General features: G+C 63.1%; 53 protein-coding genes and 1 pseudogene (1 of these 54 only partly in view). 28 read left to right on the forward strand and 26 right to left on the reverse strand.

The window, feature by feature from the left end; translation table 11 throughout:
* The 15 genes and pseudogenes from ISS20_RS02500 to ISS20_RS02570 form a co-directional block, all read left to right on the forward strand.
* A pseudogene (locus tag ISS20_RS02500) lies at window positions 1-579 on the forward strand (glutamine-synthetase adenylyltransferase); the annotation flags it as partial.
* A 114-nt stretch (window positions 580-693) separates the two neighbouring features.
* Window positions 694-1425 (forward strand): CerR family C-terminal domain-containing protein, encoded by a 732-nt coding sequence (locus ISS20_RS02505; protein ID WP_291433366.1) that lies wholly within the window; start codon window positions 694-696, stop codon window positions 1423-1425.
* On the forward strand, window positions 1422-2807 hold the full coding sequence (locus tag ISS20_RS02510) for an efflux transporter outer membrane subunit (RefSeq protein WP_291433368.1): 1386 nt from the start codon (window positions 1422-1424) through the stop codon (window positions 2805-2807). The genes ISS20_RS02505 and ISS20_RS02510 overlap by 4 nt, the downstream gene beginning before the upstream one ends.
* Window positions 2808-2999: 192 nt before the next feature.
* Window positions 3000-4214, forward strand: coding sequence for an efflux RND transporter periplasmic adaptor subunit (locus tag ISS20_RS02515; RefSeq protein WP_291433370.1), 1215 nt, complete (start codon window positions 3000-3002; stop codon window positions 4212-4214).
* A 12-nt stretch (window positions 4215-4226) separates the two neighbouring features.
* Window positions 4227-7361, forward strand: a complete 3135-nt coding sequence (locus ISS20_RS02520) for an efflux RND transporter permease subunit (protein WP_291433372.1) — start codon at window positions 4227-4229, stop codon at window positions 7359-7361.
* A 106-nt stretch (window positions 7362-7467) separates the two neighbouring features.
* Window positions 7468-8670, forward strand: coding sequence for a phosphohydrolase (locus ISS20_RS02525; protein WP_291433374.1), 1203 nt, complete (start codon window positions 7468-7470; stop codon window positions 8668-8670).
* A 328-nt stretch (window positions 8671-8998) separates the two neighbouring features.
* Window positions 8999-9583 (forward strand): glutathione peroxidase, encoded by a 585-nt coding sequence (locus tag ISS20_RS02530; protein ID WP_291433376.1) that lies wholly within the window; start codon window positions 8999-9001, stop codon window positions 9581-9583.
* A 244-nt stretch (window positions 9584-9827) separates the two neighbouring features.
* The gene (locus tag ISS20_RS02535; RefSeq protein WP_291433377.1) at window positions 9828-11138 is read left to right on the forward strand and encodes an FAD-dependent oxidoreductase; all 1311 of its coding nucleotides are present in this window, start codon (window positions 9828-9830) and stop codon (window positions 11136-11138) included.
* Window positions 11135-11935 carry a DUF1365 domain-containing protein gene (locus ISS20_RS02540; RefSeq protein WP_291433379.1) on the forward strand — a complete coding sequence of 267 codons (801 nt, stop codon included), beginning with the start codon at window positions 11135-11137 and terminating at the stop codon, window positions 11933-11935. The genes ISS20_RS02535 and ISS20_RS02540 overlap by 4 nt, the downstream gene beginning before the upstream one ends.
* Before the next feature lie 35 nt (window positions 11936-11970).
* Window positions 11971-13203, forward strand: a complete 1233-nt coding sequence (locus ISS20_RS02545) for a cyclopropane-fatty-acyl-phospholipid synthase family protein (RefSeq protein WP_291433492.1) — start codon at window positions 11971-11973, stop codon at window positions 13201-13203.
* A gap of 73 nt (window positions 13204-13276) precedes the next feature.
* Window positions 13277-13786, forward strand: a complete 510-nt coding sequence (locus ISS20_RS02550) for a chalcone isomerase family protein (protein ID WP_291433381.1) — start codon at window positions 13277-13279, stop codon at window positions 13784-13786.
* Window positions 13783-15084 carry an MFS transporter gene (locus ISS20_RS02555; protein ID WP_291433383.1) on the forward strand — a complete coding sequence of 434 codons (1302 nt, stop codon included), beginning with the start codon at window positions 13783-13785 and terminating at the stop codon, window positions 15082-15084. The genes ISS20_RS02550 and ISS20_RS02555 overlap by 4 nt, the downstream gene beginning before the upstream one ends.
* Before the next feature lie 25 nt (window positions 15085-15109).
* Entirely contained in the window at window positions 15110-15652 is a 543-nt protein-coding gene (locus ISS20_RS02560) for a DUF3833 domain-containing protein (protein ID WP_291433385.1), read from the forward strand.
* On the forward strand, window positions 15649-16431 hold the full coding sequence (locus tag ISS20_RS02565) for an SDR family NAD(P)-dependent oxidoreductase (RefSeq protein WP_291433387.1): 783 nt from the start codon (window positions 15649-15651) through the stop codon (window positions 16429-16431). Before ISS20_RS02560 ends, ISS20_RS02565 begins: the two co-directional genes overlap by 4 nt.
* A gap of 8 nt (window positions 16432-16439) precedes the next feature.
* Window positions 16440-16895 (forward strand): nuclear transport factor 2 family protein, encoded by a 456-nt coding sequence (locus ISS20_RS02570; RefSeq protein WP_291433389.1) that lies wholly within the window; start codon window positions 16440-16442, stop codon window positions 16893-16895.
* A gap of 7 nt (window positions 16896-16902) precedes the next feature.
* Here the strand turns inward: ISS20_RS02570 and ISS20_RS02575 are convergent, their stop codons facing one another.
* From ISS20_RS02575 to ISS20_RS02610, 8 genes are all read right to left on the reverse strand, one after another.
* Window positions 16903-17808 carry a sugar phosphate isomerase/epimerase family protein gene (locus tag ISS20_RS02575; RefSeq protein WP_291433391.1) on the reverse strand — a complete coding sequence of 302 codons (906 nt, stop codon included), beginning with the start codon at window positions 17806-17808 and terminating at the stop codon, window positions 16903-16905.
* Between the two features lie 16 nt (window positions 17809-17824).
* Window positions 17825-18724: a VOC family protein gene (locus ISS20_RS02580; protein ID WP_291433393.1), complete on the reverse strand. Its 900-nt coding sequence runs from the start codon at window positions 18722-18724 to the stop codon at window positions 17825-17827.
* Window positions 18725-18761: 37 nt separating this feature from the next.
* The gene (locus ISS20_RS02585) at window positions 18762-19634 is read right to left on the reverse strand and encodes a shikimate dehydrogenase (RefSeq protein WP_291433494.1); all 873 of its coding nucleotides are present in this window, start codon (window positions 19632-19634) and stop codon (window positions 18762-18764) included.
* Window positions 19635-19754: 120 nt separating this feature from the next.
* Complete coding sequence (locus ISS20_RS02590) at window positions 19755-20759, reverse strand: TRAP transporter substrate-binding protein (RefSeq protein WP_291433395.1); 1005 nt, start codon at window positions 20757-20759, stop codon at window positions 19755-19757.
* A 55-nt stretch (window positions 20760-20814) separates the two neighbouring features.
* The gene (locus tag ISS20_RS02595; protein WP_291433397.1) at window positions 20815-22095 is read right to left on the reverse strand and encodes a TRAP transporter large permease subunit; all 1281 of its coding nucleotides are present in this window, start codon (window positions 22093-22095) and stop codon (window positions 20815-20817) included.
* A 26-nt stretch (window positions 22096-22121) separates the two neighbouring features.
* Window positions 22122-22706 (reverse strand): TRAP transporter small permease, encoded by a 585-nt coding sequence (locus ISS20_RS02600; protein WP_291433399.1) that lies wholly within the window; start codon window positions 22704-22706, stop codon window positions 22122-22124.
* 217 nt (window positions 22707-22923) lie between these two features.
* Window positions 22924-23640: a TetR/AcrR family transcriptional regulator gene (locus ISS20_RS02605; RefSeq protein WP_291433401.1), complete on the reverse strand. Its 717-nt coding sequence runs from the start codon at window positions 23638-23640 to the stop codon at window positions 22924-22926.
* Between the two features lie 105 nt (window positions 23641-23745).
* On the reverse strand, window positions 23746-24360 hold the full coding sequence (locus tag ISS20_RS02610) for a glutathione S-transferase N-terminal domain-containing protein (RefSeq protein ID WP_291433403.1): 615 nt from the start codon (window positions 24358-24360) through the stop codon (window positions 23746-23748).
* 142 nt (window positions 24361-24502) lie between these two features.
* Between ISS20_RS02610 and purB the strand changes: the two genes are divergently transcribed.
* The 3 genes from purB to ISS20_RS02625 are packed head-to-tail and all read left to right on the forward strand — an operon-like array spanning window position 24503 to window position 28185.
* Entirely contained in the window at window positions 24503-25882 is a 1380-nt protein-coding gene (gene purB, locus ISS20_RS02615; RefSeq protein ID WP_291433405.1) for an adenylosuccinate lyase, read from the forward strand.
* Between the two features lie 45 nt (window positions 25883-25927).
* Window positions 25928-27622, forward strand: coding sequence for a hypothetical protein (locus ISS20_RS02620; RefSeq protein ID WP_291433407.1), 1695 nt, complete (start codon window positions 25928-25930; stop codon window positions 27620-27622).
* Between the two features lie 2 nt (window positions 27623-27624).
* Entirely contained in the window at window positions 27625-28185 is a 561-nt protein-coding gene (locus ISS20_RS02625) for a YaeQ family protein (protein ID WP_291433408.1), read from the forward strand.
* A gap of 84 nt (window positions 28186-28269) precedes the next feature.
* Here the strand turns inward: ISS20_RS02625 and ISS20_RS02630 are convergent, their stop codons facing one another.
* Both ISS20_RS02630 and ISS20_RS02635 read right to left on the reverse strand, forming a co-directional pair.
* Window positions 28270-28575 carry a DUF2007 domain-containing protein gene (locus ISS20_RS02630; RefSeq protein WP_291433410.1) on the reverse strand — a complete coding sequence of 102 codons (306 nt, stop codon included), beginning with the start codon at window positions 28573-28575 and terminating at the stop codon, window positions 28270-28272.
* Window positions 28576-28622: 47 nt separating this feature from the next.
* Window positions 28623-29069 (reverse strand): DUF3717 domain-containing protein, encoded by a 447-nt coding sequence (locus tag ISS20_RS02635; RefSeq protein ID WP_291433412.1) that lies wholly within the window; start codon window positions 29067-29069, stop codon window positions 28623-28625.
* Window positions 29070-29594: 525 nt separating this feature from the next.
* Between ISS20_RS02635 and ISS20_RS02640 the strand changes: the two genes are divergently transcribed.
* The 3 genes from ISS20_RS02640 (at window position 29595) to ISS20_RS02650 (ending at window position 31328) form a co-directional block, all read left to right on the forward strand.
* Window positions 29595-30350, forward strand: coding sequence for a TerC family protein (locus ISS20_RS02640; RefSeq protein WP_291433414.1), 756 nt, complete (start codon window positions 29595-29597; stop codon window positions 30348-30350).
* Between the two features lie 86 nt (window positions 30351-30436).
* Window positions 30437-30895 carry a hypothetical protein gene (locus ISS20_RS02645; RefSeq protein ID WP_291433416.1) on the forward strand — a complete coding sequence of 153 codons (459 nt, stop codon included), beginning with the start codon at window positions 30437-30439 and terminating at the stop codon, window positions 30893-30895.
* Window positions 30896-30974: 79 nt separating this feature from the next.
* A complete protein-coding gene (locus ISS20_RS02650) occupies window positions 30975-31328 on the forward strand; it encodes a phage holin family protein (RefSeq protein WP_274106834.1) in 354 nt (117 codons plus the stop codon).
* Here ISS20_RS02650 and ISS20_RS02655 read toward each other — a convergent pair.
* Together ISS20_RS02655 and tfpZ are read right to left on the reverse strand one after the other, a co-directional pair.
* Window positions 31296-32759: a M48 family metalloprotease gene (locus ISS20_RS02655; protein ID WP_291433418.1), complete on the reverse strand. Its 1464-nt coding sequence runs from the start codon at window positions 32757-32759 to the stop codon at window positions 31296-31298. The genes ISS20_RS02650 and ISS20_RS02655 overlap by 33 nt on opposite strands.
* Before the next feature lie 77 nt (window positions 32760-32836).
* On the reverse strand, window positions 32837-33595 hold the full coding sequence (gene tfpZ / locus ISS20_RS02660; protein WP_291433420.1) for a TfpX/TfpZ family type IV pilin accessory protein: 759 nt from the start codon (window positions 33593-33595) through the stop codon (window positions 32837-32839).
* Between the two features lie 66 nt (window positions 33596-33661).
* Here tfpZ and moaC point away from each other — a divergent pair, with 66 nt between their 5' ends.
* The 3 genes from moaC to ISS20_RS02675 all read left to right on the forward strand — a co-directional run bounded on the left by moaC (window position 33662) and on the right by ISS20_RS02675 (window position 36948).
* Complete coding sequence (gene moaC, locus ISS20_RS02665; RefSeq protein ID WP_291433422.1) at window positions 33662-34150, forward strand: cyclic pyranopterin monophosphate synthase MoaC; 489 nt, start codon at window positions 33662-33664, stop codon at window positions 34148-34150.
* 159 nt (window positions 34151-34309) lie between these two features.
* Window positions 34310-34654, forward strand: a complete 345-nt coding sequence (locus ISS20_RS02670) for a hypothetical protein (RefSeq protein ID WP_291433424.1) — start codon at window positions 34310-34312, stop codon at window positions 34652-34654.
* Complete coding sequence (locus ISS20_RS02675) at window positions 34651-36948, forward strand: tetratricopeptide repeat protein (RefSeq protein ID WP_291433426.1); 2298 nt, start codon at window positions 34651-34653, stop codon at window positions 36946-36948. Before ISS20_RS02670 ends, ISS20_RS02675 begins: the two co-directional genes overlap by 4 nt.
* A gap of 8 nt (window positions 36949-36956) precedes the next feature.
* Here ISS20_RS02675 and ISS20_RS02680 read toward each other — a convergent pair whose 3' ends face one another.
* From ISS20_RS02680 to sucC, 10 genes are all read right to left on the reverse strand, one after another.
* Entirely contained in the window at window positions 36957-38711 is a 1755-nt protein-coding gene (locus ISS20_RS02680) for an O-antigen ligase family protein (RefSeq protein ID WP_291433427.1), read from the reverse strand.
* A 100-nt stretch (window positions 38712-38811) separates the two neighbouring features.
* Complete coding sequence (locus ISS20_RS02685) at window positions 38812-39309, reverse strand: pilin (protein WP_291433429.1); 498 nt, start codon at window positions 39307-39309, stop codon at window positions 38812-38814.
* 320 nt (window positions 39310-39629) lie between these two features.
* A complete protein-coding gene (locus ISS20_RS02690) occupies window positions 39630-40418 on the reverse strand; it encodes a 3',5'-cyclic-nucleotide phosphodiesterase (RefSeq protein WP_291433431.1) in 789 nt (262 codons plus the stop codon).
* 10 nt (window positions 40419-40428) lie between these two features.
* Entirely contained in the window at window positions 40429-42693 is a 2265-nt protein-coding gene (locus ISS20_RS02695; protein WP_291433433.1) for an adenylate/guanylate cyclase domain-containing protein, read from the reverse strand.
* A 73-nt stretch (window positions 42694-42766) separates the two neighbouring features.
* Window positions 42767-43417 carry an FHA domain-containing protein gene (locus tag ISS20_RS02700; protein ID WP_291433435.1) on the reverse strand — a complete coding sequence of 217 codons (651 nt, stop codon included), beginning with the start codon at window positions 43415-43417 and terminating at the stop codon, window positions 42767-42769.
* A 41-nt stretch (window positions 43418-43458) separates the two neighbouring features.
* Window positions 43459-44247, reverse strand: coding sequence for a Stp1/IreP family PP2C-type Ser/Thr phosphatase (locus ISS20_RS02705; protein WP_291433437.1), 789 nt, complete (start codon window positions 44245-44247; stop codon window positions 43459-43461).
* Window positions 44248-44263: 16 nt separating this feature from the next.
* Entirely contained in the window at window positions 44264-46897 is a 2634-nt protein-coding gene (locus tag ISS20_RS02710) for a serine/threonine-protein kinase (protein ID WP_291433438.1), read from the reverse strand.
* Window positions 46898-47160: 263 nt separating this feature from the next.
* The gene (locus tag ISS20_RS02715; protein WP_291433440.1) at window positions 47161-47847 is read right to left on the reverse strand and encodes a TerC family protein; all 687 of its coding nucleotides are present in this window, start codon (window positions 47845-47847) and stop codon (window positions 47161-47163) included.
* A gap of 144 nt (window positions 47848-47991) precedes the next feature.
* A complete protein-coding gene (sucD, locus tag ISS20_RS02720) occupies window positions 47992-48888 on the reverse strand; it encodes a succinate--CoA ligase subunit alpha (protein WP_056056609.1) in 897 nt (298 codons plus the stop codon).
* A gap of 15 nt (window positions 48889-48903) precedes the next feature.
* Entirely contained in the window at window positions 48904-50064 is a 1161-nt protein-coding gene (sucC, locus tag ISS20_RS02725; protein ID WP_121508197.1) for an ADP-forming succinate--CoA ligase subunit beta, read from the reverse strand.
* A gap of 206 nt (window positions 50065-50270) precedes the next feature.
* Here sucC and argC point away from each other — a divergent pair, with 206 nt between their 5' ends.
* Window positions 50271-51203 carry an N-acetyl-gamma-glutamyl-phosphate reductase gene (argC, locus tag ISS20_RS02730; protein WP_291433453.1) on the forward strand — a complete coding sequence of 311 codons (933 nt, stop codon included), beginning with the start codon at window positions 50271-50273 and terminating at the stop codon, window positions 51201-51203.
* Between the two features lie 54 nt (window positions 51204-51257).
* Here argC and recX read toward each other — a convergent pair whose 3' ends face one another.
* Both recX and recA read right to left on the reverse strand, forming a co-directional pair.
* On the reverse strand, window positions 51258-51716 hold the full coding sequence (recX, locus tag ISS20_RS02735; RefSeq protein ID WP_291433454.1) for a recombination regulator RecX: 459 nt from the start codon (window positions 51714-51716) through the stop codon (window positions 51258-51260).
* 84 nt (window positions 51717-51800) lie between these two features.
* The gene (recA, locus tag ISS20_RS02740) at window positions 51801-52877 is read right to left on the reverse strand and encodes a recombinase RecA (RefSeq protein WP_291433456.1); all 1077 of its coding nucleotides are present in this window, start codon (window positions 52875-52877) and stop codon (window positions 51801-51803) included.
* Window positions 52878-53017: 140 nt separating this feature from the next.
* Here recA and ISS20_RS02745 point away from each other — a divergent pair, with 140 nt between their 5' ends.
* The gene (locus ISS20_RS02745) at window positions 53018-53539 is read left to right on the forward strand and encodes a MarR family winged helix-turn-helix transcriptional regulator (RefSeq protein WP_291433458.1); all 522 of its coding nucleotides are present in this window, start codon (window positions 53018-53020) and stop codon (window positions 53537-53539) included.
* Here ISS20_RS02745 and ISS20_RS02750 read toward each other — a convergent pair.
* Window positions 53512-54459 (reverse strand): LysR substrate-binding domain-containing protein, encoded by a 948-nt coding sequence (locus tag ISS20_RS02750; RefSeq protein WP_291433460.1) that lies wholly within the window; start codon window positions 54457-54459, stop codon window positions 53512-53514. The two genes, ISS20_RS02745 and ISS20_RS02750, sit on opposite strands and share 28 nt — an antisense overlap.
* A 107-nt stretch (window positions 54460-54566) precedes the next feature.
* On the opposite strand from ISS20_RS02750, the gene ISS20_RS02755 reads away from it, so the two are divergent.
* Window positions 54567-55532: a tripartite tricarboxylate transporter substrate binding protein BugE gene (locus ISS20_RS02755; RefSeq protein ID WP_291433462.1), complete on the forward strand. Its 966-nt coding sequence runs from the start codon at window positions 54567-54569 to the stop codon at window positions 55530-55532.
* A gap of 166 nt (window positions 55533-55698) precedes the next feature.
* Window positions 55699-56634, forward strand: coding sequence for an N-formylglutamate amidohydrolase (locus ISS20_RS02760; RefSeq protein WP_291433464.1), 936 nt, complete (start codon window positions 55699-55701; stop codon window positions 56632-56634).
* Between the two features lie 24 nt (window positions 56635-56658).
* Here the strand turns inward: ISS20_RS02760 and ISS20_RS02765 are convergent, their stop codons facing one another.
* Window positions 56659-56964, reverse strand: partial view of a serine hydrolase domain-containing protein gene (locus ISS20_RS02765; RefSeq protein WP_291433466.1) — the final stretch only. It continues 906 nt past the right edge of the window; the window shows 306 of its 1212 coding nt (coding positions 907-1212); its start codon lies off the right edge, out of view; its stop codon occupies window positions 56659-56661.

Here is a 56964-nt window from a genome sequence, read left to right on the forward strand (position 1 = left end):
GGCAACTCGGGCCTGCTGGTGACGAGCTTCGAGGCCTACGCCAACTACCAGCAGCAACGCGGCAGCAACACCGCCTGGACCTGGGAACACCAGGCCATGACACGCGCGCGGTTTGTGATGGGGAGCGAGGCCCTGCGCGAGCGCTTTGACGCAGTGCGCGAGGCCGTCATCACCTCTGCCCGCGACCCGGAGGCGCTGCGCGGCGAGATCGTGACCATGCGCGAGCGGGTGCGCTCGGCCCACCCCACGCCGGCCGGGCGCTTTGACGTCAAGCACAGCCCGGGCGGCATGGTAGACGCCGAGTTTGCCGTGCAATACCTGGTGCTGTCGCAGTCTGCCGCCCACCCCGAATTGCGTGGCAACCTGGGCAACATTGCACTGCTGCAGCGTGCCGAGCAGGTGGGCCTGCTACCCGCGGGCGTGGGCCACGCAGCGGCCGACGCCTACCGCGAGCTGCGCCGGGTGCAGCACGTGGCGCGCCTGGACGAGGCGCCGACACAGGTCACACCGCCCGCACTGCAGGCCGAGCGCGATGCCGTGCTGGCACTGTGGAAGGCCGTGTTTGGCGCCGCGCCTTAGCATGCGGCGAACCAGACCGCAGTGACAACCGGTTGCACTTTGGTGCAGCGGCAGTTTCTGAAAAATTCATTAATTCAAACAACTGTTTGAATTCTGGTGGTTTAATCCGGGGCCATGAGTTCTGGCGCCCACCCCATTGCCGCTGCAGCCCAGCGCACTGCCCGCAGCGACGGCGAAGACACGCGCGCACGCTTGCTGCGGGCTGCGCTGCAGCTGTTCTCCGAAAAAGGCTTTGCCCAGACGCCGGTGCGAGCCATCGCCCAGGCGGCGGGCACCAACGTGGCGGCCATTGCCTACCACTTTGGAGACAAGGCCCAGCTGTACACCGCCACGTTCTACGAGCCGTTTGGCAGCGGCAGCGATCTGATCCCGGTGTTTGCCAACCCGGCCCTGGACCTGCCGGGCGCGCTGCACCATTATTTCGCGGGGTTCCTGGAACCGCTCAAACACGACGATCTGGTGACGCAGTCGCTGCGCTTGCATGTGCGCGAGCTGCTGGACCCCACCCATGTCTGGCCTGAACTTATCGAACGCGAGTGCCGCGCCCCCCACATGGCGCTGGTCCAGGTTTTGTGCCGCCACATGGGCGTACAGGTGGTGGACGATGACATGCACCGGCTGGCCTTCTCCATGGCCGGACTGGTGATGCAGCTATGGACGCAGCGCGACCCCCTCGTGGCCATTGCCCCCCAGCTGGCGGGTGCGGGGGTGGTGGACCAATGGGTGGAGCGGCTGTCCGGCTATGCACTGAGCATGGTGCAGGGAGAAATCGCCCGACGGCAGGCCACACAAAGGCCGGAGCGTCGCACTTTGAGGACTTCACACAAGAAGGAATCCAACGCATGAACATGCGCAAGACCCGTTTCGTATGGGCCGCTTTGCTGCCCCTGGCCCTGGGCGCCTGCGCGGTCTCCGCGCCGCCAGCGCAGGCGCCGGCAACTCCACCCGATGCCTGGCAGGCCCCGCTGCCGCACCAGGGCTCGCTGGGCGACATGGCCCGGTGGTGGACCCAGATGCAAGACCCGCTGCTGGTGGAACTGGTCGATGCAGCCCAGGCCCTGAGCCCAGGCATCGCACAGGCGCAGTCGCGCATCGCACAGGCCCGCGCCACGCAGGTGGGCAGCCGGGCGGCGTTGCTGCCTTCGCTCGACGCACAGGCCAGCGCCAGCCGGGGCTTCAACGATCAATTGGCCCGCTTGGCCACCACCTCGCAGGTGGGCCTGCAGGCGAGCTGGGAGGTGGACCTGTTTGGCGCCAACCGCGCGGCCAAAACCGCGGCCGATGAACGGCTGGCGGGCGCACAGGCGCTGTGGCACGAGGCGCGCGTGAGCGTGGCGGCCGAGGTGGCGCAGCAGACCAGCAGCATCCGCACCTGCCTGGCCCAGCTGCATGTGACCGAGCGCGACGCGCAGTCCCGGGGCGAGACGTCACGCCTGTCCCAGCTCAGCGAACGTGCGGGCTTTACCGCACCCGCCACGGCGGCACTGGCCCGAGCTAGCGCCGCCGAGGCCCAGGCCCGCGCCTCGCAGCAGCGCATGCAATGCGATGTGGAGGTCAAGGCCCTGGTGGCGCTCACTGGCTGGGAAGAGCCCACGCTGCGTACCCGGCTGACCCAGCCGGTGGCTGCGGCACCGGACACGCTGTTTGCCGTTGACGCAATGCCCGCCCAGGTACTGGCCCAGCGCCCGGACGTGTACAACGCCGAGCGCGAAGTGGCTGCCGCCAGTGCCGACGTCGCCAGCGCCCAGGCCCAGCGCTACCCGCGGCTGACCCTCAGCGGCAGCGTGGGTGCAGCCCAGGTGCGCACGGGGGGCGTGACCACCGACCTGAGCACCTGGACCATCGGCCCGCTGGCGCTCAGCGTGCCCATCTTTGACGGTGGCCGCCGCGCCGCGCAGACCGATGCGGCGCAGGCCCGCTACGACGAGGCCGCGTCGCAGTACCGCGCCAAGGTGCGCCAGGCCGTGAGCGAGGTCGAGCAAGCACTGGTGCGCCTGCAAAGCACGACCGAGCGCAGCGCCAGTGCACGCACGGCGGCAGAGGGCTACCGCGCATCGTTCGACGCGACCGAGGCGCGGTGGCGCGCTGGCCTGGCCAGCCTGGTGGAGCTGGAGGACGCCCGGCGCACCGCGCTGGCCGCCGAGAACGCGCTGGTCGCGCTGCAGCACGAACGCCAGACCGCCTGGATTGCGCTGTATCGCGCCGCTGGCGGTGGATGGAAGCTATGAGACACCCCCCTGAGGCGCTTTGCGCCTTCCCTCCGCTCTCGCATTGCTGCGCAATGCGGGCAGGGGGCCGCAGCCCTCGCTGCGGGGTGGCCCTTGCTTGGCTGCCCTCGTCTGCGCATCGCCAGTTTCGAGCGCAGTGGGCCACGCCCAACACCATGCACAGCTGATATGAATTTTTCAGGACAGATGCACATGCAACACTCCTCTTTCTCCTTCAAGTTTTCCCCCACCGCCTTCGCCGTGGTCATTGCCTGCATGCTGGCCACGGGCGGTGCGCTGGTTTTCTCGGGTGTATCGCTTGCAGCCGATGCGCCCACGGCGGGCCAGCCCCGGCCTGCGCTCACCGTGAGCACAGCCCAGCCGCAGCGCATGCAGGTGCCGCTGCGCCTGGCGGCCAACGGCAACATCGCCGCCTGGCAAGAGGCGAGCATTGGGGCTGAAAGCAACGGCCTGCGCCTGACCGACGTGCGTGTGAACGTGGGCGATGTGGTCAAGGCCGGGCAGGTGCTGGCCACCTTCTCGGCCGACACGGTGCTGGCCGATGTGGCCCAGACCCGCGCCAGCCTGCTCGAAGCCCAGGCCAATGCGGCCGAGGCCGCCGCCAATGCCGACCGCGCCCGCTCGCTGCAGGCCACGGGCGCGCTCAGTCAGCAGCAGATCCAGCAGTTCACCACGGCCGAGCAAACCGCCCAGGCCCGCGTGGAGGCCGCCAAGGCCGCGCTGAACGCGCAGCAGCTGCGCCTCAAATACACCCAGGTGGTGGCGCCTGACAGCGGCGTGATCTCGGCCCGCACAGCCACCGTGGGCGCGGTGGTGGGTGCAGGCACAGAGCTGTTCCGCATGGTGCGCAAGGGCCGCCTGGAGTGGCGCGCCGAGGTCACGTCCACCGAGCTGCGGCGCATCCAGCCCGGTGCCAAGGTCAGCGTTACCGCTGCCAGCGGCGCAGTGGCCGAGGGCATCGTGCGCATGGTTGCGCCCACGGTGGATCCACAGACGCGCAATGCGCTGGTCTACGTGGACCTGCCCGCCAACACCGACTTCCGCGCCGGGATGTTTGCGCGGGGCGAATTCGCGCTGGGCAGCAGCGACGCACTCACCGTGCCGCAGGAGGCGCTGGTGGTGCGAGACGGGTTCTCGTACGTGTTTGTGGTGGGCGAAGACCAGCGCGTGCAGATGCGCAAGGTCCAGACCGGCCGCCGCGTGGCTGACCGGGTGGAAGTGCTGTCGGGCCTGGACGCAGGAGCCTCCGTCGCCGTGCGCGGTGCGGGCTTCTTGAACGACGGCGACCTGGTGCGCGTGTCGGCCCCCGCAGCAGCGCCAGCGGCTGGCAAGCAGTCCTCCAGCCAGCACTTCATGCAAAAAGTGCCAGTAGCGCTAGTGGATCATGCGTCAGCAGCTATCAATTAAGGAGCATTCCAGATGAATGTGTCCACCTGGTCCATCAAGAACCCCATTCCGGCGCTGATGCTGTTTGTGCTGCTGACCTTCGGCGGCCTGCTGTCCTTCAACGCCATGAAGGTGCAGAACTTTCCCGACATCGACCTGCCCACGATCTCCGTGACCGTGGCGCTGCCGGGCGCCTCGCCCGCGCAGCTCGAAAACGACGTGGCGCGCAAGATCGAGAACAGCATCGCCACGCTGCAGGGCCTCAAGCACATCTACACCAAGGTGCAGGACGGCGGCGCCACCATCACCGCCGAGTTCCGGCTGGAGAAGCCCACTCAAGAGGCGCTGGACGATGTGCGCTCCGCCGTGGCCCGTGTGCGCGGTGACCTGCCGGGCGACGTGCGCGACCCCATAGTGACCAAGATGGACCTGGCCGCGCAGCCCGTGCTGGCCTTCACCATTGCGTCGGCCCGCATGGACGATGAGGCGCTGTCCTGGTTTGTGGATGACGCCGTGGCCAAGAAGCTGCTCACCGTGCGCGGCGTGGGCGCCGTCAACCGCGTGGGCGGCGTGCAGCGCGAGGTGCATGTGGCGCTCGACCCGGTCAAGCTGCAATCCCTGGGCGCCACGGCAGCCGATGTGTCGCGCCAGCTGCGCCTGGTGCAGACGGAGAGTGCAGGCGGTCGCACCGACCTGGGCGGCAGTGAACAACCGGTGCGCACGCTGGCCACGGTGCAGTCGGCTCAGGAGCTGGCGGGCCTGACACTCGCGCTGTCGGACGGCCGCCACGTGCGGCTGGACCAGGTGGCCACGGTGACGGACACCATTGCCGAGCCCCGCGCGCTGGCCCTGCTCAACGGCAAGCCCGTGGTGGGCTTCGAGGTGGCGCGCAGCAAGGGCGCCAGCGAGGTGGAAGTAGGCTCTGCCGTGCAGGCGGCCCTCAAGGAAATGCGTGCGCAGCACCCTGATCTGGAGATCACCGAGGCCTTCAACTTTGTGCAGCCGGTGCAGGAGGAATACGACGGCTCCATGCACCTGCTGTACGAAGGCGCGCTGCTGGCCGTGCTGGTGGTGTGGCTCTTCCTGCGCGACTGGCGCGCCACGTTTGTCTCGGCCGTGGCGCTGCCGCTGTCGGTGATCCCGGCGTTCATCGGCATGTACTGGCTGGGCTTCTCGATCAACGTGATCACGCTGCTGGCGCTGTCGCTGGTGGTGGGCATTCTGGTGGATGACGCCATCGTGGAGGTCGAGAACATCGTGCGCCACCTGCGCATGGGCAAGACACCCTACCAGGCGGCCATGGAGGCCGCCGACGAGATCGGCCTGGCCGTGGTGGCCACCACCTTCACGCTGATCGCGGTGTTTTTGCCCACCGCCTTCATGAGCGGTATTGCGGGCAAGTTCTTCAAGCAGTTCGGCTGGACGGCGTCGCTGGCGGTCTTTGCCAGCCTGGTGGTGGCGCGGGTGCTGACACCCATGATGGCGGCCTACATCCTCAAACCCATCGTGGATACGCACAAGGACCCACGCTGGATGACGGTGTACCTGCGCTGGGCCGCGTGGTGCATCAAGCACCGGTGGATGACCTTCATCGCCACAGCGGCCTTTTTCATGGGCTCGCTGGCGCTGATCCCGCTGCTGCCCACAGGCTTCATCCCGCCCGACGACAACTCGCAGACCCAGGTGTACCTGGAGCTGCCACCCGGCGCCACGCTGGCGCAGACGCGTGCCGTGGCCGAAGACGCGCGCCAGCGCATCGCCAAGGTGGAGCATGTGCAAAGTGTGTACACCACCATCGGCGGCGGCTCGGCTGGCACCGACCCCTTCATGGGCGGTGCCAGCACCGAAACGCGCAAGGCCACGCTCACCATCCTGCTGTCCGAGCGCGGCGACCGTCCGCGCAAGCAGGGCATCGAGAACCAGATCCGCGCCGCACTGGAGACGCTGCCCGGCGTGCGCAGCAAGGTGGGCCTGGGCGGCTCGGGCGAGAAGTACGTGCTGGTGCTCACGGGCGACGACCCGCAGGCGCTGACCACGGCGGCATTGGCGGTGGAGAAAGACCTGCGCACCATCCCCGGCCTGGGCAGCATCTCGTCCACCGCCAGCCTCGTGCGCTCCGAGATCGCAGTGCGCCCCGACTTTGCACGCGCCGCCGACCTGGGCGTGACCAGCAGCGCGATTGCCGAAACGCTGCGTATCGCCACGGTGGGCGACTATGACGTGTCGCTGCCCAAGCTCAACCTGGCTGCGCGCCAGGTGCCCATCGTCGTCAAGCTGCAGGACGACGCGCGCAAGGACCTGTCGCTGCTGGAGCGCCTGCCCGTGCCGGGCGCCAAGGGCCCGGTGATGCTGGGCCAGGTGGCCACGCTGGAGTTCAGCGGCGGCCCGGCCGTGGTGGACCGCTACGACCGCGCGCGCAACGTGAACTTCGAGATCGAACTCTCGGGCCAGCCGCTGGGCGACGTGACCAAGGCGGTGGAGGCGCTGCCTTCCATCCAGAACCTGCCGCCCGGCGTGCGCCAGATCACGATTGGCGATGCCGAGATGATGGGTGAGCTGTTCGCCAGCTTTGGCCTGGCGATGCTCACCGGCGTGCTCTGCATCTACATCGTGCTGGTGCTGCTGTTCAAGGACTTCTTGCACCCGGTGACCATCCTGGCGGCGCTGCCGCTGTCGCTGGGCGGGGCGTTTGTGGGGCTGCTGATCGCGCAAAAGAGCTTCTCAATGCCCTCGCTCATCGGGCTCATCATGCTCATGGGCATCGCCACCAAGAACTCCATCCTGCTGGTGGAGTACGCCATCCTGGCGCGGCGCGAGCACGGCATGACGCGCTTTGAGGCGCTGATCGATGCCTGCCACAAGCGGGCACGGCCGATCATCATGACCACGCTGGCCATGGGTGCGGGCATGCTGCCCATCGCCATCGGCCTGGGTGCGGCGGACGCGAGCTTTCGCTCGCCCATGGCAGTGGCGGTGATTGGCGGGCTCATCACCTCCACGCTGCTGAGTCTGTTGGTGATTCCGGCGGTGTTCACTGGAGTGGACGACCTGGGCCAGGGCTTCGGCCGGCTGGCTCGTCGCCTGCGTTTGGGGCAGCATGCCCCTGGCGCACCGGCTGCCCCCACACCGGCGCGCACCGCGCAAGCCGCCCCGCCCCCTGCCCCCTGACGCCAAGACCGGCTCAGCCCCCCGATATGAGCCCAAAAAGCAGGGCAATCACGGGGGTTGCGCGGGCTTTGGCGAGGGGTAGCCGGCGGATAATGCAACGCGCACCATGAACCTCGTCAGCCTGAACATCGAATCCATCCAACTGGGCCACCCCCTGCCATTTGTGCTGCGGGGTGCCGATGGGGTGTTGCTGGCACAAAAAGGCTATGTGATCCGCACCCGCGACGAGCTGGCCAAGCTGGTCGAACGCGGGCGCGAGCTGTGTGTGGACACGGACGAATCCGGCGGCAGCCACCGCGCCTACCTGGCGCAGCTGCAGCGCATGTTGATCGCCGACACCAACCTGGGAGAAATCGCCGCCATGAAGATGACGGCGGGCGAGCAGGCAGCCGCCGCCCGCACGGGCAAAACCTTGCCCGACTGGCCGGAGCTGCAGTTGCGCGCCACGCAGCTGCTGCGCGCCCCGTCGCCCAGCGACTTCGGCGGGCGCTTTCAGGCGCTGCACGACGAGCTGGTGCGCCATTGTGAACAGACGCCCGACGCCACGCTGCTGGCCCTGATCTATCTCTCGGCCCAGGAAACGCGCATGTACAGCGCCACCCATTCCATGCTGGTCAGCTGCGCGTGCATGGTGGTGGCCCGCGAGATGCTGCGCTGGCCCAGCGGCCGGGTGCAGCAGCTGGGGCACGCGGCGCTGAGCATGAACATCGCCATGACCGAGCTGCAGGACCAACTGGTGCTGCAGACCCAGCCCCTGACTGCCGCCCAGATTGCCGCCGTGGAAGACCATGCCGCACGGTCCGAGGCACTGCTGCGCCACCTGGGTGTGGCCGACCCGGTGTGGCTGGAGGCCGTGCGCTGCCACCACCACCGCACGCCCGGGCCCCTGGCCAAGAAGACCGAAGCCCAGCAGATGGCGCGCCTGCTGCAGCGCGCCGATATTTTTGGTGCCCGCCTGGCCCCCAGAGCGGCACGCCTGCCCATGCCTGTCACGGCCGCCATGCAGGCCAGCTACTACGACGAAGAACACCAGGTGGACGAGGCCGGGGCGGCCCTTGTCAAGACCCTGGGCGTGTACCCCCCGGGCGCTTTCGTGCGCCTGGCCAGCCGGGAGGTGGGGGTGGTCATCCGCCGGGGCACCACAGCCACCACACCGCGCGTTGCCGTGGTGACCAACCGCGACGGCATGCCAACGGGCGAGCCCATCCCCCGCGACACGGGCATGCCCCCCTGGAAGGTCACCGGTGTGGTGGCGTTCAAGGACGTGCGGGTCAAACTGCCGCTGGATCGCCTGCTACAGATGGTCTGACGCCCCGGGGCACCGCTGGCCCCTGGTTCTGCGTGCCGCTGCCATGGCGGCCGATCGGTGCAGGGTTTCCCCGTCTGTTTCGCCCCGGAGCATCGCCGCACGCCCAGCACCGGGGTTGGCGCTGCTCTTGCCGCGCTCCTCGCCCACGCCACCAGGGATTTGTACCGGCCGCACTCCCGGGACTGTTTTCGCACCCTTACCCCGCTTCGTTCAGAAATCTGAATCCAAATGCGCTCGCGCCACGTAAACCATTCAGTACAAATAAAAACTCATGTGGACAAAAAATGATGAAATGGTTAAATTGGCTGCACTCGCTGCCCAAAGTCCTATGAACCGCCTTACAAGACTCCTCTCGACAGTCGCCGCGCTGGCGGCCTGGCTGCTGCTGGCGCCCACCGCGCAAGCTGCCGATGCGCCTGCAGGGTGCCCGGCCACGCTGCAGCACACCTTCCCGCGCCTGCAGGACGAAAAGCCCCAGTCGCTGTGCCAATACAGCGGAAAAGTGGTTTTGGTGGTCAACACCGCCAGCTTCTGTGGCTTTACCGGCCAGTACAAGGGGCTGGAGGAGCTGTATGCCCGCTACAAGGACAAGGGTCTGGTGGTGCTGGGCTTCCCGTCCAACGACTTCGCCCAGGAAAAAAGCAGCAACAAGGAAATCGCCGACTTCTGCGAAAACACCTTCGGCGTGAAGTTTCCGATGTTTGCCAAGAGCAGCGTGAAGGGCCCCGAGGCCTCGCCGCTGTACCAACAGCTGGCGCAGCTGTCGGGCACGGCGCCACGCTGGAACTTCCACAAATACCTGCTGGGCCGAGACGGCAAGCTGGTGGACAACTACTCCAGCCTGACCGGGCCGGACAACAAGGGCCTGGTGCGCGCCATCGAGCAACAGCTGGCCCTGCCCACGCCCCGGTGAGCGCCATGACTTCTTTACATTTCTTGAAAAAAAATACAGCGGCCCTCTGGAACTTCACCAGCGCAGCCCCACTCTATCCATTGCGCAAGACGATTGCGCAGCGTACAGTTTTAACGTTGCGAAGCCTTTCGGGCCCCCGGGTTCCGACTGACCTCCTGGAGCGCTTCTCCTCCCTCCCTCTCTTATTCGTTTCGGGACGCTTCGCAACCTTTTTATTCCGTGCACCGACCAGAGGGAGCCGGTCATGAAAATCGCCATCATCGGCTCCGGCATCTCCGGGCTTTCCGTCGCGCACCGGCTGCGCGGCCAGGCAGACATCACACTGTTTGAGGCGGGCGACTACTTCGGCGGGCACACCCACACGGTCGATGTCACGCTGCCCGATGCATCGGGCACCCCCGCCACCCATGGCGTGGACACCGGCTTTCTGGTGTTCAACGAGCGTACCTACCCGAACCTGATCCGCCTGCTGGCCGAGTTGGGCGTGGAGACTGCCAAGTCGGACATGTCGTTCTCGGTGCAGGTGCCGGGAGCCCTGTCAGGCCACCGCACACTGGAGTGGAGCGGCACCAACCTCAGCACCGTGTTTGCCCAGCGCTCCAACCTGGTCAACCCCCGCTTTCTGGGCATGCTGCGCGACCTGCTGCGCTTCAACAAGCTGTGCACCCGCATCGCCGAAGCCCAGGCCGACGCCGCGCTGATGCAGCCGCTGGGCGACTTTTTGCGCGAGCACCGCTTTGGCGATGCGTTCCGCGACTGGTACTTTTTGCCCATGCTGGGCTGCATCTGGAGCTGCCCCACCGACCAGATGCTGAAGTTCCCCGTGGCCACCATGATCCGGTTCTGCCACAACCATGGCCTGATCCAGGTGAGCAACCGCCCGCAGTGGTGGACGGTGTCCGGGGGCGCGCGCCACTATGTGGACAAGATCGTGGCGGGCATTGCCGACAAGCGCCTGAACACCCCCGTGCGCCGCATCGAGCGCGATGCCGCCGGTGTGCGCGTGGTGACTGCAGGCCACACCGAGCACTTTGACAAGGTGGTGCTGGCCACCCATTCGGACCAGTCGCTCGCCCTGCTGGCCCAGCCCACACCGCACGAGCGCGCGGTGCTGGGTTCCATCCGCTACCAGGCCAACCGCGCCGTGCTGCACACCGATACGTCCGTGCTGCCCGAGCGCCGCGCTGCCTGGGCCGCGTGGAACTACGAGCGTGCTCAGCAGCGCAGCCGCGAGTCGGCCCGCGTGTGCCTGCACTACCTCATCAACCAGTTGCAGCCCGTGCCCTTTGCCCAGCCCGTGGTGGTGTCGCTCAACCCGGTGCGCGACATTGCGCCCGAACACGTGATCGGCAGCTACGAATACGCCCACCCGGTGTTCGACATGGCCGCCATCCGCGCACAGCAGCAGGTGGGCAAGCTGCAGGGGCAGCAACACACCTGGTTCTGCGGCGCCTGGACGGGTTACGGCTTCCACGAAGACGGCCTCAAGTCGGGCCTGGCCGTGGCCGAGCAATTGCTGGCGGCCCTGCCAGCCCCCCTGGCGGAGGCTGCGTGAGCCACACCCCGGCCACACCCGCAGCGCCCCTCATTGGCTTCGGCCAGGTGCGCCACACGCGGCTGCGGCCCCGGCGGCATGCGTTTGCGTATCCGACGTTTTTCCTGATGCTGCCCATGCGCAGCCTGCCAGACCTGCCTGGTCTGCGCAGTGAGCTGGCCGTGAACCGGCGCGGCGCCATCAGTTTCCATGACGTGGACCACGGCGACGGCCGCAGCGCCGCGCAGGGCGGGGCACTGGCGTGGCTGGACGAGCTGCTGCGCACTGAAGGCATCGCCGACGCCACGGGCGAGGTGTGGCTGCACTGTTACCCGCGCGTGCTGGGTTACACCTTCAAACCCGTGAGCTTCTGGTACTGCCACCGTGCCGATGGCAGCCTGCGCGCCATCGTTGTGGAGGTGAACAACACCTTTGGCGAGCGCCACTGCTACCTGCTGGATGCCCCGCAATACGGCGTGGAACAGCAGGCGCGCAAGGTGTTCCATGTATCGCCGTTCTGCGAGGTGAGCGGCGGTTACCGCTTTCGCTTCATGCGCACCGAGGCCGGTGCACAGGACGCGGGTCGCACCGTGGTGCGCATCGACCACGACGACGACACCGGCCCGCTCATCCAGACCAGCGTGAGCGGCACCCTACAGGCCATCACCCCACAGACCCTGCGCCAGGCGCTCTGGGGCTACCCCGCCATGACGCTGGCCATCATTGCCCGCATCCACTGGCACGCGCTGCAGCTGTGGCTCAAGCGCGTGCGTTTCCATCGCAAGCCCGAGGCGCCTGCCTCCATCGTGACCCGTTGATCTCCATGTCGTTCCAGCCCCGCGAGACCGCCGCCATGAACTCCACCACCGCCACCCGCTCCGACCGTAACGCGCAGGCCCTGCCCGCAGGCACTCCGGCTGCCGCCCGCACCGCGCTCCGGCTGCTGCAGCGCCTGCAGCACGGCCACCTCACGGTGCAGCTGCCCGACGGCACCTTGCAGCACTTCGGGCACGGCGATGGCCCGTCGGCGGCCATCACGCTCAAGAACTGGAATGTCTGCAGCGCAGCGCTCAAGTCGGGAGACATCGGCTTTGCCGAGAGCTACATCGCGGGCGACTGGACCACCCCGCACCTGACCGACCTGCTCAAGCTCTTCATCGCCAACCGCCAGCAGGTGGAGGGCGTGATCTACGGCACCTGGGCCGGCCGCCTGCTGTACCGCATCAAGCACCTGCTCAACCGCAACACACGCGCCAACAGCCAAAAGAACATCCACGCCCACTACGACCTGGGCAACGCGTTTTACGAGCTGTGGCTGGACGACACGATGAACTACTCGTCCGCCTGGTTCGAGGGCGATGCAGGCGGCGACATGCGCGCCGCCCAGCACGCCAAGGTACGCCGCGCCTTGCGCATGGCCGGTGTGCAGCCAAATTCCCGGGTACTCGAGATCGGCTGTGGCTGGGGCGCGCTGGCTGAGATGGCCACCGTCGAATTCGGCGCCCACCTGACGGGTGTGACACTCTCCACCGAGCAGCTCGCCTTCGCGCAAAAGCGCATGGCGCAGCAGGGGGTGGCCGAGCACGCCGACCTGCGCCTGCAGGACTACCGCGACATCCAGGACGGCCCGTACGACGCCATCTGCTCCATCGAGATGGTCGAGGCCGTGGGCCGCGAATACTGGCCCACCTACTTCCAGTCGGTGAACCGCCTGCTCAAGTCTGGCGGCAAGGCCTGTATCCAGAGCATCGTCATCGACGACAGCCTGTTCGAGCGCTACATCAGCTCCACGGATTTCATCCAGCAGTACATCTTCCCGGGTGGCTGCCTGCCGTGCCCACGTGAGTTCCGCCGCGAGGCCGAGGCTGCTGGCCTGCGCGTGGTGGATGAGTTCGCATTCGGCCAGGACTACGCAGAAACTCTCAAGCGCTGGCGCGAACGCTTTCTGGCGCAGCGCACGCAGATCCTGCAGCTGGGGTTTGACCAGCGCTTCATGCACATCTGGGAGTTCTACCTGGCGTATTGCGAGGCGGCGTTTGCGATGAGCAACATCGACCTGGTGCAGTACACCCTGGTCAAGGACTGAGGATGCTATGAAAAATATAGCTGCTACCGCAATATTCACTAGCGCATTGATGGCTTTTGGCCCTCAAACCGCAATGGCGCAGGTTGCAGAGGCCAGCGCAGCCACTGCGGCCCCGTTGTCGGGTGCCCGCCTGGTGGGCCAGGGCGTGCTGCGGTTCCTGGGGTTTGAGATCTACCGTGCGCGGCTGTGGGTGCAGCCCGGTTTTGATGCGGACAACTACGCCGCCCACCCCCTGGCGCTGGAGCTGACCTACCACCGCGACTTTTCGGCCGAGGCCATTGCCAAGCGCTCCATCGAGGAGATGCGCCGCGTGGGCAGCTTCACGCCGCAGCAGGCCGCACGCTGGCAGCAGGCACTGGCCGCCGCGCTGCCGGATGTGAAGGCAGGCGACCGGCTGCTGGGCCTGTACCAGCCCGGCACGGGTGCCGTGTTCAAGATGGGCGGGCGTGTGGTGGGCGAAGTGCCTGACGCCGAGTTCTCGCGCCTGTTCTTCGGCATCTGGCTGTCGCCGCAGACCTCCGAGCCCGGACTGCGGCAAGAGCTGATCGCGGCCACCCGCACCACAGGCCCAGGCCAGCAATGACCACCGCCACGCCCATTCGCGCCGGCCAAGGCCTGGCCTATGGGCTGCTGGGCCTGCCGCTGGCTTTTGTGGCGCTGCCGCTGTATGTGCTGCTGCCCAACCATTACGCTCGCGAGTTCGGTATGCCGCTGGCCACGCTGGGCTCGGTGCTGCTGGCGGCGCGCTTGTTCGATGCGGTGTCCGACCCGCTGCTGGGGCGTCTGTCCGACTACCTGTTTGGTCGCTCGGTGCGCGCCGTGCTGGCGGTGGGGGCGGTGTCTGCCATGGTGCTGGCACTGGGTCTGACCAGCCTGTTCTTTCCGCTGGTGCGCGGGGCCGATGCGTTGATCGCCTGGGCGCTGGTGGCGCTGCTCATTACCTATACGGCCTACAGCCAGTTGGGCATTGCGCACCAGTCCTGGGGTGCACGCCTGGGTGGCGACGAGCTGCAGCGCGGACGCATCGTGGCCTGGCGCGAGGGCGCTGCATTGGTGGGTGTGGTGCTGGCCTCGGTGCTGCCCGCGCTGCTGGGCCTGCCGGTGATGCTCAGTGTGTTTGCCATCACCCTGCTGCTGGGCTGGTGGGCCTGGACCAGAGCCCCGCGCCCCGCAGCCTATGCGGGTGGCACAGTAGCAGGGGTGTACCGCCCACCCCAACGCGCCAGCCTGTGGCGGCCCTGGGGGCGGCCCGCCTTCCGCCGACTGCTGGCCGTGTTCATGCTCAACGGCATTGCCAGTGCCATCCCCGCCACGCTGGTGCTGTTCTTCATCCAGGACCGCCTGCAGGCACCGCCCGCGCAGGAGCCCATGTTCCTCGCGGCCTATTTTGTCTGTGCGGCGCTGTCCATACCGCTGTGGCTGCGTGCTGTGGCGCGCTGGGGCCTGGCGCGCACCTGGCTGGCGGGCATGCTGCTGGCGATTGCCGTGTTTGTGTGGACTGCGTTTTTGGGCGCGGGTGATGTGGTGCCGTTCCTCGTCGTTTGTGCGCTGTCGGGCATCGCACTGGGCACCGACCTGGCCCTGCCCAGCGCCCTGCTGGCGGGCGTGATCGCCGCCGAGGGCGACAGTGGCCAGCACGAGGGCGCGTACTTCGGTTGGTGGAACTTTGCCACCAAGCTCAACCTGGCCCTGGCCGCAGGCCTGGCACTGCCCCTGCTGGGCTGGTGGGGCTACACGCCGGGCACGCGCAGCGATGACGGCCTGCAGACACTGGGCCTGGCCTACGCCGTGCTGCCCTGCATGCTCAAGCTGGCGGCAGCGGCAGCGCTGTACGCCCTTTTACTGCGGCACCCACGCGGTGCAGCGATGGCTGGAACCTGACCCCCACACACCCAAGGCACAACCCATGATGCAACGACGCCTCCTCCTCTCCGCCGCAGTGGCTGCGCCCGTGGTGCTGTCCGGCTGCGCCAGCCAGAACCTCGATGGCTACGCCAGCGAGAAGCCAGTGCTGGACCTGGCCCAGTACTTCAACGGCAAGATCGACGCCTACGGCATCTTCCAGGACCGCAGCGGCCAGATCGTCAAACGCTTCACCGTGGTCATGGACTGCTCATGGAAAGGCAACGAAGGCGTGCTCGACGAAGCCTTCACCTACTCCGACGGCACCACGCAGCGCCGTATCTGGCGCCTGACCAAACACGCGGACGGCCGCTACACCGGTACCGCCGACGATGTGGTGGGCACGGCCAACGGCCAGACGCGCGGCAACGCCTTCCGATGGAACTACACGCTGGCCCTGCCCGTGGATGGCAAGGTCTACAACGTGGATCTGGACGACTGGATGTACCTCATCGACGACCGCGTGATGCTCAACCGCGCCACCATGACCAAGTTCGGCGTGCGTCTGGGCGAGATCACCCTGTCCTTCACCAAACGCGCACCATGAGCCTCAACCCTCCCTTGCGCGACTGGCATGGCCGCCGCGCCTGGCTCATCGGGGCCAGCAGCGGCATTGGCCGGGCCACGGCGGCGGCGCTGCATGCGCGCGGTGCGCAGGTCATCGTGTCGGCTCGCAGCGGCGATGCGCTGGATGCGTTTGCGGCCCAGCACCCGGGCAGCGTCGCCCTGGCCTTTGACACCGCCGAGCCCGAGCAGGTGCAGTCAGCCGCCGCCCAGGTGCTGGCAGGCGGCGCGCCCGACCTGGTGTGCTACTGCGCGGGCTACTACCGCGACATGCGTGCCACCGACTTCGACCTTGCCGTGATGCTGCGCCACGAGCAGATCAACTACAACGGCGTGCTGCATGTGCTGGCTGCGGTGTTGCCCGCCATGCTGGCCGCAGCGGACGCCGGGCGCCCTGGCCATGTGAGCCTGATCAGCAGCGTGGCGGGCTTTCGCGGGCTGCCCAAAAGCCTGGCCTATGGCCCCACCAAGGCGGCCCTCATCAACCTGGCCGAGGCGCTGTACCTGGACCTGCATGACCTGGGCATGGGCGTGAGCGTGATCAACCCGGGCTTTGTGGCCACGCCGCTCACGGCGGGCAACGACTTCACCATGCCAGCCCTCATCTCACCCGAAGCAGCTGCGGCGGCCATCGTTCAGGGCTGGGAGCGGGGGCATTTCGACATCCACTTTCCCAAGCGCTTCACCCGGGTGATGAAGCTGCTGCGGCTGTTGCCATACCGGTGGTACTTCCCTGCCGTCCGCCGCTTCACAGGCCTTTGACTTTTGCCATGCAGCCCCCGAACACACACCCCTCCACCGAAGAAGCCGTCACGCGCGTCATTGCGTTCTTTGAAAACCTCTCACCCACCGACGTTGCGACGATCGGCCAGTTCTACGCGCCACAGGCGCGCTTCAAGGACCCATTCAACGAGGTGGTGGGGGTGCCCGCCATCCAGGCCATCTTTGCCCACATGTTCGAGGCACTGGAGCATCCGCGTTTTGTGGTCACCGGCAGGGTGGCGCAGGGCACGCAGTGCTTTTTGACCTGGGACTTTCTCTTCGCGTTCAAGGACTTTCACAAGGGCGTGACGCAGACAGTGCGCGGTGCCTCGCACCTGGTGCTGGACGAACAAGGTCTGGTGACGCTGCACCGCGACTACTGGGATGCTGCCGAAGAGCTGTACGAAAAGCTGCCCGTGGTGGGCGCACTGATGCGCTGGCTCAAGAAGCGCGCCAACAGCTAGGGCCTGTTCACCCGACTGCCTGGATGCGCGAATGCCCAGGCAAGGGCACTGCGCGTTGCAGCACCCCTTCTGCCAGCCACAGCGCACTGTTCCACGCCCGCTGCGCCACATAGGGCAGAGGCAGCTGCTGATAGTCGTCGTTGAAGACCTCAAAGCTGTAGTCGCCCTGGTAGCCCATGCCGTCCAGCGTGCGCACAAGCTCGGCCAGCGCCTGGCTGTGCACGCCTTCGCCGGGGAACACGCGAAAGTGCCGTGCGGTCTCGATGCGCTCTTGCACTGTGCGCGTTTCCTGCCACATGAAGTCGGACAACTGCACGAGGTAGATCTTGGCGGGGTCCACGTCCTGCAGCGCCGAGAGCGGCGTGCTGGTGGCGAACTGGTGGTACGAATCAATGGCCAGCCCGAGGTTGGGGCAATCGGCCTGCTCTACGGCCGCCCAGGCCTGGTCCACTTCGTTGATATGCCGCCCCCACGACAGGCCTTCAAACGCCACGCGAATGCCGTGTGGCAGCGCCAGCAGGGCCAGCTTGCGCAGATCGCGCGCAATCGCGTCGGCATCCGGCGTGGCGTGCGCTGACGTGGAGCTGCAAGCCAGCAGCACCGGCGCACCCAGGTTGCGCGCCATCAGGATCATCTGCTTGGCGATGTCCACCTTGTAGCTGTGCAGATGGCCAGAGAGCCCCTCGAAGTCGCGCAGCACCTGAAAGCCCGTCACGCGCAGGCCACTGCTGCGCACGGCATGCACGGCGGCCTCGATGCCTTCGGGGTGGCCCACGATGTCGCGCGCGGCCAGCATGATCTGGCCAAAGCCTGCAGCCTTGACGGCGGCGAGCTTGGCCTCCAACGGGCCCGCCAGGCTGATGGTGTCCATGCCAAAGTCGGCGACGTTGCGTTGCATGGTGGATGTGCGCATGGGGCAGTCTCCAGGCTCAGTGTGCGTCCAGCACCAGCTCGAAGCTCGGTGAACCTGCGTCTGCGCGGGTGAGAGCGCCGCGTGTGCCGGTGTGTACGCCCGTGGGGGACTCGACAAAGTCCACACCGCGCGCGCGCAGCGCGTGCACCGTGGCCAGCACATCGGGCGTGCCAAAAGCCACGCGCTGCAGAAGCTCCTCGGGGTCGGCATCCAGCGCATCGACCAGCGGTTCAATCAGCTGCCAGTGTAGCGTGCCACAAGGGCTGGCAAGGATTCGGCCGTGTGTGAGCACGCCAAACGACTGTTCAGGCGACAGCTCGGCAAAACCGAACAACTCTGCGTAGAAATGGATCCAGTCTTGCGCGCGGCCGAGGCCGATGTACTGCACCACGCCAAACAGGTGCAAGCCCTGCAGCGCGGGCGGACGTGGGTTGACGGTGGGGATGGGCACAAAGTCCACGTCGTAGATCGAGAACTCCTTGTGCCGGTCTACCAAGTAGACGCGGCTCGCGCCCACGCCGTGGATGGCGGGAATGTTGAGTTCCATCACCTCGACCTCGGTGTGCACGGCCCAGGCGCCTAGTTCCAGCACCCGGCGGTAGGCGGCGGCTGCGTTGTTGACGCGGAACGCGACGGCGGCGAGCACCGGCGCTTCAGTGAGCGCGGGCGGGGCATGCACGCCGGTGCGCTCGGTGTCCTGGTGGGCGTTGACGATGATGTTCATGTCGCCCTGGCGGTACAGCAGCACCTCGCGCGAGCGGTGGCGCGCCACGGGCTGAAAACCCATGCGCTCCAGCGCCTGGCCCAGCGCCTGCGGGCGGCTGGTAGCGTATTCGATGAACTCCACACCTTGCAGGCCCAAGGGGTTGGGCAATTCGCCCAGCGCTTCGCGGGCGGCCATCATCGGGGTGCTCATGGTGTCGGCTCCTTATGGGTTGCAGTGGGCGAGGGCGTCAGCGCGTGCTGACCAGGCGGCGAAAGTGGGCGTCCATGCGGGCCGCGTCGGGTGCCTCGCCAGTGAACAGCTCAAACGCTCCCACAGCCTGGCCCACGGCCATGCCACCGCCGTCCGATACCCGGCAGCCCAGCGCGCGTGCGGCCTGCACCAGGGCAGTATCGAGCGGGAAATACACCACCTCGGAGACCCACATGGCGGGCCGCAGCAGGGCCACATCGAGGGGTAGCCCTGGCAGCTTGTCCATGCCCGTGGGCGTGGCGTGGATCAGCCCGGTAGCGTTGGCCATGGCCGATCGGATCTCCCCGGCCTCGGCACGATGGCCATGCAAGGCGTTGACATCGGCGGACAGTTGCGCAGCCCGTTCGGGCTGGGCGTCCACGATGGTCAGGCGCTGTGCGCCCAGCCGCAGCACCGCGTGCGCAATGGCGGCGCCTGCACCGCCCGCGCCCAGCAGCACGATGTGGCGGAGATCGGCGCCAGGCAGCGCCCGGGCAAAGCCCCACGCCCAGCCAGAGCCGTCAGTGTTGTGTCCCACCAGCTCGCCGTCTTGCACCACCACCGTGTTCACGGCGCCCATGGCACGCGCTTCCTCCGACAGGCTGTCGAGGTGCGGGATGACGGCCTGCTTGCAGGGGTAAGTCACGTTGAAACCTGCGTACCCCATGATGCGCGCGGCGGCTAGCAGCGTGGGCAACTGCTCGGGCCACTGCTCAAGGGAGTGCGCCGAGCGGTCCAGATCGATGAGCTGGTAGTGCAGGCGCATACCATGGTGGCGTGCCTCTTCCTCGTGCAGGGAGGGCGACAGCGACTTCTGGATGCCGGCACCGATCAGCCCGATCAGCACCTTGCGGGGGCTTGTGGAAGACATGGTGGAAGCGGTGAGCGATACCGGGAGATCAAGGAGCTGTGTGCTCATGGGGCGGAATGTGGCATGGGGCGCTGACGGCGTTTGTCGCCTCCAGCAGCCCAGGGGTTGCAGCGGTTGGGCTTATTTGCCACCGCGCAGTTTGGCCAGCGTGGCGTAGACCTCTTTCACCGTCTCGGCGCCCACCTTTTCGCTGTGCTTTTCGACCACAGGCTTGACCTTGGCGCGCAGCTTGTCCAGCTCGGCGGGCGAGAACTCTGACACCTGCATACCCGCCTTCTTGAGGTCTTCAAGCGCCACGTTGGCCTGCACGCGCGACACGCCGCGCTGGTAAGTGGTGGCCTCGGCCATGGCATCGGTCAGGGCCTTCTGGTCGGCGGGGTTCAGGCTGTCCCAGAACTTCTTGCTCACGATCACGGCCTGCGGGTTGTACATGTGGCGAGTGACGGTCAGGTACTTTTGCACCTCGGCGAACTTGGAAGACAGGATGGTGGAGAAGGGGTTCTCCTGCCCGTCCACCGCCTTTTGCTCCATGGCGGTGTACAGCTCCGGGAAGGGCATGGGTACGGCATTGGCGCCCAGCGCGTTGAACAGGTCGATGTAGATGGGCGACTGGATCACGCGGATCTTGAGGCCAGCGATGTCCTCGGCCTTGGTGATGGGCCGCTTGCTGTTGGTCAGGTTGCGAAAGCCCAGTTCCCAGTAGCCGAGGCCCACGAGGTTTTTGGCCTGCAGCTTGTCGAGCAGCTTCTTGCCGAAGGGGCCATCCGTCACGGCATCAGCCTCTTGCGGCGACGCGAACAGGAACGGAAAGTCGTAGATACCAAATTCCTTGGTCTGGGCGGACAGGATGCCTGCGTTGAGCACCGTCATTTCCACCGTGCCGCCCTGCAGCGCGGACACGGTCTGCAGGTCGCCGCCCAGCGTGCCGCCGGGGAAAAGCTTGACGGCAATGCGCCCGTTGGTCTTGGCCGCCACCAGATCGGCGAACTTTTGCGCGCCCTGGGCTTGCGGGTGGTCCTTCTGGTTCTGGAACGCGAACTTGATGGTTCGCTCCTGGGCGTGGGCGGCGGGCAGCAGCGATGCAGCCAGCAGTGCGGTGGCAAGCAGGGTCTTGAGCAGCTTCATGGAATGGTCTCCTTGGGTTTTTGGCAGGCAGAAACAGAGCGCGCTGGAGGGCTGGTCAGCCACCCAACCAGCGCAGGGGCACGGTGACGATGGATGGGAAAAGCACCAGCAGGAACATCACGATGAACTGCGCCACCATGAACGGCATGACCCCGCGGGTGACTTGCGACATGGATATGCGCCCCACCCCGGCCACCACGTTGAGCACCGTGCCCACGGGGGGCGTGATGAGGCCAATGGCGTTGTTGATGATGAACAGCACGCCGAAGTACACCGGGTCAATGCCCGCAGCCTTGACCACCGGCATCAGCACGGGGGTGAGGATGAGAATGGTGGGCGTCATGTCCATCGCAGTCCCCACGACCATGACCAGCACCATGATCGCAATCAGCAGCAGTGTCTGGTTTCCCATGAAAGGCTCCAGCATGCCGATGACAGCGGACGGAAGATCGGCCACGGTGATGAGCCAGGCCGACACCATGGCAGCTGCGACCAGGAACATGACCACGGCACTGGTGCGTGCGGAGGTCTGGAAGATATCCACCAGCTGGCGCAGGGTCAGCTCGCGGTAGACGACCATCGCAACAAACAGCGAGTAGACGGCAGCCACCACGGCGGCCTCGGTGGGCGTGAACACACCCATGCGCAGGCCGACCAGGATGATGATGGGCAAACCCAGTGCCCATACGGCCTCGCGCAGCGCCTGCAGCAGCTCTGCCCGCGTTGCGCGCTGGGGGGGGGCCACGTTTTCACGCCGCACCAGCCACCACCAGGTGACCGCCAACGACAGCCCCAACAAGATGCCCGGCACAATGCCCGCCAGGAACAGCTTGCTGATGGACACATTGGCCGCCACGCCAAAGATCACAAAGCCGATGGAAGGCGGTATCACCGGGGCAATGATGCCGGCGGAGGCGATGAGCCCGGCCGAGCGCTCCTTGTTATGGCCCGCCGCCACCATCATGGGCAGCAGCAGCGACGCGAGTGCCGCCGCATCGGCCACAGCCGAGCCCGACACGGCAGCCAGGATCACTGCCGCCATGATGGCCACATAGCCCAAGCCACCGGGCACATGGCCCACCAGTGTGAGCGCAAGCTTCACGATGCGCTTGGACAAGCCGCCCACATTCATGATCTCGCCCGCCAGCATGAAGAAGGGCACCGCCAGCAGCGGAAAGCTGTCAGCACCGTTGATGACGTTCTGGGCCAGGATCTGCGCGTCGAACAGGTCCAGATGCCACATCAGTGCGACGCCGCTGATGAGCAACGCAAACGCGATAGGGATGCCAATCGCCATGGCGATCAGCAGGGAGCCAAGGAAGATGGTGACGGTCATGGTGCGCGCTCCGGTGCGAAGAAGGTTCAGCGGCGGGGGCCGGCGGGGGGAGGGTTGGCACTGGCGTCCTCCGTGCGGTGTTGCAGCGCCGCGAGTTCTTCGCTTTCTTGCACCATGACCAGCTCGTGCTCACTCAGCGGCACGAACAGCGTGCGCAGCAGATCGCGCAGCAAAATGGCAATGGCTGACACGCCCATCAGCACGCCGCTGGCGTAGAAGATGCCCACGGACGCCCCGGTGACAGGCGCTTCGGTGTCGGCGTTGATCAACATCTGCGCCCAGCTGCCTTTGAGCAACAGCCAGGAGACATACAGCATCGCAATCTGGGCCAGCACCAGACAGGCTTTTTTGCCCACGGCGGGAAGGCGCGACACCAGCAAGTCGGTGCCCAGGTGCCCATGCTCGCGCAATGCCACCACAGCCCCCATGAAAGTCAACCACACAAACAACCAGCGTGAGAGCTCCTCGGACACCGTGATGCCGGAGTTGACGGTGTAGCGCAACACCACGTTGCCGAACACCAGCACCACCATGATGGCCAGGCACAGGCCAGAAAGCATGTCGAGTGCGCGGGTGTATCGCCCGAGCCAGCGGTCGGCCAGTGCAAACATGGTGTCTCCAGTTCTTGTCGAGTACTGGACTTGATTTTGTACGAACTGGTTAGTATTTGAATTAGGTGCAAACCCTGCTCTGAATGTTGTGGTCAGAACGTGCAGGAGCGCAGGACATTCATTCGGTTCGTCGATCCATGGATCAACCGCAGCCTGCAAAAGGCGTACTCCTGCCCGGCCATGGAAAACGAAGCGCCCCCAAGGGGCTGGAGTCAATTCAGGGCCGCAGAAAGCGCACGATCATTTCGATGATCGATTCACGGCGTTGCGCCGTGGCGGCAGGTGTATCCAGCGAGCGCTTGAAGATCGCGCCAAAGGTGTGGCGGTTGGCCACATTGAAGAAGCACAGCGCCGAGATCGACATGTGCAGATCGACCGGATCCACGTCGGGGCGAAACACCCCTGCTGCCACGCCCCGCTGGTACACATCGCGCACCGCGTGGATCACGGGGATGTTGAGCTCCTGGATCGTGGTGGAGCGGCTGATGAATTCGCCCCGGTGCATGTTTTCGTTCATGACCAGGCGAATGAAGTCGGGGTTGGCAAGCTGGTAGTCCACCGTGAAGCCGACCAGCGTGCGCAGCGCCTGCTCGGGCGCCAGGTCTTCGAGGTGCAGCTCGGACTCGATGCGCCGGATGCGACGGTAGGCGTCTTCCAGCACCGCCACATACAGACCTTCCTTGCTACCAAAGTAGTAGTAGATCATGCGCTTGCTGGTGCTGGTCAGTGCAGCGATCTCGTCGATCCGAGCCCCGGCCAGGCCCTTGTCGGCAAACTCTGCCGTGGCCACCTGCAGGATGTTGGCCATGGTGCGGTCTGGGTCGTTCACGCGCACCCGGTCGGCGCCCGGCGTGGCCGCGGCCTCGCGCGCGGCGCGCTGGCGGGTCGCCCTGGTACCAGCGGTGGGGGGTGGGTTTTGAACCATTTCGTTCATATGCCCGGGAGCATACGGCAAGCAGGGGACCGGACTGCACAAAGACCCGCTGCACTCTGCGGGAGGACGGACTCGCCGGAGCCTTTCAGCAACCGAGCGACGGGGTCAGGCAGGCTTGGTGTCCGCGAAACTCGGGCGCTGCATCAGCTTGTCGAGCAGCTTGCCCAGGTTGGGGTACTCGCTGCGCCAGGCGATCTCGGGAAAGCGGAACTCCAGCCAACCCAGAGCGCAACCCACTGCGATATCCGACAGGCTCAGGTGGATGCCGCTGCAATAGGGCTTGTCGCCCAGGCCCTGGCTCATGGACTTGAGGCCATCGTTCACCTTGAGCAGTTGGCGGTCGATCCAGGCCTGGCTGCGTTCGCTGTCCTTGCGGTGCACCCAGGTGGCTTCCAGGCGGGCCAGGATGCCGGCATCCATCACGCCGTCGGCCAGGGCCTCCCAGGTTTTGACTTCTGCGCGTTCGCGCCCCTGTGTGGGGATGAGCTTGCCCACGGGCGACAGGGTGTCGAGATATTCGACGATGACACGCGAATCAAACACAGCCTCGCCGCCTTCCATCACCAGACAGGGTACCTTGCCCAGGGGGTTGGATGCGGAGATATGGGTGTCGTCTGCCCAGACGTTTTCTTGCACGAACTGGTAGTCGAGCTTTTTCTCAGCCATCACGATACGTACCTTGCGCACGTAGGGGCTGGTGGTGGCTCCGATCAATTTCATGGTGTGTCTTCCAGTGCGCGGGGGATGCTAAACAATTCGGGTTTGATTCTATCGACAGCAGCCCGCGCAAGGCTGACTGATGCGCGGCCCCCACAAACGCCGCCAACGTACCGCGCCTACACCCCGCCTACAATTGCGCGCCATGAGCCTGTCCACCATCACCGCCCTGTCGCCGCTTGACGGCCGTTACGCCCCAAAACTTGCCGCCCTTCGCCCGATCATGAGCGAGCACGGCTACATGCACCGCCGCGTGCAGGTGGAAGTGGCATGGTTCATTGCCTTGTCGGATGCAGGGTTTGCAGAATTCAAGCCCCTCACCACCGGAGCGCGCGCTTACTTGCTGGGTCTCGTCAAGAACTTCTCCGAGGCCGATGCTGCAGCCATCAAGGAGATCGAGAAAACCACCAACCATGACGTGAAGGCGGTCGAGTACTGGATCAAGAGCAAGTTTGAAGCGCGCCCCGAGCTGGAAAAAGCCTCCGAGTTCGTGCACTTTGCCTGCACCAGCGAAGACATCAACAACACCAGCCACGCACTGCAGCTTCGCTCGGGCCGCGACCAGGTGGTGCTGCCAGGACTGGACCGCATCGTGCTCAAACTGCGCGAAATGGCCCACGCCTTTGCCGAAGTGCCCATGCTCAGCCGCACCCACGGCCAGACCGCCAGCCCTACCACCGTGGGCAAGGAAATGGCCAACGTGGTGATGCGCCTGCAAACCGCCTGCGACCGCATCGCCAGCGTCAAGATCATGGGCAAGATGAACGGTGCCGTGGGCAACTACAACGCCCACCTGTCTGCCTGGCCCGACTTTGACTGGGAAGCCTTCAGCAAGAAGGTCATCGAGACACCCGAGCCCCTGGGCCTGGGCCTGACCTTCCAGCCCTACAGCATCCAGATCGAGCCGCACGACTACATGGCCGAGCTGTTCGACGCCGTGGCGCGCGCCAACACCATCCTCATCGACCTATCGCGCGACATCTGGGGCTATGTGAGCCTGGGCTACTTCAAACAGCGCCTGAAGGCGGGCGAGATTGGATCGTCCACCATGCCACACAAGGTCAACCCCATCGACTTTGAAAACGCCGAAGGCAACCTGGGCTTGGCCAACGCGCTGCTCAAACACCTTTCCGAAAAACTGCCCATCAGCCGCTGGCAGCGCGACCTGACCGACAGCACCGTGCTGCGCAACATGGGCGTCGCCCTGGGCTACGCGACGCTGGCCTACGCCTCGTTGCTCACAGGCCTGAACAAGCTCGAAATCAACGAAGAAGCTCTGGCTGAAGACCTGGACGCGTCCTGGGAAGTGCTGGCCGAACCCATCCAGACGGTGATGCGCCGCTTTGGCGTGCAAGGCGCCTACGAGAAACTCAAGGAAGTGACCCGGGGCAAGACCGTGACGGCCGAGGCCCTGCATGGCTTGATCGCCTCGCTGGAGATCCCGCAGGCAGAAAAAGACCGCTTGCTGGCGATGACGCCCGGCAGCTATGTGGGCAAGGCGGCCGAGTTGGCGCGTCGGGTGTAGCCATACCTCCATGCGGCAGAGCAGTACAACCAAGAGAGCCCTGGAATGAAAACGCCTTTCATCCGGGGGCGTTGGTCAAACGAATCATTTTTTGCTCTGCTTGTTCTTCTCGCTATTTCGACAGTCGGGTCGGCACTGTATGGCCCGTACTTGGAGAACCCGTTTGTTTTTGACGACGGCAATCTCTTCTTCACGTCCAGACTTACCACCGCTGCAGTAGAGCCCTGGGAGCTGCTTACCCGGTCGCTACCGTACTTCACCCTCGGCTGGGTCCAAACACAATTTGGCACCATGGAAGCACATCGGCTGATCAGCTTGGTGCTCCACATTTCGGTCGCTTGGCAGCTTTACCAATTGCTCAAGCAGATGCTCGTTGTGGACGCGGGCCGAAACGAATCTGCTGCTACAGCTCGAGAGCGGGCCTACGTCGTTGCAGCGTTGCTGGCCGTTGTATTTGTGGCGCATCCAGTGGCTGTCTATGCGGCGGGCTACCTGATACAACGCACTACCGTCATGGCCGCGCTGTTTTCGCTGATCAGCTTGCGTTATTTGCTGATGGCATTGCAGGAGGGTAGCTATGCCAAGGCGCTGCGAGCGGCACTGATGTCGTCTTTGGCAATGTTGTGCAAGGAACATTCAGTGACTGTTCCATTTGCAGCCTTGTCACTCGTTTTGCTGCTGGATCGGGTGGATCGACGAACGGTACAAGTCTGCTCCACTTTCATTTGCGCGAATTTGCCAGCCGTTGCCTTGGTGTTCAGCGTGGGTATGGGATTCGTTGGCCAGCCGTACGAACCAAGACTGAGCGACCTGACAGGTGAAATCTACGGCCTGCCTGCATTCCAGGGCCGCGGTGATCGGTGGCTATTTTCGGCCTACACGCAGGCCCAGCTGTACTACCAATACTGGCTGCAGTGGCTGATACCCTCCACCACCAGAATGTCTGCAGACCTGCGGGTCGATTTTCTTCAACCCTGGACTTCCGTTCGCGCTTTGCTGCAACTGGGCCTGTTTGTAGCGGTGCCTTCTTTGGTGGCGGGCCTTTCACTGCGGACGGGCAAGTTCCGCTTATTCGCTTTTGGTCTCGCGTTTAGCGCTTTGCTGTTTTTGGTTGAATTCAGCCTTGTGCGCTTTCAGGAGCCGTACGTGCTCTACCGCAGTTATATCTGGGCCATTGGGTATGCTGCGACGGTCGCCGCTTTGGCACGACTCCTCCCGTGGCGCGTGACACTTGCACTGGGCGTGCTGGTGATCCCTCTTTTGTTTGTGCAGTCGCAAGACCGGCTTGAGAGCTTTTCTTCACGAGCAGCCCTCTGGGAAGATGCTGCAGCCAAACTCCCGAAACCTGAAGTTGCAGGAGCGAGCCGGATCCTCTTCAACCGGGGCAACGAGCGTTTCCAGAAGGGCAACGTTGAGGGAGCACTGTCGGATATCAGCAAGGCCATCGAACTGAGCCCCAGTAACTCCAGCTTCTACCTCGCTCGCGCGGCCACGCTCACCCGGATGGATCGCCCCCAAGAAGCACTTTCTGATCTGGAAACCGCCGAGCGGATAACGCCCCACGACGAACCGCGAATTTGGTTTGAAAGATTTCGCGCGCTGTATGCCCTGCGACACCCTGGTGCGGAAGATGCGCTGCAAACTGCGGCGCGCCTGGGAAGTTTTTCAGCCCGATATGTCATTGAGAAACGTCGGAGCAATGGCTCTGATGTAGAAGTTTTTGTTGAAGGAACCCGCTGAGAATGGCGATCAAATCCACGATATTCAAAGCGAACCTTGCGATCGCCGACATCGACCACGGCTACTACGCCGACCACGCACTCACTCTGGCACGCCACCCCAGCGAGACCGACGAGCGCATGATGGTGCGGCTGGCGGCCCTGGCCATTCAGGCGCACCAGCTCAATGACCTGTGCAATGGCGACGCCACACTCGCGTTCGGCGCAGGCCTGTCGGACCCCGATGACCCGGACGCCTCGCTGACCGACTTCACCGGCCGCAAGCGCGTGTGGATCGAAGTGGGGCAGCCTGAGGACAAACCATTGACCAAGGCCTGCAGCAAGGCCGACTCGGTGATCGTCTACTGCTTCAACCACGCGGCCGAGATCTGGTGGAAAGGCATTGAAACCAAGCTCTCGCGGCTGGACAAGCTGCAGGTCTGGCGCATTCCGACCGAGGCCTCGCAGGCGCTGGCCCAGTTGGCCGAACGCAGCATGCAGCTGCAGGCCACGGTGCAGGAAGGGGCCATTACCCTGAGCAGCACGCAGGGCAGCGTGCATGTGGAGCCTGTGCGCTGGAAGTGAGGCATTTCGGACCGAAATGCCTGATGGCGCCGGTTCTATTTGCCTAAGCAGCTATTAAATACATAGCAATTGGCCGCGCGAATCTCAATCGCGCGGCATGAGCGTTCCGCAACGCCAGCACTGCTCGAACCCGCCTTCCACGATCTCGCCGCAGCGGCAGGCCCAGTGGCGCTGCGGCAGGTCTTGTAGTTGTTGCAGCAAGGCCTGGGCACGCGTGGCGTGCTCGTCGTGGTCCAGCCAGATTTCGGGCAGGCACTGGTCGGGCGGCAAGTGCCCAGCGGCGGCGGCCAGGTACTGGCGCTGCACGGAGGCTGCCATGCCCGCCTCACACAGCAGGTCTGCCCACAGGGTGGCGATCGCAATGTTCGGGGCTTGGGTCAGGCGCAGCATGGCACCACCATAGCGGTTTGCCGGGCCTGCGTACAGCCCATCGCCCATCAACCCGCCCCGCCGTTGGCAGCCCCCGGCAAAGTCACGCCCTCTACTGCACGCTCTGCGTACCGGTTGAAACGCCAGGCCGAGTGCTCCAGCGTGATGCGGCGCCACACCCCCCGCTTTTCCGCCGGAGTGAACGATGGCCAGAACTGCACCTCGTCGAACGTGCGCCCACAGCCCTTGCACAGGTCGTCGCCCTGACTGGTGGAGCAAATCGCGATGCAGGGCGTGTCGGGCGTCGTGTCATACCAGGTCTGCCATGCGGCCATCGCTGCCGAAGGCAGCTTGTCTTCATCGATCTCTGTGGCGCGCCCATAGACCATCAGCGCATAGACCTCTCCCAGGGCCTGCACCTCAGGCGCCAGGCCCAGACCGTCGGGTGATGCGGGGGCACGGTGGCGCCAGTGATTGATGGCAGCTTCGATGTCGGTGATGTGGATGGCAGCCATGAAAACGGGGCAAGAGGCGCACAAGCGCAGGGGCACAAGAGGGGCTGCATGATAGCGGCCCGCCACGAGGGATGCTGGCAGTGGTGGTATCCGCCGTCTTCCCCCAGGCGAGACCTTTCACCCTGCCCGCACCCTGGGGTGTACGCAGTAACCACAACACCCCGGCCCTTGCGCTGCCTCGCCGGGAATGTTCCAATCGCTGTCTCGAAGGGGAGTAGCTCCCGTCTTGCCAGCCCACCCACCATCATCCGGGTGTGAGCAGCGCAAGGCATCGGATTTGTCGTCAATACGAAGCCATGCTTCCGGCAGTCCGGGTTCGCACACAGCCAGCCTGTGTGGAACTGAGCAAGACCTTTGATGGGCCCACCGTGGGCTGATCAAGGCCGTCCCTTCGCTTGCCATCTCTCCCCTGTCTGGGGCAAGCCTTCCTTGACCAGGTCACCGCAAGCCCCCTATCCCTGCGGGGGACTCGGCGCTACAGTGGCGCCAGGATCCTCGTTTCGCGCCACTGACATTGAGGAATTTATGGACTTTTTGGCTTCGCCCGAATTCTGGCTCGCACTCGGCCAGATCATCATCATCGACATACTGCTGGGAGGCGACAACGCGGTGGTCATTGCGCTGGCCTGCCGCAAGCTGCCCCCCGCGCAGCGCACCAAGGGCATCATCTGGGGCACTGCGGGCGCCATCGTGCTGCGCGTGATCCTGATCGCCTTTGCGATGACCCTGCTGGCGCTGCCCTTCCTCAAGTTTGTGGGCGCGCTGCTGCTGGTGTGGATTGGTGTGAAGCTGCTGGCACCCGATGAAGAGGGCCATGGCGACGTACAAGGAAGCGACAAGCTGCTGGCAGCCATCAAGACCATCATCGTCGCCGACCTGGTCATGAGCGTGGACAACGTGATCGCGATCGCGGGCGCCGCACAAAATGCTGGCGAGCACTCCTTCCTGCTGGTGGTGTTGGGCCTGCTGATCTCTATCCCGATCATCGTCTGGGGGAGTCAGCTGGTCATCAAGCTCATGGAGCGTTTTCCCCTCATCATCACGCTGGGCGGCATGCTGCTGGGCTGGATTGCCGGCGGCATGCTGGTCACAGACCCAGCCCTCGCCAACCCAGACAAGTGGCAGTGGATGCTCAAGATGCCTCTGGATGGCGTGAGCGGCGAAGTGATTAATGCGGTCAAATACGGAGCCAGTGTGGCAGGCGCGCTGCTCGTTTTGTTGGCTGGCAAGATCATCCTTGCTCGCCGCGCCAGTGCCGGCTCGGCACCAGCCGGACACTGACCGCTTCGCACGGATTGCATTGCATCTGAGGCAGCGCACGGGGCCATACCGCTCCCCTGCGGCGTGCCGCACACCTGGAGGTGGGTATGGACAGAGTCATCGTGTATGTGGACGACGCGGCGTACGCCCAGCAGGTGTTGGCGCCCCTGTGCGGGCGCCCGGCCAGCGCGCACACCCATTGGGTGCTGGTAGCCTGTGCGCCGCGCATGACCCACCGCGTCAGTAAGTGGGTAAGTCATAGCACCCGCGAGAACTGGCGTACCAAGTGGGCGGACAAGTTGTTCGCACAGATTGTGCCGACGCTGCATGCCCCCTCGGGGGCGGTTACCACCGTAGTGGCAAAGGGGCCCTTGGCCGAGCTGACTGCGCAGATTCAGGCAGATGCTGGCGGCGTGGTGGCAGCCCCCGTGGTGGACGCGCGCCGTCCCAAGTCCGAACCTTTGCAGCCAGCTGGCCGCGTTGACGGACGCTGGTCGTCACTGTCGGGTACGCTGGGCAGCGTGCTCACCGGTTTTGGCGTGCTCTGGGTGCTGGCGCTCGAATAATCCGGCAGAGGCGCCCGGCCTGGCCAGGCAAGCCACCTCCAGTGATCGCAACTCAGCAGGCCAGTGCTATTCTTCGGCCATGCGACTTCTTCTGAAATGGCTGCTCAGCGCTGCATCGCTGCTGTTTGTGGCTTACATCTACAGCGGTGTGGAGGTGAAAAGCTTCACCTCGGCGCTGATTGCGGCTTTCGTGATCGGCCTGTTCAATGTGGTGCTGCGGCCCGTGCTGGTCGTACTCACCTTGCCCGTCACCATCGTCACGGTCGGGCTGTTTCTCTTCGTCATCAACGCACTCATGTTCTGGGCAGCGGCCAGCGTGCTCGACGGCTTCCATGTCGCGGGTTTTGGAGCCGCGCTACTGGGCTCGCTGATCTATTCGGTGCTGGGGTTGGTGATCGAATCAGCGCTCGGCGGCCTGTTCACGAAGAAGTGATTCCATCGCACGCAGGCGCGTGTCGATGATTGATGCCTCGATGTGGTCCACCGCCGCACCGCCTCGGCGTGCCATATCCTGGCCGGCTTTGAAACGGTCTACGGCGGCTGCATAGTCATACCGCGCGGCCTGCGCTTCGGCCTCGGCACGTATCGCCCTCAAACCCTGACCTTGCGTTTGCCAGGTAGACGCCAATAGCTGCCACACGGTGGAATCCTTGGGGTGGGTCGCCACCCAGGTCTGCAACGCCTGCGTGGCGTCAACGGGTCGGTTGGCGCGTAACAGGGCTTGTGTACGCAGCACGAGTTCTGGTCTGTGTGCGTTGCCATCTGGAATAGACGCTAGGGCGGCAGAGGCGTCACCGGCTGCCAATTCAATCTCCGCCATCAACAGGCGCACCAGTCGGTGGGCGGCAGGATCCTGCCGCACAAGATCATCCAGTTGGCGAGCCACGGCGCGCGCGCCCGTTGCGTCACGCAAATTGCTGCTAGCCAGCGCCGCCGCATACAGCGCCGCGGCGCGGCGCGGCAGGGGCTGCGACTGAAAACCAGAGCCTCGTGGCTCGGCAATCCATTGGCGCAAAGTATCCACCCCGGGGTTGGATAGCACACGCGCACGTGCTGCCACGATGGCATGCTCGCTGGAAGCCTGTACGACGGCTCCAGGCGAAGGTGTTATGCCCGGTGGTATGCGCGACTGCATGTCTGCCATGCGTTCCGTGGTCAGCGGGTGGCTGCGCAAGTAAGGCCACGATCCATTGTCATTGAGCCGATTGGCTTGCTGCAGCTTTTCGAACATGCTCACAAAGCCTTGGGGCGCAAAGCCCGCAGGGGCCATCAGCCCGTAGCCGATGCGATCCGCCTCACGCTCCATGTCCCGCGAAAAATTGAGCTGATTCTGCATGGCCAACGCTTGCCCCCCCACCACCAAGGCCTGCGTGGCGCCAGGGTTCTTGCTGGCCGCGAGGGCGCCCAGCACCATGGCCCCCAGCAGCAATGGGGTCTGTTTGCTTTGCTGCGTGATTAGCCTTGAGATGTGGCGCTGGGTCACATGGCTCAACTCGTGGGCCAATACCGAGGCCAGTTCAGCGCGTGTGGCCACTACACCGATCAGCCCCAGATGCACCCCCAGATAACCACCGGGCAGGGCAAAGGCATTCACCGTCCGGTCGCGCCCCAGCAGGATCTCCCATGCAAAGCGCTCGTCCAATTCGGCGCTCAGCTCGCCCCGCGCCTTGGCGGCTGCCAGGAGCGGCTGCCATATCCCTTGCACATAGTCGACCAAGACAGGGTCATCGATGTAGTCCGGATCACGGTACAACTCGCGGATGATGCGGTCGCCCAGACGGCGTTCGGCGCTGGTGGTGAGGTCGCTTGTGTCGCCTAGGGTGGGGAGACCCGTTTGAGCCGTTGCCTGGGGCGAGGTAGACATCAAAAATGCCATCAGAAATAGGGCACGCAACGACGTTTCCACTGAGGCCGTAAACCGGTAACGCATCGGAAATGAAATCAGAACGAGTCGAGGGGAAGGAATCCCAGAGGCTCGGCAGTAGCTTCGTCAAGTAGCACGGTCCACGCGTTATCGCGACCAACCAGTGGCAGGGTGCGCAATTGGGCGACGGTTCTGCCAGTTTGCTCAATGGCGCGAGCGATCAATGCCAAATCATTGGGAAAGCGAGCGATTAATTCGCTGGCCGGTTTAGCTACCGTCAAGATATCTCTGGTGCTGTCTCCATAGGGCTGCCAAAGATCGGCCCGCGCCGAGAGCGGCGCACCGCCTATAGCTGCCATGGTGGAGTCAAACTGCTCTGCCGCGTCTTTGAAGGGACGTAATGCGATTGTCGTTGGACCTGTGATCGGCAGCTTTTGCAATGAAGTAGGGGCCTTGCTCAGCAGTTCGCCGTCCACGTCAATCGCATGAACAACGCTCATGCGTGAGTATTCAAAAACGAGATGTACGGGCCTTGCCACAAACACGGTCCACAAACCGTAACTCAACGCTGCGACCTGGAGCAAGCCCACGATGGTGAGGTCGGTGGCAAGCTCACGCCTGGGTTTTGTATGGTTGAAAATGATCAAAGTAATTAGAGGCCCCATGATCACGTCCACACCTGTCACTAAGACAAAAAGCGCCCGCCCCCCAGAAATCTCTCGGTAGGGGTACGGGTACCAAACTCCAAACACCAGGACAGCAGCCAAAGCCGCAATACAAAGGCTGACGCCCAGATGAATGCCACTGGCGCGGAGGCGCCCTCTCCACTTCTGCATAGCCGTATGATGTCTCCGTCTGATGAATGTTCAATGAGCAATTGCCTCTAACCGCGTTTTTACCTCATGTCCGCCCTCACCCACTTTGATACCAAAGGCCAAGCCCACATGGTCGATGTGGCCGCGAAATCCGCCACCCACCGTATTGCCATTGCCAGTGGGCGGATTGAAATGCAGCCAGAAACACTGGCATTGATTGAAGCAGGAAACGCCAAAAAGGGCGATGTGCTGGGCATCGCACGCATTGCAGGTATCCAGGCGGCCAAAAAAACGAGCGACTTGATCCCGCTGTGTCACCCTCTCGCCTTGACCCATGTTGCTATTGAATTCGAAGCTGCCAGTGCTCGCGGATTAGGCGCTATCGGCATATTTTGCACTGCAACCGTAGAAACGGTGGGCCCCACTGGCGTCGAGATGGAGGCCCTCACAGCTGTGCAAATAGCGCTCCTTACCATTTACGACATGTGCAAGGCCGTGGATCGGGGCATGTCCATCCACGGCGTGCACGTGGCAGAAAAACACGGTGGCAAATCGGGTAGTTTTATTGCGCCTTGAGGGTCACCGGTAGTAAAGCAAATTTTGACGCAAAAATTCGGGGTGGCTTGATCTCACAGAGAAGGGCGGCTACCTGCGCATACTGTTTCCTGAGATCAGGAATTGACATTCACGGTCACATTTCTCAGGCCGCGGGTTGCGTAAAGTTTGTAGTTATGCATGAGCAAATTTTCAATGTTTGGTAACTTTTTCAACACCTCTGACGTAGATACCTTTGCAATTCTCGTGGTGCGAGAGTTGGTGAAAGGACTTCCTCCGCAGCATTTGGACACGCAATCCAAGCAAGCAGAGAAGGCACGTACCCGTATTGATGACAAGGTCCGGAGCCATGCCCAGCAGCTTGTCGACAACCATCGATTGAACATTTATCAAAAGGCTAAGTTGGGGGGCCGGCTGCAAGATGGCCTTCTGGCAGCTGGTTACCCTGAAAGCTTCAGTAAGTCTTTTGCGTATGACGTTGTTCGTCTCGTAGCACTTACGTCGACGCAGACGCATCCCAAATGATGCTGGCGTGGCTCAAAAAAAAATGGGCTTCCCCCAGAAGTGCAGCTTCATTGTCCGCAGCGGAGGCGCGTATCTCATCCGAGGGCGAACCTGTGCTGGCGCCTATCGGGCCTTGGGCCTTGTACTTGGCGGGACAGGTCGCCGAAGCCGAGCAAGCGACATTAGCGCAATTGGCAATCGAACCAGATCATCCCGATGGCCTTCTGGTGCAAGGCCTTATCGCCTTGGAGCGGGGGCGCAAGGTCGATAGTCTGCGTGTTTTGGAGCGAGCGGCATCGTTGCACCCTTCGAACGCTGAAATACATGTCGCGCTCGGTCAAGCGCTGTTGATCTCAGGTCGAGGCAAGAAAGCATCTGCCGCTGCATTCCATCGGGCTCTTGAGGCGGCTCCTGGTCACGCGATGGCCAGTTTGAATCTCGCCAAACTAGCGCTTGCCAGTGGGCAAGAGGAAGATGGCATGAAACTATTGCAGTCGGCGGTGACCCGCGATCCTTCTTTGGCGGAAGCGCAGTTTCACCTCGGCAACTTGTTTCGTGTTCGTGGAGAACTGGATCCGGCAGAAAAGCATTATCGCTACGCTGTTTCATCTCGTCCTGACTATGTAGATGCTCTGGTCAATCTGGGTAGTCTCTTGAAAGATCGGGGTCGCAATGAGGAGGCTGTCAGGTATCTTGAACACGCTTTGCGACTAAAGCCGGATATCCACGAGGCTGCGTTCAATTTGGCAATGATCCGTGTGAATCAGAGAATGTGGGAAGAGGCTAGCCACTGGCTTCAAAGCACGCTGAGCACAAATCCCAAGCAGGCAGATGCGCAATATTGGCTGGGCAATGCATCCATGGGGCTTGGCGATGCAGCGACAGCACGAAAAGCCTACCAGGCAGCCCTTCGGATCAATGCCAACTACGTGCAGGCCAGATGGGGCCATGCCATGGCCCAGTTACCCGCTGTACCGCAGTCTGATGAGGAACAAAATAATGCTGTAGGTGCGTTTGGGAAAGAGCTGGACAAATTAAAAGCCTGGTTTCGGGTCCATCGTCCGACTGATGCCTACAAGGCTGTTGGTGCCCAGCAACCCTACTACCTTGCTTACATTCCGCAAGATCACCGTGCGGTATTGTCACAGTATGGCGAATTGTGCACATCTCTCATGGGGGTGTGGGCACGCAAAGTGGGGGTGCCCACACCTGTTCGGAGTACTGGCTCAAAATGCAAAATTGGTATTGTGTCGGCACATATTCATGAGCATTCTGTCTGGCGTGCCATTGTGCGAGGATGGGTGGAGCATCTCGATCCCACTCGGTTTGAGATTCATATTTTTCATACGGGAACTGGACGGGACGCTCAGACGGAATTGGCAGCGCGAAGAGCCACTCGTTTTTATTATGCTGAGGGGGATTGGGTGGCATGGGCCAAGGTGATTTCAGACGCCCGTATCGATGTCTTGGCGTATCCAGAGATTGGCATGGATTCAACGACTGTGCGATTAGCCTCCTTGCGATTGGCGCCAGTACAACTTGCCAGTTGGGGGCACCCTATTACCACCGGTTTGCCGACTATGGATGTTTTTGTCAGCGCCAAGGCTCTAGAGCCACAAGATGCTGATGCAAATTACACCGAGGAACTTTTCGAGTTGCCTGGCATTGGGTGCTGCTATCACCCATTCGCGCTGAAACCTACCCCAATTGACTTAACGCAATGGGGTATTGGCAGCGCTGATCGAATTTTACTGTGCGCCGGTACGCCTTTCAAATACTCTCCGCAAAGCGATGAATTATGGATCGATATCGCGAAACGTTGCCAGCCCTGCAAGCTGGTTTTCTTTCGCGCGAAGCCTGAGCCTCTGTCGGCTTTGCTCGAAGCGCGTCTCCGTAAAAAATTTGAGGAAGCTGGCCTGAGTTTTTATACCCATGTGCGGTTTATCCCTTGGCTATCGCAGGCAAACTTTTTTGCCTTACTGGATCGCGCTGATGTTTATCTTGACACTGTCGGTTTTTCCGGGTTTAACACTGCAATGCAGGCCATCGAGCGGTGTACTCCCATTGTGGCATGGGATGGGCAGTTTATGCGAGGCAGATTTGCAAGCGGTATCTTGCGGCAACTTGGACTTGATGAGTGGATTGCCAATTCGATGAGTGATTACGCAGCGCTGGTTGAAAATCTATGTGCAAGTAGCGCACGCCGAGATAGCGTGAGACAACAAATCAGTACACGCCGCGCTCGTCTTTTTAGCGACCCCTACGCAGTCGATGCCTTCGCTCAAAAGGTGACTTCACTGGGGCGGGGGATATAAACTCTCACTCAGCGACTTATACTGTAGCTTGGGAAAGGCAGATTTGCCAATTCTGGGTGCTCATTCCTGCCAAGCTCTTCCCAATGGTTTTTTGCGCGGAGGCACACGCTCTCGGCTTGCATGGAGCACATTTTTCGTAGCGTTGTCAGGGCATTTTCTGGTTGATGGTTGAGCGCTTGAGCCAGCGCATACTTGAACATCGGGGCCGCGTAGGCAAATCGCTCCGAAATGCGACGCATTGTGTCTAGCTCATCGACTGACATGCCCGGTTCCGCCTGGCTGCGTGAGACGCGCAAGAATTGTTGAAGACCATCAAGAACCAGCGCTGGCGGCTTGGGTTCTTCGACTCCAAGATCCCCAATACGAGCCTCCTGAAACCGCATCAGGCGCCAGTCTTCCTCTATTGGAAAATACTCGATAACCACTAAAATTGTTAATACGGACATCAAGCTACCTACAACCAAAAGTCCTAATTTCATCGCTTTTGGGCTTGCAGCGAATTTCGTTAGTTGCGTTGATGGATTTTTAGAATAGGACAGTGCGCCAATAAAAAATCCAACGGGCAATAAAAAGTAAGCATAGTTCAAGGGGTACTCCACCATCGCGTGGTTGAAGACCATCGCCACTCCAACCAGTGTGGCCCATCTCATTGCATTGTTGCAACGGCGCGCTTGGTCCAAGAACCAAGCCCCGATTCCGGCCAAAACCAATAGCGCTATCGGTAGTCCATTCCAAAGCGCAAGGTCAATAAACAGATTGTGGGCACTTTCGAACAACGCATATGTGGCTCTGTGGTCGAGTGTGACCGCCACTTGCGCAATGCTGACTTGCCCCCACCCGTAGCCAATCCACGGAGCCCGATCGATGGCATCCAACATGGAGAGCCAAAATACCTTCCGAATTCCGATCGTGCCCATTCGTTCAAGCGCCGTGTTATTGCCTGAATCAAGGAGCAGCCAGTCGCTCAGTAATGGCCAGAGCCATGTCATGAAGAAATAAAACGCGACACCCGCCGTTAGCGCCGCTGGTGTTGTTCGTAGCGTGCATCGGCGCCGCATCAATGCATATGCTGGCAGCAGCCAAAGGAGAGCCATAAAAACCGTCCTTGACCCCGTCATCACCAAGGCCCACAAAAGTAGGAACGCGACCGCCATTGCGAAAGGCAAGCGCAGTCGGCGGGTTTCCCATAAAAGTAAAAGGCCCGAAATACCAAGGAGCAGCAAGGTAGCCAACTGATTCGGTTGGGCCAGATTGGCAAAGGGGCGGCTTTGCGGAGGGATTTCTGCGATATAGATTCCTTGGTAGCTTGGCATGAGCCATTGGTGAAAAGCCAGCCCCGCCGAGCACAACGCCGCCATTAGTAGCGCAACCCACAGTACCTCATTGGCACTCAGATCACGCGCGATGTGGGTGTTTCCTGATTGATTTGGCGCACCGTTGAATGTGTGTGACTGAGAGCACAAAGCACCTGAGTAAATGGCCAGGGCAAACCCTAGCAGATAAAGGCTGGACATCCATCCATCGGTTGCGAAATAGAGCTGCCCACTTGCAAGCTGTAAGAGGGGGACCAGAGCTAATACAGCTGCTCCCATCGCCATTTTGGGAAATGGTGCAAGCCTAGTGCACGCCCAGGCCAGCAAAGGAGCAAAGGCTATTGCAGCTGCCAATTCTTGGTGAAAACTGAGCCAAGGTGAATAGTGGTTGGGTATCAGAAAGCTTAGACACAATACCGAAGCCACCCACAGCATCAATTTCTCTTTCACCAGATTCCTCATTCTCAAAAAGTGAAATTAAAAAAAAACGGTGCGCCATTAAGCGCACCGTTTTAATCAGGTCTTCTGCTAGTCAAGCAGAGACAGAATATTAGCCGCGGCAAGAGCCTGGCAGGTACTTGGCTGGCATGCCAGTTGTAGCCGCAGGGCCGCACTTCCATTTGAAGACGACTTTGTTGATATCGGTGTTGGCGATTGCCACGGTGTCGCTCACGTAGGGCGTCATGACGATCTTCGTGCTAGCGGCTTCCTTCAGGCTAGCTTCAGCAGTCGTCGTGATGGTAACAGCGCCAGTATCGGTCGTAAGGATAGACAGAACGTATTTGGTTGGAGCGCTGGCAGCAGTTTGGGCGGTATTTTGTTCGCAGCCCCAAGTATTGGCAGCAGGCAGCACCGAGCTGGAAATGGTTTGAATGGTTTCAGTGATGCTAGTGCGGCAAGCGGAACCAGCCAAGATAGCTTCCGACACCTTAGCGCGGATAGTGTAGTCTTGGTAGGCAGGCAGAGCCACGGCGGCCAAAATACCGATGATCGCAACAACGATCATCAATTCGATCAGGGTAAAACCCTTTTGGATAGAACGCTTCATGAAGAACTCCTAGGAAAAGTTGCAAATGCTGAGTAGTTATGCAAACGCCGTGCCTGCTTACTAGTGGCGGGCAATCATCAGCTCAAACCGCTACTGATCCCTATGAACAGGCCAAGTGCCTGTCCTCGCCCCGACTACAACATCAAAAGTCAAGAACTTTTCGAACAACGTTTCCCAAAAGACTCTGCTTGCAGCATTGTTAACAAACCCACCCACCGGGACCAACCACGGACACCCAAGTTGGCACGACAAACCGCCTCGGATCACTCTCGAACTTACATTTTTGTCGCCCAGTATTGTCACCACAAAGCGCAAGCGCCTCACACCTGCATCGTCTGCCCCGCAGTCAACCAACGGATGTCATTCACGCTGTGATGGGTGCTTGTAGTGCAGTCGAGCTGTTTGATCTCGTCCATGATGAGCGAGGTCTCCGACGGCTTGGTATGGGTGATGTAGATGGGGTATCGGTGAGTTCCCGGGATGAGCGCCAGTTCCTGCGCCAGGGTCTCGGGCGACAGGTGAAGGCTGCGGTGAGCCAGATCACGTTCGCGGTTACTGAAGGCGGTTTCGATTACTAGGCAAGCTACCGGAAGTGCATTGACGCGTTTCCAGAACGAAGGGTTGCGTTCGGTATCCCCACTGAACACCCACCAACCTGAATCACCTCGCACCGCAAACCCCACGGCAGGCACGGTGTGATGGGCGGGCAGAACCTCGATCTGTGTTCCTGCAATGCTCAGCACATCACCGGACACGAAGGTCTGGTATTGCAAAAATGGGGATGCAGCGGATGGTATGGCGCTGAAATCCGGCCAGATGACGTTGTTGAACACATGCGTCTGCAACGCCGCGATGGTGGCAGCCAGTGCGTGCACCTGAACCGGGCGACGGCGCAGGGACGACACCGCGTCGAGCATCAGAGGTAGAGCGGCGATATGGTCCAGGTGGGAATGGGTCAGCAACACATGGTCAATCTTGCCCATCTCTTCCAGCTTGAGGTCGCCCACGCCAGTGCCTGCATCGAGCAAGATGCTGTCGCCAATCAAGAACGATGTGGTGCGACAGTCCTTGGCAATGGCACCGGAGCATCCCAGCACGCGAACCTTCATGTGAAGCTTTCTACTTGGTGTCGAAATTGGTGGCGCTGTCCCAGTCTGGGTTGAAAGGTAACCCACGCAGGCCTTCGACCCGTGCTGCATATAACTCGTACAGAATGCAGTGAGGTCTGAGACCTCTCAACTGCACCATCAGTTTGTCGCATTGTGCCCATTCCTGGGCTGCGTAGGCACGTAGAAAACCCTCCCATACCAACAGTTCTTCGGAGAGTCCAGCGGATAGTTCAACTTGGGGTACGAGTGGCTGGTAAATGGGAACGGCCTGTGCCTTGCCTTTGACGCGTACACGGTCCATCGCTTGCCACACAAACTGAGGTGCCAGCTGCATGGCGGACTCACTCACCACGATGGGAGTGCCGTAGTGCTTGGATAGCCCCTCCAGGCGGGAGCCAAGGTTGACCGCATCGCCGATAACCGTGTAGCTGCGACGGATATCAGAGCCCATGTCACCCACACACATGACGCCGGTATTGAGCCCAATGCCCACCCCAATCTCGGGCAGGCCACGCTGGCGATGGTTGGCATTGATTTGTCCAATCGCCTGGGACATTTCCAGGGCCGCAGTCACCGCCAACTGCGCATGGTCTGGCGTGGCCACGGGAGCCCCCCAAAAGGCCATGACGCAGTCGCCCATGTATTTGTCAATCGTGCCCCGGTGGCTGCGGATGATGTGGGTGAGTTTGCTGAACACCTCATTCAGCAGGCCTTGCAATTGCAACGGCTCCATCCGTTCGGACATGGCAGTGAAGCCGCGCATATCGCAGAACATCACCGTCAGCTCCCGGTTGGTGGCCTGCATGCTGTAGTGCTCAGGCTGCTTGACCATCTCTGCCACGAGCTCTGGCGGCACATAGGCGCTGAACAGCGCTGCGAGTTCGCGCTTGGAGCGGCTCTCCACAAAATAACCGTATGCCATGTTGAGGGCAAAGGCCAGCATAGCCATCACAACTGCCGTAGCCAGCGGCAACGCCAAACCCTGCGCGATGTACATCCACAGGTTCAACCCCACGAGCGCAGAAACCACGCCAGCGCTCAGCAAGATCGCAGACGATGCCGACAAGAGCGGTAACGCCACCGCCAGCAACAACCCTGCGCAAAGGAGCTGCAGCACATCGAACCCGGCGGCATAGTCGGGCCGAACAATGCTCTTGCCATCCAGGAATGCCGACAACACGTTGGCGTGTGCCTCAACGCCTGGGTATGCTCTGCCCACCGGAGTCACGCGCAAATCCAACAAGCCAGGTGCTGTCGAGCCAACCAGCACCAATTGGTCCTTGAGTTGGCCCGGTGGCAGCGCACCGTCCAGAACATCCGACGCCGAGATGTACCGAAAGGAACCACCCTTGGCATCACCCGGCCCGCGGTAGGGAATGAGAGTAGCCAGCTGCTGGTCTACAGGGAGCGCCAACGTGCGACCATCCTGGCGCAACACGATGCTCTGGAGCAAATCGTGCGTCCCGGATGGCATCGGGTTCACAAAGCCCGGATGAATCTCGGGCAGACCGATAGCGGTGCGAAACATGGCCAACGCCAGCGATTCGTAATACTGGCCCTGGTACTCGGCCAACAGGGGTAGGGAGCGCACGACCCCATCCTCGTCCGTGATCGAATTGAAGAACCCTGCAGCCGGTGCCGCGCGCGTCAAGGCCTCGATGTTGCTGCTGTACCCACGCCACGTAGTCGCCCCAAGGGGCAATCCTCGCAAGCGATCCAGCGGTAGGGCGGGGTCTGGCAACATTCCTTTCGTAATGCCGTCGCGGTCTTCGCCCGAAAGGTAGTAACCCAACACCACCGGTTGCCCGTGCAGGGCCTGCGCAAAAAGGGTGTCATAGTCCAGCGATGGCGCCAGGCGTTCCAGTTGTTCCTTGAAGGCCGGCTGGCCGCGCAGAGGGCCCTGCGCCAGTTGTTGCAAAGTGGAGAGGCCCGAACTTTCATCGGCCTCGGCGAACAGAACGTCAAACCCCAACACCGACGCTTGCTGGCGCTCAAACAGTTCGCGTACCAGCGCGGCCATCTTGTCCCTGCGCCAGGGCCATTGCCCCACGCGGCCCAGGCTCTTCTCGTCGATATCGACGATGACGATCCGTTCATCCAGCGTTCGCGGCATGGTCACCCGCAAGCGGGTGTCGTAGATGATGTTGTCCAGTCGCTCCAACACCTGCAGGTGGAGCACGTCGGCCACGTGCAGCAACGCAAAAACCAGCGGTATCAGCGTGACTGCAATGCGTTGCCAGCGTCGGCGGAACAGATGCGCCAGGGACTGCAGCATAGGTCCGCGCGCAGGAATAAAGGGTTCAGGTCAGCAAGGGCCAGCAGTGATGATGCGAGCCCTGTCCGGGATGTCAGCTTTGCTCGAACTGCATCTCTGTGCCGGCCAGCTCCAGGCGATCACCGTGCTTGAGAGGAACGGGCGAAGCACCAATGGCAGAGCCGTTGAGCAGCGGCATGTCAGGACCTTCGACATGGGCCAAGACAAAACCCTGGTGTCGCTTGGTGATGGAAGCCACAGCCACACCCGGCTTGCCAATGGTGGTCACCACTTTCTGCAGCGACACTTCACGCCCCGCTGCAGCACCGGACATGACCCGAATCACGGCCGAAATCGGCGCGGGCGCTGGGGCCGCCGGGGCGGGTCTGGCAGCAGCCACGGAGGGCGGCACCATGCCGGGTTTGAAGATCATGGTCTTCTCGAAGTTCTGGCCTTCGGCATCTTGCAGGAACCGGATCTTGTACTTGCCCACCTCCACCGTATCGCCATTGCGCAACTCCTGGCGCTTGACGGCCTTGGCGTTCACATACGTGCCGTTGGTGCTGCCCAAGTCCTCAATCTCCACATCCTGACCCACCATATGGAGCACGGCATGCTCACCGCTCACCGCAAGATTATCGATCACGATGTCGTTGTAGGGACGCCGACCCAGCGTGGTCCGCTCCTTGGTCAGCTGCACTTCCTTGATGACAACGCCGTCGATTGAAACGATCATTCTCGGCATGATCCACTCCTGATGTGATGAATTGTTGTGGTTCGGGCCGTTCAAGAGGCCCCTAGCAATCGGGACATGAGGCCGCGCTTTTTGCCTCCTGCGGCAGCCTGCACCAGCAGCACGCTCACGTTATCACGACCGCCGTTGGCGTTGGCGGTGTCAATGAGCAGTGTCGCTTTTTCCTCCAAAGGCATGGGCGCCCGCACCAGCTCCGCCAGGTCCGAATCGGACACCATGTCGGTGAGCCCATCGGAGCACAGCAGGAACAGATCATTCGGCGCCACCTGGAACTCGTTGACTTCCATCAGCACATTGGGCTCCACCCCCAGGGCCCGCGTCACAAGGTTGCGGTTGGCAGAAAGCGCTGCCTGCTGGGAAGTCAGCAACCCCGCATCCACCTGCTCCTGCAGCCAGGAATGGTCACGGGTGATTTGCTGCAAGGCGCCATCGCGCAGCCGATAGCAGCGCGAATCTCCAATGTGCCCCAGGATCAGGCGGCTACCTTGGAACACGGCAACCACCAGCGTGGTGCCCATGCCCGCGTATTGGGGATTGGAAAGGGAGGCCCCCAAAATGGCGTGGTTGGCATTTTCAACACAAATTTCGAGCGCGCGGCGCACATCGGTGGACTGCGGGCTGGTTCCGGCCTGGGCCAGCCAACGGGCCATTTCAGTGCGGATGAAGGTGGTGGCCATGCCGCTGGCCACTTCGCCGGCGTTGTAGCCGCCCATTCCATCGGCCAGGATGGCGACCTGTGCGTCGCGGTCGACAGCCACCGCGTCTTCGTTATTGGAACGCACACGTCCCTTATCGGTCCGCGCAAAAAATTCGTAGGTCATGGATGTGGGGCGTGCGTCATGGGGCGCCAGAAATTGGCGGGGCTGCCGCACCCCGCACAGCGGGTGGCTCCATCACGGTTTCCTGAAAATCCGCCATTTCTTGCCCTGTTGCATCGCGGTCCGCATCATAGACGACTGGTTCAGGGCTAAATGTGGCATTGCCTGCCATGGCCTGCCGCAGATCCGCCGCGAACTGCCGCCCAGTCTGATAGCGCGCCTCTGGGCGCTTTTGCAACGCCAGAGCCACGACCCTGGCCACAGCGGCTGAGAGTTCGGGGCGCAGCTGACGCACATCGGGCGCCTCCACGCTGGCGATCTTGTGCATCAGTTCGGTCATGGACGCCCCCCGCAGCGGCAGCGTGCCCGTCAGCAGCTGGAAGAGGGTAATGCCCAGCGAATAGAGGTCTGAACGCCCATCGACCTTCTTTCCGGCCAGTTGCTCGGGGGACATGAAGCTGGGCGTACCCAGAACCAGCCCCGTGCGAGTCTTGCTCGAATCCGTGATGCGCGCAATGCCGAAGTCCGTCACCTTGACCGCATCAGTCCCGCCATCAAACATGATGTTGGCAGGCTTGATGTCGCGGTGCACGACGTTGTGAGCATGGGCATAGTCCAGTGCGTCCGCCACCCGGGCCGCGATGGAGAGCGCAGTGGGTACTGGCAGCAAACCGTCCTGACCGCAGGCATGGGTCAGGTCCTGACCCTTGAGGAACTCCATGGCGATGTAGGCAAGGTCATGCTCCTCGCCCGCGTCAAAAATGGTGACGATGTTCGGGTGCTGCAATCGGCCAGCAGTTTCGGCCTCGCGGAAGAACCGGGCGCGCGCGTCAATCAAGGCGTCGCCTTCAAACTCCTGCCCCAAGGCCAGCGTCTTAATGGCCACCACCCGGCCAATCTTTGGATCGCGCCCCAGATAAACCACCCCCATCGCGCCTTTGCCAATTTCGCGGTCAATCTGGTAGCGTCCCAGCATGGGCACGCCGACGGTGGCGTCGCCTGGTAGCCGGGGAGTTCCGGGGCTGGCATGCGGCACAGAGTCCGCCACTCCCAGCGGAGCTTGCGCAATACTTTGGGCCTGAGCCCTAGCGCGCTTGTAGCGGCTTCGCACGTCCTTGTATTGACGGTCATGGCGCAGGATGTGTTCGTATACCGCCTGGGCCTTGGCGAATTGGCGCTTGCGCTCAAAATCCTCCGCCAGATGGTAAAGATTGTCTAGCAGCGCGCCGCTGGCAGGTACCTTGCGCAGGCGCTCAAAGGCCATATCCAGTTGACCTTGGCCCTGAAGGGCCAGGCCCATCATCCGGTCAGCCTCGGCGGCTTCCGCAGAACGCCCGGACGCTTCGCCCTGCCGTCCGCGGTGCAAAAGCGCCACCACGGTCGCACCTGCCAGTACGGCAAGAACAGGCAACAACAACGGAACCCAAAAGCCTCCATAACGCAGCAGGGTCCATTCGGCGGTGACAGCGGCCAGCACAAGCGCGGCCCCCACCCCCACACCAACAGGGCGCGCCAGACGCGGCGCCAACAGCACTACATACAAAACCACCAGCGCCAAAACCAGCCAAAAAATGGGCATGGCCCAGCCGGGCTCCATCACCCCCAGCCCGAGGCGAATGGACGACAAGGTTTGCGCCAACACTTCCACGGGATAGACAGCGCGCCCCCCCCACTGCGCCGCTGGGGCGCCCAGCGTTTCCGTCACTTCGCCAACCAGCACAATCTTGCCCTGGAGACTGCTGGCAGGCGTGGTTCCATCGAGCACGCCGGCGGCCGACAGCATAGGGAAGGTTCCCACTCCATCGCCAGCGACCTGCCAGCGGGGACGCAGCACGGCGGCTGCATTCGTGGGAATGCTAAGCCCCCCCAGCCGCAGCCCCGCAGGCGCATCCGCCACGCGGAGATCACCCAACCCCAGATGCAGGCTGTGTTGCGCCGCCAGCAACGCCAAGGACGGGACCCCGACGCTGTCGTAGCGAAGAAGCAGCGGAATTTGGCGCACACGGCCATCCTGGTCGGGCTCTGCATACACATGGCCCACGCCAGCCGCCACCGCGCCCAACGACACGATGGGGTGCTGAGCAGACTGTAAGGGGGTCACAGCAGCACCCGGGTCGGGTACCGTGCTGCGACGCACGTACGATGGCAGGGGTGTAGAAGCCCCGCTGCTTTCATAGCGCGAGGCCAAGAAAACGTTGCCCGCCTGCTGGATGGCGGCTGCCAGACGCGCATCGCCGTCGAGCGCAGCTTCCGCCTCCCCCACCAAACGCCCCAGCTCGGCCGTCAATGCGGCTCCCTCAGGTGCAGCGGCAAGGGTTTCGCGGATTTTTCTCAGGTAGCCCAGGCTCCTGTCGTTCTGGGGCTGTGTGAATGTGGGGGTGTAAACAACGGTTTGAGCGCCAGCTGCTGACAGGCGATCAATCAGGCGCGCGTGAATGTCACGAGACCAGGGCCACGGCCCCACTGAGGCAAGACTGGCATCGTCAATGCCTACAATCACCACGTCGGCCAACGGGGCGGGCGACGAGGTGCGGACGGCGGCGTCGTAGAGCTTGTGTTCGAGCGACAGCGATGCGCCAGTGTCCACACACATGCCCGCTACGGCCAGTGCCACCAATCCGCCCCAAAAGCCATCGGTACGCCACCCATCCATCCGCCGCGCCGAGGTTTTTCGTCCCACTTGCTGTTATTCCACTCAGTATTGGGTGGGTTTCAAGCAATAACCGCGCCCATCAAGTCCCGGGTGTCAGGACGGCTGAAAAGTGGGGATTTGCAGCGAATGGGCAGCGGGGGTGGAGTTACCTGTCGTTCTTGTCACGCAACCCGGGGACCGGACGCTACCGCCATGCCATTTTTGTCACTCGCTGGCCCACAAGAGGTGTTGTCCCGGCGTGCAAGCCCCCCCGGTTGCAACCCTCAGGTGGCGGATCCTCTGTTCGATCCCTTGCGCCAAAACTTGCCCACGCCCACCACCAGCGCGGCGCCCAGCGCAGCAGCTACATAGTGCAACGCGGGGTGCGCCACAGCGTAGTCATGCAAGATGGCATCGCTGGCGATGGTTTCTCCACCCACCCAGCCAATCAGCGCAGCGCCCAGCACCACAATGACGGGGAAACGCTCCATGAGCTTGATCATGAGGGTGCTGCCGAAAATCACCAGCGGGATACTGATGGCCAAGCCCAACACCAGCAGGACCACGTTGCCCTGGGCTGCGGCCGCCACGGCGATCACGTTGTCCAGGCTCATCACCAGGTCGGCAATGAGGATGGTGCGGACTGCGGCCATCAGGCTGCCATAGGTTTTGGACTCGCCCTCGTCCTCCTCGTCGTCGCTGAGCAGCTGGAAACCAATCCACAGCAGTAGGCAACCGCCCACGATCTGCAGGAACGACAGCTCCAGCAGCTTGGCAGCCACAACGGTCAACAAAATCCGCAAGACCACGGCGGCGCCGGAGCCCCAGAACACGGCTTTCTTTTGCTGATGAGGGGGGAGGGACCGGGCGGCCAGCGCGATGACCACCGCGTTATCGCCCGAAAGAATGATGTTGATCCAGACGATCTTCACCAGGCCGATCCAAAAATCGGCGCTTTGCAGAAACTCCATGACTGACTCCACTGTTATGAATGCAAGAAGCGCCCGGAACCTGAGTTCCGAGCGCTTCTCTTTTTGTAGGAGCCGCCAGTCTAGCGGTCTGTGCCGCGCACCGCGTCCGTAATTGTGCTTACGGACGGGACGGCGACAGCCAGCTTACTTCAGCTGGGCCTTGAGCAACTTGCCCAGTTCCGAAGGGTTGCGGGTGATGATGAAACCCGACTCTTCCATGATGGCCAGCTTGGCATCGGCCGTATCGGCGCCGCCAGAGATCAGCGCGCCAGCGTGGCCCATGCGCTTGCCGGGAGGGGCCGTGACGCCAGCGATGAAGCCCACGATGGGCTTCTTCATGTTGGCCTTGCACCACTGGGCGGCTTCGGCTTCGTCCGGGCCGCCGATTTCGCCAATCATGATCACGGCGTCGGTGTCGGGATCGTCGTTGAAAGCCTTCATCACGTCGATGTGCTTGAGACCGTTGATGGGGTCGCCACCAATGCCCACAGCGCTCGACTGGCCCAGGCCGACTTCGGTCAGCATGGCCACGGCTTCGTACGTCAGCGTACCCGAACGGGACACCACGCCGATGCGACCCTTGCGATGGATGTGACCGGGCATGATGCCGATCTTGATTTCGTCCGGCGTGATCAGGCCGGGGCAGTTGGGGCCCAGCAGCAAGGTCTTCTTGCCGCCGGCAGCTTCCTTGGCCTTCATCTTGTTGCGCACCATCAGCATGTCCTTGACCGGAATGCCTTCGGTGATGCAAATGGCCATATCCAGGTCGGCTTCGACAGCTTCCCAGATGGCGTCAGCAGCGCCTGCGGGTGGCACATAGATCACCGACACGGTGGCGCCGGTCTGCTGGGCGGCTTCCTTGACGGAGGCATAGATCGGGATGTTGAAGATCGACTCGCCCGCCTTCTTGGGGTTCACGCCCGCCACGAAGCAGTTCTTGCCGTTCGCGTATTCCTGGCACTTTTCGGTGTGAAATTGGCCAGTCTTGCCCGTGATGCCCTGGGTGATGACCTTGGTGTCTTTGTTGATGTAGATCGACATGTGTGTTCTCCGGGCTTACTTGACGGCAGCAACGATCTTGGTCGCAGCTTCGGCCATGGTGTCTGCAGCGATGATGGGCAGGCCGGACTCGGCCAGCATCTTCTTGCCCAGCTCTTCGTTCGTGCCCTTCATGCGCACGACCAGCGGCACGTTCAGGTTCACGGCCTTGCAAGCGGTGATCACGCCGGTGGCGATGGTGTCGCACTTCATGATGCCGCCGAAGATGTTGACCAGAATGCCTTCGACCTTGGGGTTCTTCAGCATGATCTTGAAGGCTTCAGTCACCTTCTCGGGGGTAGCGCCGCCGCCCACGTCCAGGAAGTTCGCTGGCTCGCCGCCGAACAGCTTGATGGTGTCCATGGTGGCCATGGCCAGGCCCGCGCCGTTCACCAGGCAGCCGATGTTGCCATCGAGGCTGATGTAGGCCAGATCGAACTTGGAGGCTTCCACTTCGGCCGGATCTTCTTCGTCCAGATCGCGGAAGGCCACGATTTCTGGGTGGCGGAACAGGGCGTTGGCGTCAAAGTTGAACTTTGCGTCCAGAGCCATCAGGTTGCCCTTGGAGTCGCAGTTCAGGGGGTTGATTTCCACCAGCGACGCGTCGGTGTCCATGTAGCACTTGTAGATCTTGGCGAAGATGTCCACGGCCTGATCGATGGAAGCGCCGGTCAGGCCGATGGCTGCTGCCACCTTGCGGCTCTGCGCTTCGGTGATGCCGGTCAGCGGGTCGATCATCTCGGTGATGATCTTCTCGGGCGTGGAGTGGGCCACTTCCTCGATGTCCATGCCGCCTTCGCTCGAAGCGATCAGGGCGACCTTCTGCGTGGCGCGGTCGGTGACCAGCGACACATACAGTTCGTTCTTGATGTCGGCGCCGTCTTCAATGTACAGGCGGCGGACCTTCTGGCCCTCAGCGCCAGTCTGGTGCGTGACCAGCTGCATGCCCAGGATTTCGCTGGCGCGTGCTTTCACGTCGTCAATGGTCTTGGCAACCTTCACGCCGCCGCCCTTGCCACGGCCACCGGCGTGGATTTGGGCCTTGACCACCCACACGGGGCCGCCGAGCTTCTGGGCTGCTTCCACGGCTTCTTGCACCGTGAATGCGGGAATGCCACGCGGAACGGGCACACCAAAATTGCGCAAGATTTCCTTGCCTTGGTATTCGTGAATCTTCATGAGGTCTCTCTCAGGGAAGGGTGGTAGTTACCCGTTTACCATGAACAGATGTCTGGCCGCGGGCTTGGGACATGGCAACCCGCGACTGTATCATGCTGCAACGCACCATCCTTGTGCCTAACTTACACCCTGGGCTGGCCTGATAGCCTTCCCATCTCCCCTTTTCTATCCGGCAGACGCTGCCACCTTTTTGCAGGAGCACCTCCATGTCCAAAGTCTTTATTGATGGCGAAGCCGGTACCACGGGCCTGCAGATCCGCGAGCGCCTGCAGGCCATGCCGCAGATCGAGCTGGTCAGCATTGCGCCCGAGTTGCGCAAAGACCCGGCCGCCAAGCGCGACCTGATCGCCGGTGTGGATCTGGTGGTGCTGTGCCTGCACGACGACGCAGCACGTGACACCGTGGCCATGGTGGACGAGATCGAGCGCACCTCTGGCCGCAAGGTCAAGGTGATCGACGCCAGCACAGCCCACCGCACGGCCGATGGCTGGGTGTACGGGTTTCCAGAACTTGCAGCATCGCAGACGCAAGCGGTGAGCGACGCCACGCGTGTGTCCAACCCCGGCTGCTACGCCACCGGTGCCATCGCCATGTTGCGCCCGCTGGTCGACGCGGGCCTGATTCCTGCGGACTACCCATTGAGCCTGCCCTCTGTCTCGGGCTACTCCGGCGGCGGCCGCACCATGATCGAAGCCTACGAGGCAGGCACTGCAGCGCCGTATGAAGCCTATGCCCTGGGCCTGACGCACAAGCACATTCCCGAGATCCTGCGCTACACAGGGCTCACACGCCGCCCGGTGTTCATCCCTGCGGTGGGCAACTTCCGCCAGGGCATGCTGGTGCAGATGCCGCTGCACCTGGACCTGTTGCCCGGAGCCCCCAAGGCCAGCGACCTGCACGACGCGCTGGCGGGTCACTACAGCCGCACCAACACGCCCGAGCAGTGGGTCAGCGTGCTGCCGCCCACCGACGATTTGAAGCTGGCGGCCGACACGCTGACCGACACCAACAAGCTGGAGCTGCGCGTGTTTGCCAACGAGCAGTACCGGCAGGCCGTGGTCATTGCGCGTCTGGACAACCTGGGCAAGGGCGCCAGTGGCGCTGCAGTGCAGAACCTACAATTGATGCTGGGCCTGTAACCATTCAAGGGGCGTCACCAAGCGGGGCCGATGCCCCGCTTGCTGGTGGTGCGCTCAGCCCTCGTCAGACTCGTCGGCGCCCAGCACCGCGCGCCGCACCACATCGCCTGAGAACCCCCGCACCAGCAAAAACCGCATGTGTTTGGCGCGGGTTTGTGGATCTGCGGCGGGCTCGCCAAACTTGCGGCGCCACACCTCGCGGGCACGCTCCAGCTCGCTGGCTTGCAACTGGGCCACTGCTTGCTGCACGGCCTCTGCCCCCAACCCCTTGGACTGCAGCTCTTGCCGGATGCGCGCCGCACCCAGGCGCCCAGCGCGCCGGTGCAACACCGACTCCACCACGCGCGCCTCGCTGATGAAGTCCTTGGCCTGCAGGTCGTCCAGCACCGCAGCCAGGTCTTCGCCCTCCTGCACATGGGGCGCAAGCTTGCGCTGCAACTCGGCGCGCGAATGCTCCCGCTGGCTCAGCAGCCGCAGCGCACGGCCTTTGAGCGAAAGCGCGGTGAACCCCATGACTGGCCAAATGCTATATTTTTAGCAGCTACAGGTGCATATGGAATATGCGCCTGTAGCCTATTTACCTTCAGAGGCTCGATATCACTCGTCTGCAGCCGACGCTGGGGCCTGCAGCGCGCCAGGCAGCAGCGCAATACCCAAACCTTCACGCACCTTGTTCTCGATCTCGCGGGCGAGGTCGGGGTTCTCGCGCAGGAACTCGCGGGCGTTGTCACGGCCCTGGCCAATCTTTTCGCCGTTGTAGGCGTACCAGGCACCGCTCTTTTCCACGATCTTGGCCGTCACACCCATATCGATGATCTCGCCCTCGCGGCTGATGCCCTCGCCGAACAGAATGTCGAACTCGGCCGTCTTGAAGGGCGGGCTCACCTTATTCTTGACCACCTTGACCTTGGTCTCGTTGCCGATGGCTTCGTCACCCTTCTTGATGGTGCCGGTGCGGCGGATGTCGAGGCGCACCGAGGCGTAGAACTTGAGCGCATTGCCACCGGTGGTGGTTTCGGGCGAGCCGAACATCACGCCGATCTTCATGCGGATCTGGTTGATGAAGATGACCATGCAGTTGGTCTTCTTGATGGTGGCAGTGAGCTTGCGCAGCGCCTGGCTCATCAGGCGGGCCTGCAGGCCGGGCAGCGCGTCGCCCATTTCGCCTTCGATTTCGGCCTTGGGCGTGAGCGCGGCGACCGAGTCCACCACGATCAGGTCCACGGCACCCGAGCGCACGAGACTGTCCACAATCTCCAGCGCCTGCTCGCCGGTGTCGGGCTGGCTGATCAGCAGGTCGGACAGCTGCACACCCAGTTTCTGGGCGTACTGCACATCCAGCGCATGTTCGGCATCCACAAACGCACAGGTGCCGCCCAGCTTTTGCATCTCGGCGATCACCTGCAGCGTGAGCGTGGTCTTGCCCGACGATTCTGGGCCGTAGATCTCGACCACGCGGCCACGGGGCAGGCCACCCACGCCCAGCGCAATGTCCAGGCCCAGCGAGCCGGTGGAGACGACCTGGATGTCCTCGATCACCTCGCCTTCACCCAGGCGCATGATCGTGCCCTTGCCAAACTGCTTCTCGATCTGGGCGAGCGCGGCGGCCAGGGCCTTGGCCTTTTCGGTGTTCACGGGCAATGCGGGGTTGGTGCCTTTGACTGCGACGTCCATGAGAAACTCCTTGAAAAACAACAGGTTGGATGCTTGCATCGCTCTGCGGTTAATCACAGGCTGGATGCTTGAACAGTAGTTTATGCGAGCAATGAAATCCAGATAAAGCGATTTTTAGTCAGTTTGCCTGACAATATCGCATGGCCGATTTTTCTCCAGCCGCCCCCCTTGCCACGCCCGCCCCGGGGTCTGGCGACCGCTGGCGCCAGACCCACCTGGGCCGCCTGATGGGCAGCGCCCTGCGCCGCTTCGACGCGCGGGTACTGCAGCTCATGGCGCGCAATGTGGAGGTGCCGCTGGCGCTGTCCAACCTGGCGGCACGCGACCAGGTGACGGCTGCACACGTGCACATCACCCGGCACCTGGCCTTGCAGGGCGACCGGTTGACCGACCTGGCCCAGCGCGCGGGCATGACCAAGCAGGCCATGGCCAACCTGGTGGACCAGTGCGAGGCCTGGGGGCTGGTCACGCGCCAGGCCGACCCGCTGGATGCGCGGGCGCGCCGCGTGTGCTTCACGCCCACCGGCCTGGCGTGGCTGCAAGCGTTCCGGGATGCAGTGGCGCAGGCCGAGGCGGAGTTCCGCGCCGAGGTGGGCCATGACGTGGCCACCGTGGTAGCCATTGGGCTGGAGGCCTATGCGGGCGGCGATACGGGTGCCTGAGCCCCCATTGGCTCGGCGCAGGCCAGCAGCCATTCCCTGAAGCACTGCAGCGCGTGCAGCTGCGTGCGGCCTTCGGGGTAGCAGAACCAGTAGCCCACATCACTCCGGTAACCGCCGCGCAGGTCGGCATCGGGCAGGGGCTCGCGCACCAGGCCTGCCGTGATTTCATCCTGCACCAGGCAGCGCGGCACCAACGCCAGGCCCATGCCCGCCATCACGGCGCGGATCATGGTCTGGAACTGGTCGAACTGCGGCCCGGCCAGCGGGTCGATGAGGCCCGCCACCCCATGCGTCTCGCTCCAGCGCAGCCAGCCCTCGGGCACGGTCACGTGGCGCAGCAGGGTGTAGCTGGCTACGTCGCGCGGGGTGTGGATGGGCCAGTCGGCCACCTTGGTGCGGGGGGCGATCAGCGCCACCTCGTTGCCTGTGATGTGGTGGGCGTGCGCGCCGGGCCAGTGGCCGTCGCCGAACAGGATGGCGCAGTCCAGCTCGGGGCGGGTGAAGTCGTAGCTGTGCACATAAGGCACAAAGTGCAGCGTGATTTGCGGGTGCTGCTGCTGGAACTGCGGCAGGCGTGGGATGAGCCATTTGGCCGCAAACGTGGGCAGGCTGGACAGGTGCAGCGCCCCCCCACCGTCATCGCTGGTGATCAGTTCCAGCGTGGCGGCCTCCAGCTGCGCCAGCACGCCACGCACCGCCTTTTCGTAGCGCTCGCCGGCGGGGGTGAGCGCCAGGCGCTTGCGGCTGCGCTCGAACAGCGGCACGCCCACCCAGGTCTCCAGTTCCTTGACCTGTTTGCTGACCGCGCTTTGGGTGAGGTGCAGGGCCTCGGCCGCGCGGGACACCCCGCCGAACCGCGTCACCGTGGAAAAAGCCCGCAGCAGGTGAACGGGTGGCGAGAGGCGGCGAAGAGATGACATAGTAAGTAATCAAATCATTCCAAATAGGAATGTTATCAGGCATATCCATTGCTTGGTAGAGCGCATTGAATCCTTTAACCTCAATGCAACCCATAGGAGAAACGCCCATGCAACGCCGTCACCTGCTCTCAGCGCTGGCCGCCGTATCTTTCGCTCCCGGAATGTCTTTGGCGCAAGAGGGGAAGCCCCTGCGCATCATCGTTCCGTTCCCGCCCGGGGGCGCCACGGACATCACGGCCCGCAGTCTGCAAGAGTCGCTGGCGCGCATCCTCAAGCAGCCCGTGGTGCTGGAAAACCGGGGCGGCGCAGGCGGCTCCATCGGCATGGCCGAAGTCGCCCGTGCGCCGGCAGACGGCCTCACCCTGGGCGTGGCCACGCTGTCCACCCATGGCGTGAACCCCGCCGTGTACACCAAGCTGCCCTACCACCCGACCAAGGACTTCATCGGCGTGACCGAGATCGTCAAGGCCCCGGGCGTCATCGTGATCAACCCGGCCGTGGTGCCCGTCAAGGACTTTGCGGAGCTGGTGAAGTACCTCAAGGCCAACCCCGGCAAGGTGTCCTACGCCACCCCCGGCAACGGCACCATCGGCCACATGTGGGGCGAGCTGTTCAAGAGCAGCACGGGCACCTCCATGGTGCACATCCCCTACCGTGGTGCAGGCCCGGCCATCAACGACGTGCTGGCGGGCCAGGTGGCGGTGTACTTTGACCAGGTGGCTTCATCGCTCCCGCACGTCAAATCGGGCAAGCTCAAGGCGCTGGCCGTGTCGTGGCCCGAGCGCCTGGACGTGCTGCCCGATGTGCCCACCTACGCCGAGCTGGGCTACAAGCAGGCCAACGAGCCTTCATGGTTTGGCCTGGTGGCCCCTGCGGGCACGCCCCCGGCGGCGGCAGACCGCATCCAGCAAGCCGTCGCCCAGGCCCTGAAGGAGCCCGCCGTGCGCGAGCGCCTGGCAGGCCAGGGCCTGTATCCCTCGGGCACCACGCCCAAGGAGTTCACTACCCAGATCGCCAGCGAGATCGACAAGATGAAGCGCGTGGCGGCCTACGCCAAGGTGGTGCTCGACTGACCTGATTTCCCCCCCGGGCCCATGGCTCGGAACGGCCACAGCTGGGATGTTGAAACGACGCAGGCCCCCCTGCTTCCTGAGCCATTTCAAAGTCTCAGGGATAACCATAGTCACATCCCGGTCTGGGCGGCTAGGCCAGCCGCCCTCCTTTGCGCACACTCTGCCTATGCATGCAGCCTTGAAACTGATCCACCACCGCTTCGAACAAGCCCAGCCTGGCGTCACCGGTTCACCCGGGCAGGCCTCCCCCACCCCTGCCGCCCGCAAGGTGACGGCCATACCCGGCAACACCCCGCTGGTGCTCGACTCGCCCCACAGCGGCACGCAGTACCCGGCTGACTTCGGCTCTGCCTGCGACCTGCCCACGCTGCGCCGGGCGGAAGACACCCATGTCGAGAAGATCTACGCCTTTGCCACCGCGCTGGGCGTGGCCTGGGTCGAGGCGCATTTCCCCCGCATCTACCTCGATGCCAACCGCGACACTACCGAGCTGGATACCAGCCTGATCGACGGCGAATGGACCGATCCGATCTCCACCGACCCCAAGGTGCTCAGCAAGGTGCGCCTGGGCAAGGGCCTGATCTGGAAGTTCACCGACGAGGGTGAACCCATCTACAGCCGCCAGCTCACCGTGGCCGAGGTGCGTGCGCGCATCGACCAATGCTGGCGCCCCTACCACGCGGCAGTGGCGCAGGCCATCGATGCAGCCCATGCGCGCCACGGCTACAGCATCCACCTCAACTGTCATTCCATGCCCGCCGTGGCCGGGCGCTTTGCCACCGAGTTCCCGGGCCTCGAACACGCCGACTTCGTGGTGGGCGACCGCGACGGCACGACGGCCAGCCCGGCGCTGTCGGCGCTGATCTGCGAGCACCTGCGCGCATGCGGCTACAGCGTCGAATACAACCACCCCTACAAGGGCGTGGAGCTGGTGCGCCGCTATGGCAACCCCGCGCAGCACCGGCACAGCATCCAGGTCGAGATCAACCGCAAGCTCTACATGGACGAGCAGACGCTCGCGCAGGTGCCCGAGGGCATGGCGCGGCTGCAGGCGGATCTCAAGACCCTGGTGCAGAGGCTGCGGGCACACGACCCGCGCTGAGAACCCGGCGCGGGTCCAGCGGGCTCAAGACACCAGCGTGGAGACACCCTCGTAGAGCAGGCTCATGCTGTCCGCCGTGGCGATGTTGCTGTGGGCCAGGCCTGCGCGCGAACCATCGAGTGCGACGACCGACATGGCCTGAAAGCCCGCGTCCTGGCCGTTGTGCAGCAGCCAGCCCGTGCCGTGCGCCGCATGCACCAGCCAACCCAGGCCATAGCGGCCTGCGGGGGCGTGCCCCAGGTCCTGCAGGCCCTTCACGTAGCTGCGCGGCAAGGGGGTGGCGTCGCCGCGCAACGCCCGCAGATGCCACTGCAGCCACCGCGCGTCCTC

Source organism: Acidovorax sp., from assembly GCF_016783915.1.
Taxonomy (GTDB): domain Bacteria; phylum Pseudomonadota; class Gammaproteobacteria; order Burkholderiales; family Burkholderiaceae_C; genus Acidovorax.

Coding starts and splice junctions, on each gene's coding strand:
- ISS20_RS02760 (WP_291433464.1), top strand. CDS start 55,699: ATGCATGCAGCCTTGAAACTGATCCACCACCGCTTCGAACAAGCCCAG.
- ISS20_RS02675 (WP_291433426.1), top strand. CDS start 34,651: ATGATGCTGGCGTGGCTCAAAAAAAAATGGGCTTCCCCCAGAAGTGCA.
- ISS20_RS02520 (WP_291433372.1), top strand. CDS start 4,227: ATGAATGTGTCCACCTGGTCCATCAAGAACCCCATTCCGGCGCTGATG.
- ISS20_RS02590 (WP_291433395.1), bottom strand. CDS start 20,759: ATGAAGCTGCTCAAGACCCTGCTTGCCACCGCACTGCTGGCTGCATCG.
- ISS20_RS02565 (WP_291433387.1), top strand. CDS start 15,649: ATGAGCCTCAACCCTCCCTTGCGCGACTGGCATGGCCGCCGCGCCTGG.
- ISS20_RS02640 (WP_291433414.1), top strand. CDS start 29,595: ATGGACTTTTTGGCTTCGCCCGAATTCTGGCTCGCACTCGGCCAGATC.
- ISS20_RS02585 (WP_291433494.1), bottom strand. CDS start 19,634: ATGTCTTCCACAAGCCCCCGCAAGGTGCTGATCGGGCTGATCGGTGCC.
- ISS20_RS02705 (WP_291433437.1), bottom strand. CDS start 44,247: ATGACCTACGAATTTTTTGCGCGGACCGATAAGGGACGTGTGCGTTCC.
- ISS20_RS02545 (WP_291433492.1), top strand. CDS start 11,971: ATGAACTCCACCACCGCCACCCGCTCCGACCGTAACGCGCAGGCCCTG.
- ISS20_RS02605 (WP_291433401.1), bottom strand. CDS start 23,640: ATGAACGAAATGGTTCAAAACCCACCCCCCACCGCTGGTACCAGGGCG.
- ISS20_RS02750 (WP_291433460.1), bottom strand. CDS start 54,459: ATGTCATCTCTTCGCCGCCTCTCGCCACCCGTTCACCTGCTGCGGGCT.
- ISS20_RS02690 (WP_291433431.1), bottom strand. CDS start 40,418: ATGAAGGTTCGCGTGCTGGGATGCTCCGGTGCCATTGCCAAGGACTGT.
- ISS20_RS02630 (WP_291433410.1), bottom strand. CDS start 28,575: ATGCTGCGCCTGACCCAAGCCCCGAACATTGCGATCGCCACCCTGTGG.
- sucD (WP_056056609.1), bottom strand. CDS start 48,888: ATGTCGATCTACATCAACAAAGACACCAAGGTCATCACCCAGGGCATC.
- ISS20_RS02755 (WP_291433462.1), top strand. CDS start 54,567: ATGCAACGCCGTCACCTGCTCTCAGCGCTGGCCGCCGTATCTTTCGCT.
- ISS20_RS02600 (WP_291433399.1), bottom strand. CDS start 22,706: ATGTTTGCACTGGCCGACCGCTGGCTCGGGCGATACACCCGCGCACTC.
- recX (WP_291433454.1), bottom strand. CDS start 51,716: ATGGGGTTCACCGCGCTTTCGCTCAAAGGCCGTGCGCTGCGGCTGCTG.
- ISS20_RS02625 (WP_291433408.1), top strand. CDS start 27,625: ATGGCGATCAAATCCACGATATTCAAAGCGAACCTTGCGATCGCCGAC.
- ISS20_RS02610 (WP_291433403.1), bottom strand. CDS start 24,360: ATGAAATTGATCGGAGCCACCACCAGCCCCTACGTGCGCAAGGTACGT.
- ISS20_RS02515 (WP_291433370.1), top strand. CDS start 3,000: ATGCAACACTCCTCTTTCTCCTTCAAGTTTTCCCCCACCGCCTTCGCC.
- ISS20_RS02550 (WP_291433381.1), top strand. CDS start 13,277: ATGGCGCAGGTTGCAGAGGCCAGCGCAGCCACTGCGGCCCCGTTGTCG.
- tfpZ (WP_291433420.1), bottom strand. CDS start 33,595: ATGCAGAAGTGGAGAGGGCGCCTCCGCGCCAGTGGCATTCATCTGGGC.
- purB (WP_291433405.1), top strand. CDS start 24,503: ATGAGCCTGTCCACCATCACCGCCCTGTCGCCGCTTGACGGCCGTTAC.
- ISS20_RS02695 (WP_291433433.1), bottom strand. CDS start 42,693: ATGCTGCAGTCCCTGGCGCATCTGTTCCGCCGACGCTGGCAACGCATT.
- ISS20_RS02595 (WP_291433397.1), bottom strand. CDS start 22,095: ATGACCGTCACCATCTTCCTTGGCTCCCTGCTGATCGCCATGGCGATT.
- sucC (WP_121508197.1), bottom strand. CDS start 50,064: ATGAAGATTCACGAATACCAAGGCAAGGAAATCTTGCGCAATTTTGGT.
- ISS20_RS02670 (WP_291433424.1), top strand. CDS start 34,310: ATGAGCAAATTTTCAATGTTTGGTAACTTTTTCAACACCTCTGACGTA.
- ISS20_RS02555 (WP_291433383.1), top strand. CDS start 13,783: ATGACCACCGCCACGCCCATTCGCGCCGGCCAAGGCCTGGCCTATGGG.
- ISS20_RS02685 (WP_291433429.1), bottom strand. CDS start 39,309: ATGAAGCGTTCTATCCAAAAGGGTTTTACCCTGATCGAATTGATGATC.
- ISS20_RS02535 (WP_291433377.1), top strand. CDS start 9,828: ATGAAAATCGCCATCATCGGCTCCGGCATCTCCGGGCTTTCCGTCGCG.
- ISS20_RS02745 (WP_291433458.1), top strand. CDS start 53,018: ATGGCCGATTTTTCTCCAGCCGCCCCCCTTGCCACGCCCGCCCCGGGG.
- ISS20_RS02620 (WP_291433407.1), top strand. CDS start 25,928: ATGAAAACGCCTTTCATCCGGGGGCGTTGGTCAAACGAATCATTTTTT.
- ISS20_RS02635 (WP_291433412.1), bottom strand. CDS start 29,069: ATGGCTGCCATCCACATCACCGACATCGAAGCTGCCATCAATCACTGG.
- ISS20_RS02505 (WP_291433366.1), top strand. CDS start 694: ATGAGTTCTGGCGCCCACCCCATTGCCGCTGCAGCCCAGCGCACTGCC.
- ISS20_RS02650 (WP_274106834.1), top strand. CDS start 30,975: ATGCGACTTCTTCTGAAATGGCTGCTCAGCGCTGCATCGCTGCTGTTT.
- ISS20_RS02570 (WP_291433389.1), top strand. CDS start 16,440: ATGCAGCCCCCGAACACACACCCCTCCACCGAAGAAGCCGTCACGCGC.
- ISS20_RS02655 (WP_291433418.1), bottom strand. CDS start 32,759: ATGTCTACCTCGCCCCAGGCAACGGCTCAAACGGGTCTCCCCACCCTA.
- ISS20_RS02575 (WP_291433391.1), bottom strand. CDS start 17,808: ATGCGCACATCCACCATGCAACGCAACGTCGCCGACTTTGGCATGGAC.
- ISS20_RS02700 (WP_291433435.1), bottom strand. CDS start 43,417: ATGCCGAGAATGATCGTTTCAATCGACGGCGTTGTCATCAAGGAAGTG.
- ISS20_RS02645 (WP_291433416.1), top strand. CDS start 30,437: ATGGACAGAGTCATCGTGTATGTGGACGACGCGGCGTACGCCCAGCAG.
- argC (WP_291433453.1), top strand. CDS start 50,271: ATGTCCAAAGTCTTTATTGATGGCGAAGCCGGTACCACGGGCCTGCAG.
- ISS20_RS02510 (WP_291433368.1), top strand. CDS start 1,422: ATGAACATGCGCAAGACCCGTTTCGTATGGGCCGCTTTGCTGCCCCTG.
- ISS20_RS02710 (WP_291433438.1), bottom strand. CDS start 46,897: ATGGATGGGTGGCGTACCGATGGCTTTTGGGGCGGATTGGTGGCACTG.
- recA (WP_291433456.1), bottom strand. CDS start 52,877: ATGGACGTCGCAGTCAAAGGCACCAACCCCGCATTGCCCGTGAACACC.
- ISS20_RS02560 (WP_291433385.1), top strand. CDS start 15,110: ATGATGCAACGACGCCTCCTCCTCTCCGCCGCAGTGGCTGCGCCCGTG.
- ISS20_RS02715 (WP_291433440.1), bottom strand. CDS start 47,847: ATGGAGTTTCTGCAAAGCGCCGATTTTTGGATCGGCCTGGTGAAGATC.
- moaC (WP_291433422.1), top strand. CDS start 33,662: ATGTCCGCCCTCACCCACTTTGATACCAAAGGCCAAGCCCACATGGTC.
- ISS20_RS02525 (WP_291433374.1), top strand. CDS start 7,468: ATGAACCTCGTCAGCCTGAACATCGAATCCATCCAACTGGGCCACCCC.
- ISS20_RS02530 (WP_291433376.1), top strand. CDS start 8,999: ATGAACCGCCTTACAAGACTCCTCTCGACAGTCGCCGCGCTGGCGGCC.
- ISS20_RS02580 (WP_291433393.1), bottom strand. CDS start 18,724: ATGAGCACCCCGATGATGGCCGCCCGCGAAGCGCTGGGCGAATTGCCC.